37 protein-coding genes and 1 tRNA gene are annotated in these 57,671 nt (G+C 37.5%); 22 read left to right on the top strand and 16 right to left on the bottom strand.

Annotated elements, in window-relative coordinates; translation table 11 throughout:
* Window positions 1–55: 55 nt before the first annotated feature.
* From BC008_RS05430 to BC008_RS05405, 6 genes are all read left to right on the top strand, one after another.
* Entirely contained in the window at window positions 56–1,132 is a 1,077-nt protein-coding gene (locus BC008_RS05430) for an aromatic ring-hydroxylating dioxygenase subunit alpha (RefSeq protein WP_235595803.1), read from the top strand.
* A 46-nt stretch (window positions 1,133–1,178) separates the two neighbouring features.
* Window positions 1,179–2,549 (top strand): glutamyl-tRNA reductase, encoded by a 1,371-nt coding sequence (locus BC008_RS05425; protein ID WP_063800744.1) that lies wholly within the window; start codon window positions 1,179–1,181, stop codon window positions 2,547–2,549.
* A gap of 276 nt (window positions 2,550–2,825) precedes the next feature.
* On the top strand, window positions 2,826–4,277 hold the full coding sequence (locus BC008_RS05420; RefSeq protein WP_036265937.1) for an ABC exporter membrane fusion protein: 1,452 nt from the start codon (window positions 2,826–2,828) through the stop codon (window positions 4,275–4,277).
* The gene (gene devC, locus BC008_RS05415) at window positions 4,274–5,437 is read left to right on the top strand and encodes an ABC transporter permease DevC (protein ID WP_027844058.1); all 1,164 of its coding nucleotides are present in this window, start codon (window positions 4,274–4,276) and stop codon (window positions 5,435–5,437) included. The genes BC008_RS05420 and devC overlap by 4 nt, the downstream gene beginning before the upstream one ends.
* Window positions 5,438–5,505: 68 nt before the next feature.
* Window positions 5,506–6,225 carry a DevA family ABC transporter ATP-binding protein gene (locus tag BC008_RS05410; RefSeq protein WP_058183309.1) on the top strand — a complete coding sequence of 240 codons (720 nt, stop codon included), beginning with the start codon at window positions 5,506–5,508 and terminating at the stop codon, window positions 6,223–6,225.
* A 677-nt stretch (window positions 6,226–6,902) separates the two neighbouring features.
* Window positions 6,903–7,490 (top strand): hypothetical protein, encoded by a 588-nt coding sequence (locus BC008_RS05405; RefSeq protein ID WP_027844060.1) that lies wholly within the window; start codon window positions 6,903–6,905, stop codon window positions 7,488–7,490.
* 130 nt (window positions 7,491–7,620) lie between these two features.
* Here the strand turns inward: BC008_RS05405 and BC008_RS05400 are convergent, their stop codons facing one another.
* On the bottom strand, window positions 7,621–8,856 hold the full coding sequence (locus BC008_RS05400; RefSeq protein ID WP_027844061.1) for an LL-diaminopimelate aminotransferase: 1,236 nt from the start codon (window positions 8,854–8,856) through the stop codon (window positions 7,621–7,623).
* A 655-nt stretch (window positions 8,857–9,511) separates the two neighbouring features.
* Here BC008_RS05400 and BC008_RS05395 point away from each other — a divergent pair.
* Both BC008_RS05395 and BC008_RS05390 read left to right on the top strand, forming a co-directional pair.
* Window positions 9,512–10,708 (top strand): sigma-70 family RNA polymerase sigma factor, encoded by a 1,197-nt coding sequence (locus BC008_RS05395; protein WP_027844871.1) that lies wholly within the window; start codon window positions 9,512–9,514, stop codon window positions 10,706–10,708.
* Window positions 10,709–10,847: 139 nt separating this feature from the next.
* Window positions 10,848–11,999: a DUF1822 family protein gene (locus BC008_RS05390; RefSeq protein WP_027844872.1), complete on the top strand. Its 1,152-nt coding sequence runs from the start codon at window positions 10,848–10,850 to the stop codon at window positions 11,997–11,999.
* A gap of 567 nt (window positions 12,000–12,566) precedes the next feature.
* Here BC008_RS05390 and BC008_RS05385 read toward each other — a convergent pair.
* Window positions 12,567–13,070: a hypothetical protein gene (locus tag BC008_RS05385; protein ID WP_058183307.1), complete on the bottom strand. Its 504-nt coding sequence runs from the start codon at window positions 13,068–13,070 to the stop codon at window positions 12,567–12,569.
* Window positions 13,071–13,638: 568 nt separating this feature from the next.
* On the opposite strand from BC008_RS05385, the gene BC008_RS05380 reads away from it, so the two are divergent.
* Entirely contained in the window at window positions 13,639–15,381 is a 1,743-nt protein-coding gene (locus BC008_RS05380; RefSeq protein WP_027844873.1) for a ShlB/FhaC/HecB family hemolysin secretion/activation protein, read from the top strand.
* A gap of 20 nt (window positions 15,382–15,401) precedes the next feature.
* Here BC008_RS05380 and BC008_RS05375 read toward each other — a convergent pair whose 3' ends face one another.
* The 3 genes from BC008_RS05375 to BC008_RS05365 form a co-directional block, all read right to left on the bottom strand.
* Entirely contained in the window at window positions 15,402–18,683 is a 3,282-nt protein-coding gene (locus BC008_RS05375; protein ID WP_027844874.1) for a two-partner secretion domain-containing protein, read from the bottom strand.
* Between the two features lie 378 nt (window positions 18,684–19,061).
* On the bottom strand, window positions 19,062–19,853 hold the full coding sequence (locus BC008_RS05370) for a DUF928 domain-containing protein (RefSeq protein ID WP_027844875.1): 792 nt from the start codon (window positions 19,851–19,853) through the stop codon (window positions 19,062–19,064).
* Window positions 19,854–19,931: 78 nt separating this feature from the next.
* Window positions 19,932–22,289: a CHASE2 domain-containing protein gene (locus BC008_RS05365; protein WP_027844876.1), complete on the bottom strand. Its 2,358-nt coding sequence runs from the start codon at window positions 22,287–22,289 to the stop codon at window positions 19,932–19,934.
* Between the two features lie 567 nt (window positions 22,290–22,856).
* On the opposite strand from BC008_RS05365, the gene BC008_RS05360 reads away from it, so the two are divergent.
* The 3 genes from BC008_RS05360 to BC008_RS05350 are packed head-to-tail and all read left to right on the top strand — an operon-like array spanning window position 22,857 to window position 25,559.
* Window positions 22,857–23,402 carry a hypothetical protein gene (locus tag BC008_RS05360; protein ID WP_036266123.1) on the top strand — a complete coding sequence of 182 codons (546 nt, stop codon included), beginning with the start codon at window positions 22,857–22,859 and terminating at the stop codon, window positions 23,400–23,402.
* Window positions 23,389–24,150, top strand: a complete 762-nt coding sequence (locus BC008_RS05355; RefSeq protein WP_082650490.1) for an energy-coupling factor transporter transmembrane component T family protein — start codon at window positions 23,389–23,391, stop codon at window positions 24,148–24,150. Before BC008_RS05360 ends, BC008_RS05355 begins: the two co-directional genes overlap by 14 nt.
* Entirely contained in the window at window positions 24,120–25,559 is a 1,440-nt protein-coding gene (locus tag BC008_RS05350) for an ABC transporter ATP-binding protein (RefSeq protein WP_036266120.1), read from the top strand. Before BC008_RS05355 ends, BC008_RS05350 begins: the two co-directional genes overlap by 31 nt.
* A 299-nt stretch (window positions 25,560–25,858) precedes the next feature.
* On the opposite strand, the gene BC008_RS05345 is transcribed toward BC008_RS05350, so the two are convergent.
* Window positions 25,859–26,749: an alpha/beta hydrolase gene (locus tag BC008_RS05345; RefSeq protein WP_027844208.1), complete on the bottom strand. Its 891-nt coding sequence runs from the start codon at window positions 26,747–26,749 to the stop codon at window positions 25,859–25,861.
* 175 nt (window positions 26,750–26,924) lie between these two features.
* A complete protein-coding gene (locus BC008_RS05340; protein ID WP_027844207.1) occupies window positions 26,925–27,500 on the bottom strand; it encodes a TetR/AcrR family transcriptional regulator in 576 nt (191 codons plus the stop codon).
* Window positions 27,501–27,936: 436 nt separating this feature from the next.
* Between BC008_RS05340 and BC008_RS05335 the strand changes: the two genes are divergently transcribed.
* On the top strand, window positions 27,937–28,731 hold the full coding sequence (locus BC008_RS05335; RefSeq protein ID WP_027844206.1) for an alpha/beta fold hydrolase: 795 nt from the start codon (window positions 27,937–27,939) through the stop codon (window positions 28,729–28,731).
* Window positions 28,732–28,899: 168 nt separating this feature from the next.
* Here the strand turns inward: BC008_RS05335 and BC008_RS52030 are convergent, their stop codons facing one another.
* Window positions 28,900–29,025 carry a hypothetical protein gene (locus BC008_RS52030; protein WP_268768200.1) on the bottom strand — a complete coding sequence of 42 codons (126 nt, stop codon included), beginning with the start codon at window positions 29,023–29,025 and terminating at the stop codon, window positions 28,900–28,902.
* A 187-nt stretch (window positions 29,026–29,212) separates the two neighbouring features.
* On the bottom strand, window positions 29,213–29,476 hold the full coding sequence (locus BC008_RS50320; protein ID WP_201026082.1) for a GNAT family N-acetyltransferase: 264 nt from the start codon (window positions 29,474–29,476) through the stop codon (window positions 29,213–29,215).
* A gap of 209 nt (window positions 29,477–29,685) precedes the next feature.
* Between BC008_RS50320 and BC008_RS05325 the strand changes: the two genes are divergently transcribed.
* Both BC008_RS05325 and BC008_RS52025 read left to right on the top strand, forming a co-directional pair.
* Entirely contained in the window at window positions 29,686–30,054 is a 369-nt protein-coding gene (locus tag BC008_RS05325) for a hypothetical protein (RefSeq protein ID WP_027844205.1), read from the top strand.
* Window positions 30,055–30,166: 112 nt separating this feature from the next.
* On the top strand, window positions 30,167–30,295 hold the full coding sequence (locus BC008_RS52025) for a hypothetical protein (protein ID WP_268768199.1): 129 nt from the start codon (window positions 30,167–30,169) through the stop codon (window positions 30,293–30,295).
* 96 nt (window positions 30,296–30,391) lie between these two features.
* On the opposite strand, the gene BC008_RS05320 is transcribed toward BC008_RS52025, so the two are convergent.
* Together BC008_RS05320 and BC008_RS05315 are read right to left on the bottom strand one after the other, a co-directional pair.
* Window positions 30,392–33,571 carry a HEAT repeat domain-containing protein gene (locus BC008_RS05320; RefSeq protein WP_082650489.1) on the bottom strand — a complete coding sequence of 1,060 codons (3,180 nt, stop codon included), beginning with the start codon at window positions 33,569–33,571 and terminating at the stop codon, window positions 30,392–30,394.
* A gap of 692 nt (window positions 33,572–34,263) precedes the next feature.
* Window positions 34,264–35,769, bottom strand: a complete 1,506-nt coding sequence (locus tag BC008_RS05315; protein ID WP_027844204.1) for a catalase — start codon at window positions 35,767–35,769, stop codon at window positions 34,264–34,266.
* A gap of 562 nt (window positions 35,770–36,331) precedes the next feature.
* On the opposite strand from BC008_RS05315, the gene BC008_RS05310 reads away from it, so the two are divergent.
* Window positions 36,332–37,735 (top strand): AAA family ATPase, encoded by a 1,404-nt coding sequence (locus BC008_RS05310; protein WP_027844203.1) that lies wholly within the window; start codon window positions 36,332–36,334, stop codon window positions 37,733–37,735.
* Between the two features lie 364 nt (window positions 37,736–38,099).
* Here the strand turns inward: BC008_RS05310 and BC008_RS05305 are convergent.
* From BC008_RS05305 to BC008_RS05295, 3 genes are all read right to left on the bottom strand, one after another.
* A tRNA-Ala gene (locus BC008_RS05305) sits at window positions 38,100–38,172 on the bottom strand.
* Between the two features lie 127 nt (window positions 38,173–38,299).
* Window positions 38,300–39,028 carry an HAD family hydrolase gene (locus BC008_RS05300; protein WP_027844202.1) on the bottom strand — a complete coding sequence of 243 codons (729 nt, stop codon included), beginning with the start codon at window positions 39,026–39,028 and terminating at the stop codon, window positions 38,300–38,302.
* Complete coding sequence (locus tag BC008_RS05295; RefSeq protein ID WP_027844201.1) at window positions 39,025–39,948, bottom strand: class I SAM-dependent methyltransferase; 924 nt, start codon at window positions 39,946–39,948, stop codon at window positions 39,025–39,027. The genes BC008_RS05300 and BC008_RS05295 overlap by 4 nt, the downstream gene beginning before the upstream one ends.
* Before the next feature lie 474 nt (window positions 39,949–40,422).
* On the opposite strand from BC008_RS05295, the gene BC008_RS05290 reads away from it, so the two are divergent.
* Complete coding sequence (locus BC008_RS05290) at window positions 40,423–41,604, top strand: RtcB family protein (protein ID WP_027846018.1); 1,182 nt, start codon at window positions 40,423–40,425, stop codon at window positions 41,602–41,604.
* A gap of 299 nt (window positions 41,605–41,903) precedes the next feature.
* On the opposite strand, the gene BC008_RS05285 is transcribed toward BC008_RS05290, so the two are convergent.
* Complete coding sequence (locus BC008_RS05285; protein ID WP_027846017.1) at window positions 41,904–42,590, bottom strand: hypothetical protein; 687 nt, start codon at window positions 42,588–42,590, stop codon at window positions 41,904–41,906.
* Between the two features lie 878 nt (window positions 42,591–43,468).
* Here BC008_RS05285 and BC008_RS05280 point away from each other — a divergent pair.
* The 4 genes from BC008_RS05280 (at window position 43,469) to BC008_RS51170 (ending at window position 54,295) form a co-directional block, all read left to right on the top strand.
* The gene (locus BC008_RS05280) at window positions 43,469–45,379 is read left to right on the top strand and encodes a bifunctional serine/threonine-protein kinase/formylglycine-generating enzyme family protein (RefSeq protein WP_027846016.1); all 1,911 of its coding nucleotides are present in this window, start codon (window positions 43,469–43,471) and stop codon (window positions 45,377–45,379) included.
* Window positions 45,380–45,709: 330 nt separating this feature from the next.
* Complete coding sequence (locus BC008_RS52900; RefSeq protein WP_235595802.1) at window positions 45,710–48,139, top strand: bifunctional serine/threonine-protein kinase/formylglycine-generating enzyme family protein; 2,430 nt, start codon at window positions 45,710–45,712, stop codon at window positions 48,137–48,139.
* Between the two features lie 863 nt (window positions 48,140–49,002).
* The gene (locus tag BC008_RS05270) at window positions 49,003–50,961 is read left to right on the top strand and encodes a bifunctional serine/threonine-protein kinase/formylglycine-generating enzyme family protein (protein ID WP_027846273.1); all 1,959 of its coding nucleotides are present in this window, start codon (window positions 49,003–49,005) and stop codon (window positions 50,959–50,961) included.
* A 454-nt stretch (window positions 50,962–51,415) separates the two neighbouring features.
* A complete protein-coding gene (locus BC008_RS51170) occupies window positions 51,416–54,295 on the top strand; it encodes a bifunctional serine/threonine-protein kinase/formylglycine-generating enzyme family protein (RefSeq protein ID WP_235595801.1) in 2,880 nt (959 codons plus the stop codon).
* A 511-nt stretch (window positions 54,296–54,806) separates the two neighbouring features.
* On the opposite strand, the gene BC008_RS05260 is transcribed toward BC008_RS51170, so the two are convergent.
* A complete protein-coding gene (locus tag BC008_RS05260; RefSeq protein WP_027846789.1) occupies window positions 54,807–55,982 on the bottom strand; it encodes a phosphoserine transaminase in 1,176 nt (391 codons plus the stop codon).
* 674 nt (window positions 55,983–56,656) lie between these two features.
* On the opposite strand from BC008_RS05260, the gene BC008_RS05255 reads away from it, so the two are divergent.
* Window positions 56,657–57,526, top strand: coding sequence for a PEP-CTERM sorting domain-containing protein (locus BC008_RS05255; protein WP_063800743.1), 870 nt, complete (start codon window positions 56,657–56,659; stop codon window positions 57,524–57,526).
* The last annotated feature ends 145 nt before the right edge of the window (window positions 57,527–57,671 follow it).

Genomic DNA, 57,671 nt, shown 5'->3' with positions numbered 1-57,671 from the left:
CATTCTTACCCTAATAATTTTAACAAAAACAATCACCAATAAGGACACAATGACAATGATGATGTTGCAAAACTTTTGGTACCCTTGCGAATTTAGTTCAGAAGTCACTAATAAGCCCAAACAAATTATCCTATTTAATCAGAGATTTGTTGTCTACCGCAACACTCAAGGGCAAGTAGTCATGATGAAAGACCAATGTCCCCATCGTGGTGCTGCTCTTTCCTTAGGCTGGGTAGAAGATGGCTGTATTCGTTGTCCTTACCATGGATGGAAATTTTTATCAGATGGTAAATGCATTGACATACCTGCAAATGCACCTAGAACGCCTATTCCCCAAAGAGCTAAAGTTCAAACATACCCAGTGCAAGAAAAATATGGATATGTTTGGATGTTCTATGGAGACTTACCAGAAGCAGAACGTCCTTCCTTACCAACTATTCCAGAATCCATATTTTCATCTATGCACCCTGTTTCCCACGCACATTTAGATGCTGCGAATTACATGCGGGTCATGGAGACTAATCTTGACTTCGCCCATGTTATTGCTGTCCACAGAACATCCTTTGGTCAAAGAATCCCACTCAATTCTACTGTTAAATATAAAGTTGAAGAACAGGATAGTAGCGCAGTTGCTCAATTTACCTTTGATTCTTTAAGTAGTTCAAAAAGTTTTCTAAACGTTTTACTGGGTGGACGTCCACAAGTAACATTAAGATTAAGCTTTTATTTACCTAACTTTACACTTGTTGAAATTAATGTAGGTGGAGACAGTAGACTTAATATCAAATTTGCTGTTTTAGCAAGTTACTGCCCAATTGACGAAAAAACAACTTTAGTTAAACGTACTTTGTACCGTAATGTTTTGCCATTTTCTTGGGTAGATAAACTATTTGTGAAGCTCGATCGGGCACTTGCCCATGAAGATACAGTAGTTATAGAAAGTCTAGACCCTCAACCATTACCAGATATGTCCAAAGAAATTCATGTTGCTGCTGATGCTTTGGGCGTTTCTCTGCGTAAGTTGCAACAAAAACATCTGGCTAAGAATTTGAATCTAAAGCCTAATCAAAGTGAGTCAAATAACTCGAATGGGTATGGTCTAGAATCTGTTCCCACTTCATTATTACCCTAGCTGTAGTAGTGATTTAATTTACAGAATACATTTAAAGGAGAGTAACATGAATATTATAGTTGTCGGTTTAAGCCATAAAACAGCATCAGTTGAGATTCGTGAAAAGCTCAGTATTTCAGAACAAAAATTAGAAAGTACAATCGCAAATTTGCTTCAACTACCTCACATTGACGAAACTGCAATTATTAGTACTTGCAACCGGTTAGAAATTTATGCCGTCGTCAAACATATCGAACAAGGTGTAAAAGAAATCAATCATTTTTTAGCAGAAACTGCTACAACTTCCGTTTCTGAGTTACAAAAACACATATTTGCTTTATCAGGCAGAGATGCAGTGTTACATTTAATGCGAGTAGCTGCTGGTTTAGAAAGCTTAGTACTAGGAGAAGGGCAAATTTTGTGCCAAGTCAAAAAAGCTTATAGACTAGGACAAACATACAAAGGTTTGAAAAAGATATTAGATCGCTTATTCAAACAGGCAATTACAGCAGGTAAGCGAATTCGTAATGAAACTAGTATTGGTTCTGGTGCGGTTTCCATTAGCTCTGCAGCCGTAGAATTAGCTAAGACGAAAGTCCAGGATTTGACAGCATACAATATAACCGTGATTGGTGCTGGGAAAATGTCCGGTTTATTGATCAAGCATCTATTAGCAAAAAATGCTGTCCAAATTTCGATCGTCAATCGTTCTTTCACCGGTGCGGAGGAATTAGCAAGTAAATTTCCAAATCACAAATTCCAATTGTATTCTCTATCAGAGATGATGAGTGCGATCGTTAAATCTGATATTGTATTTACCAGTACTTCTGCACCAGAACCCATATTAGATCGAGTTAAACTGGAACAAGCACTGCCAAAAAATCATTCTCTAATGTTGTTTGATATTTCTGTTCCTCGTAATGTGAACGCTGATGTCAATGAATTAGAAAATATTGCAGTTTATAATGTCGACGATTTACAAGCGGTTGTAGCACAAAATCAAGAGACTCGACGCCAAATGGCACAGAGAGCAGAAGTATTACTCCAAGAAGAATTACAAGTTTTTCTATTATGGTTTCAATCACTAGAAATACTCCCTACAATCAGTTGTCTTAGAAATAAAGTAGAAAGTATTGGCGAGCAAGAATTGAAAAAAGCTGTATCACGCCTGGGTAGTGAATTTTCTGAAAGAAATAGAAAAGTACTAGAATCTTTAACCAAAGGTATTATCAATAAAATTCTTCACGAACCAATGGTTCAACTACGAACACAGCAGGATTTGGAAGTACGACGCTTGACTCTCCAAACTGTATGTGAACTATTTAATCTAGATGTGAGAGAACAAAATGTTTCAGCGTTCGAAACACGCTCTCACAGGGAATTTAAACATGCTTTAGAACGCAAATTTGTTGAAGTTACTACCCACACAGCGAAGTAAAATATTTAAATTAGTTCTTCTCTAAACCTCTTTTCAAAGGTATGATTTTTAGATTTTAGGTCTAAATTGGATAAGGGGATAATGGGACGCGTTGTTTGCGGGGATTAATCTACAATTCAAACCATGAATGCAATTAACAACTATCCAGAAAAAACTTGTTTGTTAGGTCATTCATTCCCTTTCCCCTATCCACTTCAATCGCAACCATGAAATATTAAAAACATACCCTTAGCTCCAAATTTCCGTCTAAGGAAAAAGACTTAAAAACTTTATATTATGCAGCAAAAGAAACAATTAACAGTTTTAACAACAAAACTAAAACTACTCCAGAAACAGTTATTATTCTCACGCAGTAGAAGTACCTTGCTGGCACTGAGCATTATCTCAATTGTAATGGTGGGAATCAGCTTCGTATCGTTAAATCGTTCCCAAAGCGAGACAAATAAAGCTACGACAGCTGTCAACCCCAAACCTACAATTACCACAATCAACGCATTAGGAAGATTAGAACCCCGTGGTGAGGTTATTAAGATATCAGCTCCTTCTAGTTTTGGTCAAGGTAGTCTAGTTGCAAAAGTTTTAGTTACACAAGGGCAGAAAGTCAAAGCTGGACAATTGATTGCTATTTTAGAAGAGCGGGATCAAAAGGAAGCCAGTTTAAATGAAGCTAAACAGCAGGTGAAAGTTGCAATGTCTCGTCTGGCTCAAGTACGAGCAGGTGCGAAACAAGGAGAAATTGCTTTCCGTGAGGCTACTATTAATCGCTTACGAGCTGAACTACAGGGGGAAACTCAAACCCAAAAAGCAGAGATTACTCGATTAAAGGTACAGTTACGAGGAGAAACTCTCACACAGCGAGCAACTGTCAACCGCTTAGAAGCAGAACTCCAAGGTCAAAAACGAATTTTACAATCAACTGTAGCCCGTAGTGGAGCCCAAAAACGTAATGCTCAAACTGAAGTGAAACGTTTCGAAAACTTATTTCAAGAAGGTGCTATTTCCAGTCAGGAAGTAGAAAACAAACGTTTGACAGCAGAAACATCAACTCAGCAACTTTTGGAAAGTCAAGCGACTCAAAGAAAGACTATTGCAACCTTGCAAGAGCAGATAAACGAAGCAAAAGCCAAGCAAGAAACAACAATTGCGACTTTACAACAACAGATAAACGAAGCAAAAGCCAAGCGGGAAAAAATTATTGTAACTTTACAACAGCAGATAAATGAAGCAAAAGGACAACTCAATCAAACAATGGAAGTGCGACCCACGGATGTCGCAAATGCACAAGCAGAAATAGATAGTGCTTTAGCTACCGTAAAGCGTATTCAAACAGAACTAGATTCAACATATATTCGTGCTCCCAAAGCTGGTCGAATTCTCAAGATAAACACTAAACCAGGGGAAACAACCGGGAATGAGGGCATTGTAGAAATGGCTGAAACAGACCAAATGTATGCGATCGCAGAAATTTACGAAAGTGACATTGGCAAAATTCGACCTGGTCAAACTGCCACCATCACCAGCCTTAATAAAACCTTTAATGGTAAGTTGCAAGGAAAAGTAGAAACCATTGGTTGGCAAGTTGCGAAAAAAGATATTCTCGATAGCGATCCCACATCTGACACTGATGCGAGAGTAATTGAAGTCAAAATTCGCCTAGAAAAAACAGCAAGTCAAAAAGTTGCCAATCTAACTAACCTGCAAGTAAACGTAGAAATTAACACCCTATGATTAAATTTAAACGAAAAATTCCCTTAGCATGGCGTCAACTAGTGCGGACAAAAGGACGTTTTATGGTGGCGCTTTCAGGTATTGCTTTTGCTGATATATTAATGTTAATGCAGATAGGATTTCAAACGGCTTTATTTGATAGTACGACCCGTTTGCAAAGCTTTTTAAATGCGGATATTGTTTTAATTAGTCCCCAAGCTCAGTATTTAGGTAACATCAATAGTTTTCCTAGGCGGCGTTTATTCCAGGCTAGCAACTTACCGGAAATAGAATCGGCTTCTCCCTTATATCTGAGCTTGGGAGTCTGGAAAAATAAGCAAACCCAACTTAAGTCAACAATTCTCGTACTTGGTTTTAACCCCAGTTCTTCACCATTCAATTTACCCGGAGTTAATGAAAATTTAAATTCGATCAAGTACCCAAATACATTAATTTTTGACCAAAATTCTGCAGGTAAATATCAGGAGCTGATATCTCAAATTAGCCAAGGTCAACCGATGACTACAGAATTAGAAGGGCGTAGGGTAAATGTTACTGGTTTGTACAGTGTTGGCGCATCATTTGTTGCTGAAGGTAGCGTCATGACCAGCGACCAAAACTTCCTAAGAATTTTTTCTGGACAACAAGCCAGTCAAGTTAATGTAGGCTTAATTACTCTTAAACCTGGGAACGATGCAAAAACAGTAGCAACTAAATTACGTTCTTATTTACAAGATGATGTAAAAGTCTTGACTCTTCAGGAATTTATTGATTTTGAGAAAAAATATTGGCAAGAAAGCACCACTATTGGCTTTATTTTCACTTTTGGTGTGGTGATGGGTTTTGTTGTCGGTGTGGTTGTAGTCTATCAAATATTATCCAGCGATGTTGCAGATCATCTTCCCGAATATGCCACACTTAAGGCTATGGGTTACAGCAATCTCTATTTGTTAAGCATTGTATTTCAAGAAGCTATTATTTTGGCTATTTTGGGGTATTTACCTGGTTTTTTAACCTCTACTATATTTTACGGATTAATTCGCAGCGCAACAAAATTACCATTATTTATGACCCTAGGAAAAGGATTTATGGTTTTAACTTTAACAATAATTATGTGTATGGTTTCTGGAGCGTTCGCAACCCAAAAATTACGTTCAGCAGATCCTGCAGATATTTTTTAAGTTAAAGTTTTTGATTTCTAAAATCTGGATTGGGAGAAATTAGACCTTTACAAATTAGACCCATAAAAATGCAAATTTTAAATAGTTCTGAATCATCTCCCCATCACCTGGGAAGTAATGAACCTGCAATTCAAATCTCTAATCTGAATCACTACTTTGGTAAAGGAAGTCTGCGCAATCAAGTTTTATTAGATATTAATTTAACAATAGACCAAGGCGAAATTATCATCATGACAGGACCATCTGGTTCTGGAAAAACAACTTTATTAACGTTGATTGGTGGATTGCGTTCAGCCCAAGAAGGTAGTCTAGAAATTATGGGGAAAGAACTTTGCGGCGCTTCTGAGTCTGAGTTATTGCAAGTGCGAAAACAGATGGGCTATATTTTCCAAGCTCACAACTTACTCGAAAGTTTAACAGCACAAGAAAATGTCCAGATGTCCTTAGAATTGCACGAACAAATGTCCCATCAAAAAAGACGAGTAGCTGCAGCACAGATATTAGAAGCTGTGGGATTAGGAAATCGTCTTAACTACTACCCAGATAATTTATCAGGAGGACAAAAACAGCGAGTGGCGATCGCCCGTGCGTTGGTTGCTAAACCCAAGATTATTTTGGCTGACGAACCAACAGCAGCTCTGGATAAGAAGTCAGGTCGGAATGTGGTAGAGATTATGCAAAGTTTAGCCAAAGAACAGGGATGTACTATCTTACTGGTAACTCATGACAACCGTATTTTAGATATTGCCGATCGTATTATTGAGATGGAAGATGGTAGATTGTTGTGAATTAAGTAATTTTCAACAACTGTTAATTAATCCCCAAAAGGATTAAAGCCCCTTAGAAAAATTAAAGTAACACGTTTTTTTTAGCTTCCGCTACAACCTTTGTCCTGACCCAAAAACGTAGTGTTATATTTTAAAATTCGGCGATCGCAGTTCCAAGCCTAAATGTCATAGACCCAAGTCCCACAAGCTTTTTAGTATCTGCTGTGGGAAATTTATTTGGTAATCCTGCTAAATCCATGAGCATTATTCATACTTTAGTTAGATGCTTAATCATATTAAGTAATTTAATTTATTCATTTTTGAGAATATAGATAAATATGGATTAAATAAATTCTTTTATGAGAAATTATGAGAAACTTTTAATTCTTTTTTAATAGAACCTTCATTCACAATCCCTAAATTAAATGATGTAAGGCGCAAGAAAAAAAAAGGAGTGCTTAAATAAAACTTAGGTTAATTCAAAGTATTTAGTAATGTAAATCATTAGATTCTCTTATTAAAAACGACCCTCAGAAAATCCGGAATGATAAAAGTAAAAAGGTAGACAAATATATAGTTAATGATTTGATTAAGAATCAAAATATAGACTTGATAAATCAAGTGATCGAAAAAGCCAAATTGTAGATGTATTTACCCAAACTAGAGACAAGTAAATTTAACTAAGAGGTTATCAGGCAATGAATAATATCAAATATCAATCTCCCGAAGTACATATGGATTTATTCGATGTTGCAAAGTTATCCAAAGGTTCTAAGTTAACTGCTTCACAGGTGGATCCTTCTTTTGAAGAGAGTATAGAAGAGTTAAAGGATGGTGAAATACTCGAAGCTCTAGGAGAACTCGAGATAATTGAATCAGCTACTGCTGGACTAATTGGAGCCGGTATATCTTTTGCAATATACAAAGCCGTGAAAGAACTTCTGCATCTTGAAGGGGCGCGACGTCGAGGTGATATAAAAAATAGTGAGATTATTGAAAGAGTAAGTAAAATTGCTTGGCAAGCTGGTAAAAAAGGTGTAGCTGTTGGAGCGGTTTTGGTAATAGCTGTAATGATTTTTGGTAGTTCTATTCTTGTTCCTCTGAGTGTTCTTTCTCCCTTCATTGGTATTCAAATGGCAGCAAGTTTATGGCAAGCTTTTTGGCAAGGGCTTGATGAAACACAAAAACAGGAACTGAGAAGCGCCGCAGATGAAATTGGGGGTAAAATTAAAAACTTTTTTGCAGAACTTGATTCCCCAGAAGAAAACCACTCAAAAGCTTTATAATATAGAAACTAATTATTTTATATAAAACATTTTTTTATGACTAATATTGCTAGATAAATAGCAAAGATATATTAAAGACGTAGCATGCTACGTCTTTTTAAGTAGAAACTTTTAGTAGTGAGATACCAATCTAAAGTTTAAAATTTTCAGTAATGCGTCTCATTGCTTCTTCAACATTTTGTCGACTATTAAAAGCAGAAATTCGGAAATAACCTTCACCTGCTGCTCCAAAACCGGAACCGGGAGTTCCCACCACATTAGTATTATGAAGTAACTTATCGAAGAAATCCCAACTTGATAAATTATTGGGAGTTTTGACCCAAACGTAGGGTGCATTTACACCACCATATACCTTCAAACCTGCTGCGGTGAGTTTATCGCAAATTATTTTGGCATTTTCCAAATAGAAGTTAATCAGTTGTTTGATTTGTGATTTACCTTCGTCAGAATAAGCAGCTTCCGCACCGCGCTGAACAATGTAAGAAACACCATTAAATTTAGTTGATTGACGACGATTCCAGAGTTTCCAGATTTCAACATCCGAACCATCAGATGCTTTTCCTTTTAAAGTTTTTGGTACAACAGTAAAAGCGCAACGAGTACCTGTAAACCCAGCACTCTTGGAGAAGGAACGAAATTCGATCGCACAATCCCTTGCTCCTTCAATTTCATAAATAGAGTGAGGTAAAGTAGGATCGGTAATGTAACCTTCGTATGCAGAATCAAAGAAAATTATTGTACCGTTAGCTTTGGCATAGTCAACCCACTTTTTCAAGTATTCCTTAGTAGCAGTAGCACCCGTGGGATTGTTAGGAAAACAGAGGTAAACTAAATCAACTTTTTCTGAAGGTATCTCTGCAGTAAAGTTGTTTTCCGCTGTGATAGGTAGATATACTAAACCTTCATACTCGCCATTGTTTTTCGCATCTCCGGTATTTCCCGCCATCACATTGGTATCCACATAAACTGGATAAACGGGGTCAGTGACAGCAATTGTATTATCGTGACCAAAAATATCTAGGATATTACCAGTATCACATTTAGAGCCATCTGAAATAAAAATTTCTGAGGCATCAATTTCACAACCTCGTGACTGAAAGTCTTGTATGGCAATCTTTTCGCGTAACCAAGGATAACCTTGTTCTGGTCCATAACCTTTAAATGTGGCGCGATCGCCCATTTCTTCTACCGCTTTGACTATTGCTTTGCAGCAAGCTTCAGGTAAAGGTTCGGTAACATCACCAATACCTAGTTTAATAATTTGAGCTTCTGGATTTCCCTCAGCGAAGGTATTCACTCGACGAGCAATTTCGGGGAATAGATAGCCAGCTTTAAGTTTGAGGTAATTATCGTTAATTGTTGCCATAATAAATAATATGCTACGAGCGCCACAAAACAGTTTAGTACCAAAGTTTATATGATATCTGGTAATTACGCTCTAAAACCGAATAGCACTAAGAAAAGCTAAAAGGCTTGCTAGAAGGGAACTATGGGAAGAGGGGATAGAGAGGAGTTTAATTAATGAGGCTTGTTGCATGTTGTTGCATAAAGCTACCTCCCACACCCCCCATCAGTTCAAAGTTTGTTCACGCACGCTACGTGCGGATGAGCCTTAACTTAGGACATTCCACTCTAAAACCTAAGGAACCCTAGTTTTTATTGTTCAAACGGAAAAAATAGTCAGGACTTACGCAACGATAGCGCAGCGTGTCYGTAGGACATAGATTTGTCATTGCGACCGAAACGCAGTGTAGGGATTGGCGTTCGCGGATCCGCAGGTAGCATAGCTATAGCGTGTCCGCAGGACATATACGTCGCTGTCGCTTTTCCTAAAGGAAACGCAATACCTACGGTACGCTTCCGCTAAGCGCTAACGTAATGACGTAGTTACGTTCATTTTGCGTAAGTCCTGATAGTATTATAAATAACAGTATTAGCTGTTGTTAAGAATATTTATTTATTTTTGGAAGCATATTTGTATAATTAAAATCACTTAAAATGCAAACATAAGTGAGTATTCCATGCAACGGCGACAGGATAAAGTGGAAATGTTTTCCACCTTTATAAAATTTGATTTAGACCGGTTTAGCGGTTGGATAGCAGACCCAAAACTAAGGCGCAGTATGAGAAATTGCTTGGAGGTTTCTCCGAGTCAAAATTCAGATAGTTTCTGGGCGATTTACTGGTATCAAGCTTGGCATACTCAATCTAGTTCTTTAGCGATTTCCCATCTGTCCGCATACTTACAAGAAGCTTGTTACTGGAGCGCAAGAAAGTTTATCCTTAATTTTTCTAGTCATTCTTCCCTTGCAGATTATTTTCAAATTGCGATCGCTCACCTTGGAAAAGTTCTCAAAGGTTTTAATCCCCAATACAGTTCCCATTTAAAAAGCTACGCGGGGTTATCTTTTGAGCGAATTATTAAAGATCAATTGCGATTGCGTCGAGAAACAGACATTTGTTCAGATTGGGGTTTATTACATAAAATCAGCCGTAAAAGATTGGTAAAGTCATTACAGAATATGGGTTTTAATACTCAAAATGTTGAGAGTTATGTTTTAGCTTGGGAATGCTTCCAGGAACTTTACAGTACTGATAATACAAATATTCGTCAACATCGCAAACCAGATACTAAGTATTGGGAAGCGATTACTAGTGCTTATAATTCAGAGCGTTTAAGTCGATTAAATTTTTCCTCCCCTGCAGTTGATTCGCAGACTATAGAAAAATGGTTATTATCATCCGCTCAAGCTGTTCGTAATTTTCTTTATCCTCAAGTCGTTTCTGCAGATGCTCCCCTAAAAGATGATGGAAATGGTAACTTGTTAGATATGTTACCTGTAGATGAACAAAGTTCTTTACTTGCTCAAATCATTGAACAGGAAAAAGCTAACAATTTCAAAAATCAACAAACTCAGCTAAACCAGGTATTAAATCAAGCAATAGCAGAACTAGATAATGAGTCACAACAGCTATTACAACTCTACTATGTTAAGCAACTGACTCAAACGAAAATTGCTGCGCAATTAGAAATTAAACAATACCAGGTTTCCCGTCGCTTCAGCAGAGTTAAAAAGTCATTATTGCTCGCTCTTACTCAATGGAGCGAAAAAATTTTGCATATTTCTCCAAAACCAGACGTAGTGGCTGCCATAAATAATAGCTTAGAAGAATGGCTTAAATTTCACTATGAAAATAATAATACAAGGGAAAACTGAAAATTTAAAACCTAAAATCTTAGATTTAACAATCAAGACTTAGAATCTAAGATTTCAAAATCAAAAGTTGAAAGTTTGTTTCTTTTATTTCCTCTGTTTGGGGTTATTTATTGTTGTATTTTATGGAGCAATTTTAATTATGTCTAACGCATCTGAGTCTTTGTCTATTGATTCGCAGCATTTGTACTTGGAAATTCCCTCATCTCCTCAGGTACAAGAACAATTGTACTCAACACCTGGTGCTTCTCGACGTGCTTGGATTAATCAACTTTGTTTGCAAGCATTTTTATCTTGGTTTAGGGAAGAAATTGCTCCAGATGCAAGAATTTACCCCAATACCGCAGCATTACCAAATTTTTGGGAATTCATTAATGGTACAACAATTACTTTTGATAAATATCGCTTGATCTTAATTCCTAGTTTAGCGGTTGATGGGGATGAGTTGCGGGTACAACAAGAATGGGTAGATATTCCCAAATTAGTAGCTGATTACTACATTGCAGCTGTGGTAAATCCTGATGATAGCTGGATTAAAATTTCTGGCTACACAACCCATCAAAACTTGAAAAACAAAGGGGTTTATGATGTTGCAGACCGAACTTATAGCTTAGAAAATGAAGATTTAATTCCAGATATAAATGTACTTTGGGTTACTCACCAACTAAACCATGTAGAAGAATTGAGAGCAGAAATCGCACCTTTAGATTTTATATCCCAAACCCAGGTGGAAAATCTTTTAGAACGTTTGGGTAATTCCAATGTTAAATTTCCCCGCTTAGCTGTTCCCTTTTCACTTTGGGGTGCATTACTAACCCATGGGGGCTGGCGAAAAAAATTATACGAGTTACGTCAAGGTGTACAGACACAGTGGTCTATTTCCCAATGGTTGCAAACAGGGGTAGCAAGCTTAGCTCAACAGTGGGGGTGGGAAAACCGAGAATTTACAATCCTACCCACAGGGATAAGGAGTGCAGAAACTGTTCAAGGTTTATCCCGTCTACTAATAATTGCAGATAATACATACGAGTTACGTATTTTTCCTCAAGGTAATCCTGAAGATAAAGTTTGGCGATTTGAATTACGAGGTACACAAATTGATGCTCAAATTCCTGCTGGTTTCAAACTGCGATTATTAACCGAAGATTTACAAGAATTTGAAAACAATGAAGATATAGCAACAAATCCAGTGGAAATGTTGTATGTGGAAGTTATTTTAGAAGCTGGGGAAGGATTGGTTTGGGAAACAGAACCAGTATCGGATGACTGGGAGCAAGAAATATTATGGTTTTAGATTTTACAGTTTTAAATTTACGGTTTTAATTACGAACTGAATTTATTGGTAGAAGAGATACGTTATTAGGCTAACGTATCTCTACAGTTTTATTTGTTTCAAGAAATCTGACTTTATTGAAGCATTAGTGAGAATTTAAACTCAGAGCAACAAACTATAGCAATCATATTTGTTGGTGAAAACTTTAACTTTTCTCTGTATGTCATACTTTAAAATGGGTTTTAGCCGAATGGCACTAAGAAAAGCTAAAAGGCTTGCTAGAAAGGAGGTGTGGAAAGAGGGGGAGTTTAATTAATGAGGCTTGTTGCATATTGTTGCATAAAATTACTTCCCACACTTCCCACCAGTTCAAGATTTGTTCGCGCACTAGCTAGCGTGCGGATGAGCCTTAAGTTAGTGGTAGCGAGCGGAATTCGGTTTTAGCTTTCATGCACTTGAAACAAAATTGAAATAGAAATTCATTGAAAATCATTCAGTTCCTTAAAATATATAAATGTGCGTTATGAAATACCCATAACACACACTAACAACTATTTTAAATACTTGAAAAACTTAGATCTATAGATTTTATCTGTGTGCCTCTTGTGCCTTTTTATAAGCACTTGCTCCGCCTTTAACGACACCCTGATAGTAAGTATAAGCCACAGCATAGCACTTAGGAATAAATGCTTTTTCAACTATCGAATTATATTTTCTTCTACAAGCTGATTTCATTTCAAAAAGAAATCTTTTATCGCAACTTGATTTAGATTTACCTTTGGTTTCATAGCATATATCATGATTATTACAAGCTGGTTTAAAATTTGCTCCAAATCGAGGAGAGTTTGGTACAAAATACCAACTTGCACCACTTCCACATCCTTTTGTTCTATATGTTTTTGAACCTGGACTTGTCGGATCTATGCTGCGTAAAATTTTTCTAGTACTAGAATTTCTACTAGTAGGATCTATTTTACGACCTATTCTTTTTATTTTTCCCATCAACCCAGCTTCAGCAGGTAATGATGTTAGTGCATTCATTCCAATTACAGCTAATGATAGAGCGGTTGCAGAAGCTAATAGTTTTTTCATTTGCTTATCTCCGAATTAAGAAGTTTATTTGGTGTGAATTTCAGTCCTCTGTATGTCACCCTTTACGATGGGTTTTAGCCTTTATGCACTTGAAATAAAGTTGAAGTGAAAATTTATTGAAAATTATTCGGATCTTTTGCTAGCAAGCGGTTACAACTCTGCAATCTTCTGAATATTTACGGTATCTGAAAAGTCAAAGCTATTATTAAAACCTATTGGAGTACTGGTGCTTTGTCCCATTAAATATGATGGGTTAGTTTGTCCACAAAACCTGGTAGAGACGTTGCAGAGGCTAACGCCGACGCCGCAGGCTCTGCAACGTCTCTACAACCCATCACAATTAATGAAAAAGACTGATAGTTATTTTTTTTGCTGTATGTGCATACCAATGAAGCACCCTGGTATGAATTGAGTTGATAAATCTACAATTTCAAGGTAAAAATATATACTTACATCGCTGTGCTCAACAAACATCTATTGGTGATATAAATAATTTCTAAACTTAAAAGGGTCAATCTTATTAGGACCTATATTATAAGGCTATTAAATTTAAGTATCTGTAGATTTTATGTTATCTAAATCACTTATTTTAGGGAATTTGAAGATAACGGGTTTATTTGTTACCTTTTTACTTGCACTTTCTTCTCCTGCGGTTGCTCGAGTAAGTTTAGTGCAGAAATTACAGCAAGATCGAGGTAATCCCAATATAGATCGTTTTCCACTACCTATTCCCAATCCTCAACCTCTTCCTCAAAATGAGGAACCAACTGTCTCACCTCAACCAGAAAGACTAAAACTGGAAGAACCAAAAACAAATGTTAGTATCCCTGTAAGTAAGATAGAGGTCACGGGTAATACTATATTTGATGCAGATGTTATTGAAAAAATAATTAAACCCTTCGAAAACCGTTCTGTAAGTTTAAAACAACTCAGAAGTATTGCTAATACAATTACTGAGCTATATGTGGAAAAGGGATATATTACATCTAGAGCAGTTCTAGCAGATCAAGAAATCAAAGATGGTTTGGTTCAAATACTTGTAATAGAAGGCTCTTTAGAAAAAATTGATATAGAAGGTAATCAACGTCTCAATTCATCTTACATACGTGGTCGAATCAAACCAGGTCTAAAAACACCACTCAATCAAATTGATATTGAAAACCAACTCAGATTACTTAAAACAGATCCCTTATTAAGTGATGTTGAAGCGACTTTAAGACCGGGTACTGATTTAGGGGAAAGTATTCTCACAGTTAAGCTGAAAGAAGCTCCTGCATTTAATCTTTCCTTCGGTGTTGATAACTATTCAACTCCTGCTGTTGGTTCCGAGAGGTTTGGAGGTGGTGTTAACTATCGCAATGTAACAGGAATTGGGGACCAGTTTAGTGCTTCCTATTATCGCTCGACCACTGGAGGTTCCAATTCATTCGACTTTAATTACCAAGTTCCGATTAATCCGAAAAATGGAACTGTTAGATTTAGATATGCTCCCAGTAACAGTAAAATAGAGGCTTCTGGGTCTGTTCCTTTTGATATTACCTCTGATAGTGAATTGTATGAGATAAGTTATCGTCAACCACTAACTCGTAGTTTAAGAGAAGAATTTGCTTTATATTTAGCATTCACTTTACAGAATGGTCAAACTTTCTTGGGAGGTACACCAACACCCTTTGGTCAAGGTCCCGACAACCAAGGTAACAGTCGTACCAGGATAGTAAAATTCGGACAAGACTATATAAAACGAGATTTACAAGGTGCTTGGGCTTTGCGATCGCAATTTAATCTGGGTTTAGATGTTTTTGATGCTACAGTTAATTCTGATTCTCAGCCAGATGGGCGTTTTTTCAGTTGGTTTGGACAGGTTCAAAGGGTGCAAAGGCTGAGTAAAAATAATGTTTTAATAGCTCAAGCTGAGTTACAACTCACACCAGATAGTTTACTTAGCAATCAGCAATTTTTCCTTGGTGGAGGACAATCTCTACGGGGTTACAGACAAAATGCTCGTTCTGGGGATAATGGTTTTCGTGTTTCACTAGAAGACCGCATAACAATTTCTGAAGGTAAAGATGGAACATCATCTTTGCAGTTAGCACCTTTTATTGAGATGGGTGCAGTTTGGAATAGTGATAATAATCCGAATGAATTAAGCGACCAAACATTTCTCAGCGCTGCTGGTTTGGGATTAATTATACAGCCCACATCAAATACGTTTATTCGAGTTGATTATGCTGTTCCCTTTATCAAGCTAGATGATAAGGGTACGAATGCTCAAGATGAAGGATTATTTTTCAGCATTGGTTACAATCCTTAAACCAAACTTACTCCAAAACATCATTTTTCTCCCAATCGTAACAAAGATGTAGGTAAAGCAGAATCGGAATCTAATCGTCGATCTGGAATTACTGTGAGGATATTATTCTTTTTATTGTTATCAGCTGTCCCACAAGGATTACTCGTTGAGGATTGGGAGTTATTTGTAGAGCTTTCTTTACTAGTGTTTTCTCCGCGATTAAGAGCTACTGTTGAACTTTTCGGAGGACAAACATCATTTTTCTGTTCTTGATTTAACTGATTTTGGACAACTTGTTCGTTGAGAGATGGTTGACCATTTAATGTTTTTTTACCAGAAGAACTATCAGAAGACTGTTGACCGTTTGATGTTCCATTACCAGAAGAACCACCTGGAGATTTTATATTGGGCTTAGGAATAGCGACTACACTGATGTCAGAACTGTTAGATAATTCTGTATCTCGAAAAGAACCATATAAACCTGCATCTGTAGAGGCTTGGATAAACATACCTCCTACTGTGTAGCTAGTATTCTCTGAAAGATTATCTAAATCAAAAGTGGCATTGCGAATAGTTAAACCAGGTATGTCCGCTGTTGTTGTAGAAGCACCATTATCCGCAAAGACTAAATTTGCTGTGGATCCTCCTTGAACTGTGGGTCCTCCTTGATCTCTTCCCACAACTACAACTTGTCTTTCATCATTTGGACCTCCTAATACTCTAAATATTAGTTTGCCATTAGAATCTTTTTCTAATCCTAAAGCTGCTTTAAAGCTTTCGCCACCATGTTTAATTGAAATTTTACCGGGTGCTGCAATGCTAGCTTTAAAATTTGAGAGGTTTGTTGATCCACCAAAACTTGTACCGGTGATTAAATTCTCACTACCCCGTGCTTGAAATACCCCAAAAGAATCGATGTTTACATCACCTAGAAAAGCATTATCATTAGAACTAACTTGAATATGATCAACAATCACTTTTCCAGTGCTACTAACAATATTCACAGAATCTGCTACTATTATTATGTCTGAACCTGAAGGTCCTCTAGCCTTAATTGAGCCGGTGACAATATCTCCTTTAGCAGATAAGATTACAGAGCTTTGAGTCTTATTAGTATCTGTATCTGTACCAATATCTGTATCAATATTCTTAACTTTAATTCCTCCTTGTGAAGAAGGGTTTACTGTGGATTGAAAACTTGTATCTCCTAGGTTTGCCGCGGGAGAAGAAGAGTTTGCCAGTTCTGTCACACCTGCACGTAAAATTAATGCAGGAACAGCATTAAGGATATTGACATCTGGATCGCCGCCAGTTTGAGGAAATGTACCTGCATCTGTGATATTTATATTTCCACCTCGAATACTTCCCTTTGCTTCCACCTTTAATGAAGAACCTGTATAGTCATCAAAACTGACATCACCATTAGAACTAATAACTCCATTCAAATTTAATTCATTACTTTGACTAAATTTTCCTGGTCCAGCAGAAAAATTACCACCACTAGAAATACGAGCATTACCAATAATATCGTTGTCGCTAATTAAGCTAAAATCCCCACCACTCTGAAGAATAGAATTTGGATTACTAAATGCTGTAATTTTTATACCTTCTTTACCTGCTATCGTAATATTTCCCTTTGCCTGTATAATAAACGAATCTGCCCCAGTTTCAGTTAATTCAACTCGTTTCTCTGATTCTAAGGTTATATCTTCACCTACTTTTAACTGGCTATCTTCTATTTTTAAATCATTGATTGCCTTTAGGTTTAAACCACCTGCAACATTAATAGAATTATTTATATTTATGGAAGGTGCATCTAAAGTTAAATCAAAAGTATTTTCGTCAGTAAAGTTAATATTTAAAAAGGGGTTAATACTAGATTTAACATCAATATTATTTGTCGCCTCAATTTTCACATCACCAGTCTCTAGAGCATCTTCGACTTTATCCGCAGAAATTTTAAATGTACTACCTAAACTTTCATTTTTTAATATTTCTTGATCGTCTAATTCATTATCATCATCACCAGAAGATACAATTTCTACTGTTTTAGGATCTAATAACAACTCACCACCCTTACCAAAATCTGCTCCCACATCCACAAAACCATCAAAGGCTAAATTCTCCTTCCCGGAAACCTCCACAAATCCACCATCACCAGCATCCTTCCCACCACGAGCGCTGATTTCCCCATAAAAACTCGTCGTCTTATCAGCCCAGGCAATTACTTTACCACCATTACCCGTATCTTCAGCATCTGCTTTCACCACAGAATCTTGACTGATAAAAGTTCTCTGTGCATTTGGTACCGTTCCCTCTCCTTTATAGTCACCACCCATCAACACGGTACCACCACGATTTTTACCGGAAGCATTAATATTTGCGCTAACAACTCCGACTTTCTCACCTAGAACATTAACTTCACCCCCAACTTCCCCAGCAGCATCTAGTTTATTGGAAACAACCGTAGTTCCAGCATCATTGGGAATTTCCACACCAGAACCAGTTAATTTCACAATTCCGTTTTCTACCGTTACACCCGTCGCGCTGTTGAAATTACCACCCGTCAATAATTGCGGTAAAGATGAAGGATTAAAATTGACCGGATTTAAATTATTCGCTGTTGAAGTCGGTAAACCCAAACTTAATAGATTACCTTCCTGGCTTATTTTGACTAACTTTTTGTCTGGTATCGCTGCGATCGCGATCTTACCCCCTTGACTAGAAAGAGTTCCGGTATTAATTACGATTCCTCCCAGTAGATTTAAGGTTTTTCCTTTACCTACAGCTAAATTACCAGCATTAAAAATTGTCCCCGGTTCGCTCATAGTAAATGCAAAGGAACTCGGTTCACCAAGCAAATCAGCATAATTATTTGCACCCGTAGCATTAAACCAGTTATCCCCAAATCCAATTCCGTTTGCTGTAGTCGCAGTAAAAGAACCAGGAACATCTAATCTTGCACCGGAACCAAATATAATCCCAGCTGGGTTCATCAAATACAAGTTTGCATTACTACCGGTTACTTTAATCAACCCATTAATTACTGAAGCATCTCCCCCGGTAATTCTTCCCAAAACATTTTTAGTACCAGGATTTGTCACAAAGTCTGCAATTTGATTTTCATTTAACCCAAATTTTTGCAGACTATGAAACACATTTTTATCAACCTGAGTCCCACCTTTAATAGTAAAAGTATCGCCGTTTTGATTAACAACTGTATTAGTACTATTAGGTTCTACTGTAATCTGCGCTTGTACTTTTGGTGTAATTAATATAGCTGCGAAGGTAGAAATACTTAGTATTTTGAATATTGATTTCATAGTATAAAAGTGCTCTTAAATATAATTACCTAAATTTAGTACTAAGTACTATTGCTTGTCACAAGGATTTGTATTCATGGTAAAAAATCTTTAAAAGGTTCAGTGAATTTAACATGATTAAATGATGCAAAATAGTATTTTTGATAACATTATGCTGTTACGTTTTATTACGTCATTTAACAGCACAAGATCGTATTTTAGTTGAAAATTTTACTCAATACTCAATAACCAATACGGTTCAAAGATTGAAGCACAACTATTTTCAGCCTGCAGAGACGTTGCAGAGCCTGTGGCGTCTTTAGCCTCTGCGACATCTCTACTAATCAATCTATTTAGTCTTATCTGATTAGTCTTATCTGAACCATATTGCCCTATAACCTAATATTCCACTAGGGAACTTTCGGAAATATCATCCATACCTACGCTTCCAAGTAAACTTTTCCAATTTTCAATTAGTTCTTTGTTTTCTGGTTCCTTTTTTCGTAATTCAGCCAAAATATCGAGAGCATTGAACCAGATACCCTCTGCTGCATAAATTTCTATTTGTTTGTGGGGTTCTGCTGCATTGATTTTTTTGGTTAACTCTTCGCTCAGTTTCACCCGTCGCACAACACCTTCTACTGTAAGTGAAGGAAAAGGTCTTTGTGGTTTGCAGTATATATTAAAATACCAGCGATAATTTTTATTCATTTCCAAAGGTTTGACCGTCTCAGGAAGAGAAACAGAAATAATCCCGGGTTTACTTGGTAACGGAATTTCCGATAAATAAACTATTTTCCTTGATTCCTCATTTCTTAAGAGGAATTCTGTGTGGAAAGAATTTTTATTGCTGTAAGGAACATAGAAATGAAATACTGCGCGATCGCTAGTGGTTAATCCCCAGACATTTTCTTCTTCAATACCTACCGAATTTAACGTGTGTTTCCTAGAGGGTACTAGAGCAGTTAAAGTATTTTCAGCACCTAGACATGGACCTCTACTTCCACCACCACGAGTACGTCCACCGACGGGTTTTCCTGGTGGTGGTGCTGGTAACAAAAATTTAATTTTCTTACTACCCTTATTACTTGAGTAAGCTGAATTATCTTGTATTAAAAAATAACTAATTAGAGTTGTAGAACTCAAAGTAAATACCAGACTAAATTTTATCAATAGCCAAATCAACTTCATGAAATTATCCTTACAAATTAATTTTTGGTGCTGATAGCTTCTTACTATCTTGATAAGTTAATGCACACCCATGAAAAATTACTTATTATTTTTCAACGATAAAAAGACGATACTTATACTTCCCAATAAACTTATACATGATGGGGTAAATGCGAGCCAAGTACCTTTAATTAAAATATAAAAACAAACACTGTAGAGAATACCACAACTTAATAAAAAAGCTAATCCTAATTGGGTAATTAACTGTTTCAATAGTATTTTACGCCAGCATAATAACCCTGCAATACTACCGCCAACTAAAGACCAAGCCCAAATAAATAGGATATCTCCCCATACTGGTAAAACTCCTATTAAAGGGCGTCGATCTAACACTGCAGCAAGTATTTGACTAACCATATGCGCCTGTGCTTCAACGCCAAACATTTGGTTTTTAAAGAGTTTTCCATAGGGAGTTAGCCAGCGGTCTTCATTACTATTTTCTGTAATACCAATTAATATAACTTTGTCTTTAATAAATTTCTCTAAAGCTTCTGAATTATTTTCAGCATCAAACAGTTCTTGGAGTGTTAATTTTTGAGCAATATCATTACCAGCACGGTAGTTAAGTAAAATCTGTTCGCTGTTCGCGTCGATACCTTGATAACCACCACTACGGGATTTTAGTTTATGAAAAACTACATTACCAATTTGCCAGTTTTGACGATCAGAAGTTAATTTAACTTGAACGTTGTGAATCTGCAGCAGATAGCGAGAAGCCAGTTGTAAACTCAAAGCATATAATGACTGACAATGAGAACTCGGTTTTGAGTTCATGGACAACAAATGTCGTCGCAATACATTATCTCTATCATCTATAAAGTCACTGAATCCCAAACGTTCTACAGGAAATTCTTTCGGAGGACGGACTCCATAAGGATCTGACTCTACACTGCTGACCTTACAAATACCGATCAAGTTTTCTGTATTTTTTAACCCAGCAATTAACTTCTTATATTTAGGGTTGGTTTTGAAATCACGGTAGACGTCTAAACCAATTACACTTGGCTGATATTTTTGTAAAATTTCCAGCGTTCTTTCTAAAGATTTATCGGAAAGAGAAACACCTTTAAGTTCTTCTCCTCTCTTTCTTTGGGCTTCAATGTCAGCATCGTTTATAGTTATCAATAACAAACGTTCGTCAATCCCTTCGCTTGGTCGCAATTTCATCATCTGGTCAAATGCTTGTAATTCTAAGGTTTGGAGTAGTCCCAATAAACGCATTCCAACCACCAAACTACTTACAACTAAGCTAGAAAATAAGACATTTTTCAACCCCTTTTTTCTGACCGCATTCCGATTAGTTCCAGTATTTGCAACTGTTCCAATCATGCTTTTCCAAGTTAAAGGTGTTTCTGCTTGGTGCTGATATATTATTGGTAACCAGCTTGCACAGGGAAATTTACTTTCTAAACCTTGTAATCGTTCTCTGGCTTCCCGTAAGGCTCGATATAAAGGTATATCAGTGACAAAAGTTTTGAGAAAAGATTTAAGAAACTCTTGAGCAACTTGGTCTGGTACAACTTCCCGCATCACGATCAAATAGGGAATTTTTAAGTCTGCAAATTCTTTTGCTAGTCCTAAACCATCACAGGAATTAAAAATTGCTAATTTTAAACCGTTATCTACAGCTTTTCTCAAAGCATACTTTAATTGACCAATTGTTAAACTCTGATTTTGATTAATGTATATCCGTCCGCTCTCACCGTCTGCTTGACTGAAGCTATGTCCCGCAAAAAAAAGTATCTGCCATTTTTGTTCCCATAGCTCCTCTGTCAACTTACTACGAGGTGGTTCCACCATAAAATTGATATCTGCATTAGGTAATTCTGCTAATAAATTTTTATCTGCTTCAATGTCAATTCCCGTACTGTTTCCTAAAATAGCCAGAATCTTAACTTTTTCTACAGGTTCTTGCTCCCGAAATACGCGGTCATAACTAGGAGAACTTAACCCTATTTCCACCTTGGGATAACGTTCCACTATATCCCATAAATGCCAGGGTAATTTTTGAAGTTGATAATTTTGAGTTTGTATAATTACTTGTAAATCATCAGATGGGAGTAACTTCTCCAACCATTTTTCACGAATAGGAAGAAAAGAACTTGATTTTAACCAATTATTGAGTTGTTTGTTGAGTTTCTGCGCAGCAACCAAACACTCTTCACAGGTAGAACTTCTTACTCGTCCCTTGGGAACACCAATAGGTCTTCCTGGATAACTCATATTAGAGTAAATTTCTTGCCAACGTCGATAAGTTTGAGGTAAGACTTCATTGGCGGGAAGTTCCCCCATAACTTCAGTGGAAGGTGGAGCATTCTCTTCTCCAATTTGAAAAATAGCTGGAAAACCCTCTTCAAAGCTACCTTTTCCAAATTTCAAAACTACCAACTTGTTCAAATTCTCAAACCCCTATTAACCACACATAGCTTAACTACTTTATATATGCAACATCTTTCTCGTAGAAAAACTGAAGATTAATTTACAGATTTATGTTAAAGATATTACCACATCTTAGTTATATTTAAAATTAAAGAGCCTTAAAATAACATTCTTTTCTTCAGTTGTATGAGAATTCAAAGTTATGCCAAATCAAGAAGCAAAAAGGAGTTTGCCCAATTTAAATCAAATTCAACTATAAAAACAAATAAATATTAACTCAAGTTGCTAGTTGTAAATAAAATATCTCATAATAACCTCAATTTCACTAATAAATGGGGCTTTGAATTATTCATTTTCAAGGGGGTAGGAGAATCCACAACTCTGATATTTGCAACTCTAATTTTGTAAATCACAACTTAAGTCATCGTACCAATTCGATAAATCATTGCAACAGATTCTCCGGTAGAGACGTTGCATGCAACGTCTCTACAAAAATCTATCTGTCTCATTATTTTTCCAAATTGGTATCAGATAGAAAAGTTGAATTAAAAACTTCTCGTGCAAATAAACTTCTATTAAATAAAAATGCAAAATTCAACCTGGCGTTTAAAAGACTATGTTTTTGCCGCTTTTATGACCATCGGGATGGTAATCGCTGTACTGATAGTTGGTCCTTTAGCAGCTTTTTTCCCCGGGCTCCAACTTGTGGCTTGGGGACCTTTTGGTGGTATTTTTATGACCATCGGTATGGCAAGATTGCAACGTAAAGGTAGCGTCGCCTTAATGATTGTGCCTTTAGCTTTATTATTGGGAGCAATCTCTCCTGCAATTACCCTTTATTTAGCTGCTACTAGCCTGTTAACTGAATTGATAATCTTTTTTCGAGGGAATTATCACAGTAAAGGAAACCGCTTACTTGGTAATATTGTATTCTTCGGTAGTGCTGCTCCTTTAGGTTTGTTAATTGCAGCTTACATGGTAGGAGGTAAGTTTGCCCAACTTCTAACTCAACCTTGGATTTTTGTAGTTATGGGGATAGCTTCCTGTGCTACTGGTGCAATTGGTTGGTGGTTAGGAGAACTAGTAATTAAACAACTTAAGCAAGCTGGGAAATTAGATGCTGACCTCTAGATTTAATAAAAAACAACCAAATCATAAATTTAATAAACAAAAACCAAATCAGCGAAAATATACCTTTCTTGCTCAAGTTAACCCTTTAGTTAAAATAATTACTTGTGTTGTCCTAATAGGTTTTGCGTTTTTGCTGCAAAATATCTATTCAGTCGGTTCACTGGTAGGAATACTATTAATTTTGCTGTTCACCCAAGTTACCCTCCAAACTAAAACTTTAATAAGAGTTTCCTTGGTAATCACATTTTTTGTTGCACTTTCTACTTGGTTATTGGGAGATTTGGAAAAATCCCTTTTTAGCGCCTTACGCTTATTGGCGATCGCTATACCTGCACCTTTACTTGCTGGTACGACTCCTCCAGCAGATTTAATTAGAACCTTACAAGCAGCACGTTTACCAAGTTTTTTGACACTAAGTTTAATGTTAATCTGGCGCTTCTTACCGATTATCCAACAAGAAACCCAACGAATTATTGATGCAAATCGATTACGTGGGGTCAACTTAAGTCTCCAACCACAACATTGGTTTAAGGGTTTGTTTATTCCCTTAGTTTTTCAAATAGTTGCCTATGCCGATGATGTTACCATTGGGTTACAAACTAGAGGTTATGACCCTGCACTTCCCAGAAGTAACTCTAAACCACTAACCTGGAAAATTAAGGATTTAGTTTTTGGTGTGGGTGTAGTACTAATACTATTGGGTGTAGGTTATATCGAATGGGGAATGCAAGCAAACATAGTCAATTAAATCCGCAGCTGGAAGTAATTAATCTTTCCTTTACCCATATTGGAAAGTCAAAACCAACAATTGCAGATATTAATTTTGAGGTATATCCCGGAGAAGTTATCTTAATCGCTGGGGCGACCGGTAGTGGTAAAAGTACTTTACTTAATTGCATTGCAGGTATTTCACCCGAACATATTGGTGGTAAATTAAATGGTCAAATACTTTACCAAGGAAATGAGATAAATCAGCAATCTATCAGAGAGCGATCGCAAAATTTTTGTATTTTGTTGCAGAATGTAGAAACCCAAATCTTTACCGATAGAGTTTGGGAAGAATTGGTTTTTGGCTTGGAAAATTGGAATATTGACACCAAAGAAATTCCCCTATTAGCAGAAACTTCCTTACAAGAGTTTGGATTGGATCTTCAAAGGAATTGGCATATTAACCAACTTTCTGCTGGACAAAAACAACGTCTACTGTTGGGATGTATGTTAGCAACAGGTCAACCTGTATTACTTTTAGATGAACCTTTTGCTTTTCTCGATACTAAGGGGGTAGAATTATTGACGCAAATATTAAACTCCCGCAGAGATCGAGGACAATCTGTAATTCTAATCGAACATCGCTTTGATGTGGTAAAAGAAATTTGCAATCGTATTTTTCGTTTCCAAGATGGTAAACTTTCTGAGTGGGATATTCCCGGCGTTGCTGATTGGGAGGATGAAAATCGTTTATCATCCAATCAAAATTATTTTAGAGATCGGTCGTACCACGTCTCAACGGATTTGATTACTCATACTTCCCCAGTTCCCAACAATCTTCAACAGACTTCCAACGCCATTGTGCTACAAACCCAAAATCTCAGTTGGGGGGGGTATCCTGCTTACCCAAATTTACAAGTAAATAGTGGGGAAACTGTATTACTTAAAGGCGACAATGGTTGTGGTAAAACAACTTTGCTTAAACTTTTAAGTGGTTTACTTAAACCCGCTACAGGTAAGTTAGAAGTTCTCGGTAGAGACGTTACCAAGCGCAGTGTTGTTCAAATCGCTAAAAATGTCGGTTTTGTGCTGCAAAATCCCAACCATCAACTTTTTGCTGATAGCGTTCAGTCGGAAATTTTTCAACCAGGTGTAACTCCAGAAGTTGGAAGTTCGTTAATTGAAAAATTAAATTTAAGTTTATTAATTGAGCAACATCCCCATTCCCTTTCCCAGGGACAGAAACGGAGATTAGCTTTAGGAGCTGTTTTAGCAAGACAGCCACAGATTTGTTTACTTGATGAAATTATGGTGGGACAAGATCCAAAATCTTTAGCGCTGATGTTGGATGTGTTAAAGAATTTTACCGGCAATGGGGGGACTTTGATATTTACTTCTCACGATCCTTCGGTTGTCGATGTGCTCAAAGCGAGGGTTATTCCTCTCTGAGACTTTACTCAGAAAAAAATTGAACACTTACGATAAAATTGACACTGAAATATTTAAATCTAAAAGCTTTGAAAACTAAAAGCTTTGAAAATTTTGTATGGTAACTAAATTCCATAATCTCTCTGCTGTTTATAATTCTGGAGAATGGGATGGTAAGTAAATTTTGATCGCAATACCCAAACTAGAGATTAAGCGATCATCTTTAAATAAAAGGAGACACACTACCATCTTCGTTCGCAGCGAAAATAGTTCCCTGTGTTAGAGAACTAAGAAAAGTCTAAATATTCTCCGCCTTCTGTCTAGAGATAGGTGTAGAACCATGACAGCATGTCTTCGGGACGGTCGCCAAACCAGTTGTACCCATCAAACCGATGTGTAGGTTCTTCAAGCCACTTCATTTCCTTTTCCACTGGAAGAGCCGAAAAAACATCATTAATGAAGCCTAAATTTGTCCAAGGGTCTTTCCGACTCTGTACTAGTAAAGTTGGTGTTACAACTTTCGCAACACAATCTAAAATCGGATGATCGAGTGATATCCCTGTGTGTTTTTTATAATGGGCTTCAACATGCTTGAAAATCCGCCCCTTGATGCCATAAGAACGCAGAAACTCACCGTTAGTCAAAGGTTGTATTGCTACCAGCGCCTTGACATTTGAGCAGGAGAATAATTCTGGATCCATACCCTGAGCATAGAAAGTAGCATTTGCGCCCATACAGTAGCTCAACAAACCGATGGGTTTGCCCTGAGTACTGCTTTCATTATGTGCAATAAACCTAACTGCTCCAAGCACATCATTGCCCTCGTCTACACCGCCAGTACCCACGCCTAGTTTACTTTTGCCACTCTCACCGTGGTTGCGCAGGTCATACATTAACACTGCATATCCAGCATCGGTCAGACGTTTGGCTACTTTCACAAATTCAATATCATGTTTGTAGGGGCGGGTCAGCATCGGCTGGTATTTTACCTGATAGCCATAGCGGTTAGCACGATAGCCGAAATGGTTCATGATGATTACTTTTTCGCCATTTTCGTTCAACAACCAACCTGCTAGTTGCACCCTGTCGTGAGCGGGAAATTTTACGTCTTTGTAATCAATACCATAGTCCTTAGGTGTCTTGGGAATGGGTTGTTCGGCTGGATAAAGAACAGTATTACCTATCGTTTTACCTATAGCTCTGATTAGCATCTTATGACTCCTTTCATTAAATAAATATTGCTTTGTAATCAATGCGGATTCTGTCTAATAAAGATTGCAGCAGTTTCCTTGCCTATCCCTGACAAAGCACCTGCGATAGAATTAACTTGCTCATAGCTGCTTATAGAATATAGAATGAACGTTCATTCGAAAAGTTGTAAAAAAATTATCCTGCCTTTAGCCCATCCCAACAGATTTGAGCAGCAGTTTCCCGATATTCATCAGTGATTTCCAGCATTTCTGATAATTGGAGTTTAGCAGTGCTAACGATACTGCCATAAATAAATGACAGGGCGAGTTGAATATCCATTTTTTTTAAGCATCCTGCTTCAATGCCTTCCGTAACAAATCCAGCCAGAGGAGCAACGTAGCGGTTAATAGTTTCTTTTGCCTTTGCCGATACGAGGGGCGAAATGGCACACTGCTCCATAAATAGAAGTTCTACGGGTCTAGCGACCAAGTAGCTAAAGACGTTTCGCCACATCAGGAAAAACCTCTCTTCGTAAGAAGACTGGATATCGTAACCATGAAAAGCTGAATTATACAGCGCTTTCTTTTGTTCTAGATACAACTCATTAATCAACACTTCCTTGCTGGAGAAATAGTGGTAAATAGTTCCAGCAGAGACCCCAGAACGTTTACTGACCTGGGACATCGGTGTAGCATGAAGACCATTTTCGGCAATTAGCTCCATGGTCGCATCTAGAATACGCTGTTTTTTATCTTCTGAGTGAATGTTCATTCTAATAGTTTATTCGATTGCCAAGTAATGTCAACCGGTGCATAAAAATTAGACGAAGTTGGACACAGTTAGATTTTTCTATCCAAGATAACTTGTACTAACTAATGAATATCATCTTGGTAGGTACTCAACAAAGTTCCAACCAAAGGATTTTGATTATTAATATTAGGTAACAATTCTGCGCTCGCATTACTTAAAGTCAACCCTTCCGTTTCAGAATTTGGCCGTAATACTAAATTAGTACCCAATCCCAAAAAAGTATTTTTTAATTACACTTTCGTTGTATTAATAACAAGTGTTTTAACTTAATAAAATATGAGATAATAAGACATATTCTGTACTCCAGAATGTCACAATTGGTTTTGAAAGATAAATTCGTCGCACCATGAAACCCACATAATAGCTACCATAATTTTGTTAAATCCAAAAGTATAGTATGCTACTCCACAACCCAGACGGTACACAAACCTACTACAAAATATTTGGCGATAAAGCTTCTGAAACCGAAACCTTATTGTTATTACACGGTATCGGTGCAGACCATGAAATGTGGAAACCACAAATCGAAAAATATCCACCTCTTGGTTATCATCTGCTTGTACCCGATCTTTTTGGTCATGGGTTGTCTTCAAAGTTGAGCCATATCGATTTGTCTGATTGGCACAATCAAATTAATTGGCTGTTAGAGAATAATAATATAGAAAAGTGTACTTTAATAGGGGCTAGTATGGGCGGAGTCATAGCCCAATCATTTGTAGCTCATCATCCGCAGATGGTAGGAAAAATGATTATTGCCGATTCCTTTGGCAAACTAAGTACATTTAAGGAGAAAATACTTGGATTCTCCTCAATACTTGGATTTTACCTATTTAAGATATTAGGTAAAAAAATCCTATCCCAAGGAATGCGCTCTACATATAAACCTGCATATGCTCGGGAAGCTCAAGAATATTTTGAGAGAGTTAGTTTGGATGTAGATCTAAATCAGATGATATTAGCGAGAAAGGCTATTAATCGCATCGATGTGTTAGAGAAATTGAAAGCTATAACCACACCTACATTAATAATAGTTGGTGCAGAATTTGGTCAGTGGTTTATTGAAATTAATTGCAAGATTGCAGATTCATTACCCAACTCTGAATTTGTTGTATTGGAACAATCAATGGATCCATCCAATTTGGTTAACCCAGTTGAGTTTGATAAACAGGTGCTTGAATTCTTAAGTCAGTAAACAAAAATACTTACAGCAATAGATGTATCCATTAGGACATTGATTAATGCTAAAACTCATAACTTTTGAATTTTGACTTTTGTTAGTATTTTAGCGTAGAAGCTAAACGCGTAGCGCGTTCTCAACGTGTCCGCGGGACATAGGAAATATTTTGACTTGCACGTAGCGCTACTCTCGCCAATATTCAGGTTTATTTAGGGTATCAGCACAAATGACCTGACCGGAAACAGAAGCGAATGCTCCTTGGGTAGCTCCAGTTGGGAGCATTGCACCTGAACTAAGAGCTTGAACCATCCATGCATCTGCATGTTTATCTGGAATAGGATATGGTGCATCAAATCCAAGACGACCTGCTGGTTTAAAACCATGTTTTGAATAGTATTCTGTATATCCGAGTACGAATACCAGAGCAACTCCTGATTTTGATAAAAATTCTAATCCCGTTTTGATTAACTTTCCCCCAATCCCTTGGTTTTGAGCATCAGGAACTACTGCTAGAGGTGCTAAAATCGCTATTGATACTGGTAACTAACCTATTTTGATTATTTCTGAGATGAGCCTTGGTAAATAAAATATGTCCTACAGGGCGATCATCTTGAAAAGCAAGCAAAGATAAAATTGGGTATGCACTGCGATCGCTTAAAAGATTTTTCACTAATTCAGCTTCTTCTTCTTCACCAAAGGCTAAACGTTCTACAAGTAATACATCTTCCAAATCTGAATTCGACGCTTCCCGTATCTGCATTTGTTTCTCCATCTGTACTATGAAAAAATATGGGTTAGTTTAATTAATAGGAATTCCGAAAAATAATTCATGATACCAAAATCAGTGAGATTGCTTCCTTGCGTCGCAATGACAATTCAGTTTACGTAAATCCTGTTTACAAATAAGACCTTTACAGTTGTTAACAAAAGTTGAAAAATAGATATAGCAGATAAATAAAGCTTGAAATAATGCTGACAAAAATCAAGGGGTTAGTCTTTGTGGGTGTGGGTTATATGCTCTCACCATTATCTTGGTGGAACGACCTGTTTTTTAACCTACCCATCGCTTATCTTTTTGGTTATGCAGTCAGTTGGATTTCCCAAGATTTGTTTTTACCCTTTACCATTATCGGTTACTGGATATCCAACGTTTTGGGCATTTTGATGATGCAAATGGGGGTAACAGATATTTTTGTGGAACAGCAGAAAGAAAGAAACCTCAAGAAAGATTTATTGGTGGGTTTGGGAAGTTCGACGGCTTATACATTCCTAATTTTGGGATTATTTTACTTTCATGTTCTTGAATTACCTGATTTCTTATTTGCGAATACTCGTTAGTCAAAGTTTATAAAGTAATTGATACTAATTAATAGTACCGACATCACTTCACTGTTAGCCAAACCACAATATAAGCGACCAAAAAAAATCAGAGTCCATTGACTCTGACATTGTGACCCATTTATTTAGAACTTTGATAAATCACCCTGGAGAAGATAAATTTCACCTCGGAGAAGATAAATTTACTAAAAACGATGATTTGTCAAACGTTCCAGAAGTTAAGACCTCACTAGTTGCGTAAAATATAGAGTTTCCAAGCTCGTTAATTGTTAATACGGATGACTTTTATTTTTTATGCAGTTATCGTAAAATTTTTTCCGAAAGCGAGTAAATGTACTTAAGTATATTTAACGGGTTGCTGTTTTTGTTCGCTCAATAATCCAGTTTGCTTTGCAAGTTCATCTGTAACAAAGCTTGGAACTCGTGCTTCTTTACCTTTTACTAAACAACAGTCCCGTAGTGCTAGCAGAAAACCTTTAATTGCGGCTTTGTCTCGTATTAAATTAATTTTGGCGATGAATTTGTGCCACTCCCTATCATTATCTTGGTAAGATTCCATCAAATATAAAGCAGCAAGATATTCTGCTAAAGGATCCAATGCAAAACGGATTTTATTTTGTGCCGGTTGAACAAATTGAATTAAGTGCAAATCTTTTTCTAAATGTTCCAAATGTGCTATAGCAACCTCATTATTCTCATCCAGTGCAATTAAGACATCATCAAGTTTGGCATGGGTAGAACGAAAATTCTGTTTGAGACATTCCCAAGCTATAATTTTTGCATCCCTTTGCACTGTGCGGTTATCCGGTTCGTTTTCTTCTGTATCGCGATTTAGTTCGTTAAGATAAGCAAGCATTAAATCTGGAATATTATTGGGTAAACCTTGTAAAGATGTAGCGTATGAATTTTGTAGGGTATTTACATGCAATTTTTCTACATTAGCAATCATTTGTTCAGCGTAAAGTTTAGCTAGCAATACGGTAATATTGCGTTCTCCCACCATCAAAGATAAACGACGACAAGCATCAAAATATTCTGCATCGTTAAATAACTGGCGTTTTCCTCGCTGGGTTAAATATGCTTCCATAAAAGATGAAAGTTTATTACCAGTCACTCGTAATGGTTTAACTACAGTTTTGGGTACGCTATCAAGACTTTCTTCCAGACGGGAAGTGATAATTAAACTATTAGCAATAAAGTCCGCATCTCCCGGACGAATTTGATTTCGTGTAGCCTCATTCATTTCCGAGAGATGGTCTACTATTACCAAAATCCGTCTTTCCCGCAACAGGTGTTCGAGTAACTTGTTGGGAATGGGTTTTGCTGTACCAATAAGTGCTTGCAATTGTCCACAAATTGTTTGCTGTAGAGATGAACTGCGTTCGGTCTCTACACTATCAATTTCTTCTTCAATTAAAACTGGTAACATCTGATGTTTGCACAGACGCTGTGTGGGCTCGTCAGACATCCCCCACTGAGCCAATTGACAAGCAAGACTGGTTTTACCCGCACCACCTTCACCGTGAATTAACAAAGTTGCACGTGTTTTATTGAAAATTGGTTGTAAATCTTTTCCTGTAAAGTTTCCGATTGTTTTGCGATCAAGAATAACTGGGATGGGAATATGGGTGTTGCGATCGCGCACTGTCTCTTTTTTCTCAAAGCCTTCTTTTGCTGCTGCAATATTTTCTGCGACCCATGCATCTAATACTCTGTGACGATAAATAAAGGGTTCGAGTAGTAATAAACTTTTAATCGGTAAATTTACATTTCCTAAAAAATCAGGTAATTGATATTCGCTCAGGGGTTCTAGTGCGCGATCTACCCTTAACAACCACAAAGGACGTAAATAGAAAATCCCTAGCCACAGGGTAGGGAAGAAAATAAGGTAAATTATTAGAACTGTGAACAAAGGATTTTTAGCAACCCATTCTAGGATGCGTTCCTGAAAGCGGGAATCTCTTTTTTGTTTGAGGAAATCAAGAGAGCGTTTCAAAGCATCTTTCTGAGAGGATTTGAAATCCTGTTTGGGGTTATTTATAATCTTTTGAGCTTTTTCTAAGTTGGTTATGGCTCGATTCAAATCTTTATTAGATAATTCTCTTGCTTTATCTTGGTAGTTTGTAGCTATGCTTCCCAAAACATTAACAGCATGAGGGCGAATAGATTTATTCTTGTCTTGCAAAGCTTGGCTGAGTACATTAAATGCTAATACTCTTTTTTCACCAATCTTTATCAAAGCAAAGGCAGCACCTAGGCGAACTCGTGTATCCTTGTCTTCTAAAGCTTGGGTAAGTTTTGGTACAGCATCTACTGCTTTTTCTCCAATATTTCCCAATGCATAAGCTGTATGCATACGAACTTGTGTATCTTTGCCTTCCAAGGCTTGTGTAAGTTTTGGTACAGCATATGCTGCTTTTTCTCCAATCATTCCCAAAGCATAAGCTGCGGAAGAGCGAACTTGTGTATTCTCGTCTTCTAAGGCTTGGGTGAGTGCTTTTACTGCGTCTGCTGCTTTTTCTCCAATTTTTCCTAATGCATTAGCTGCACGCTGACGAACTCCTGTATTCTCGTCTTCTAAGGCTTGAGTGAGTGCTTTTACTGCGTCTGCTGCTTTTTCTCCAATCCTTCCCAAAGTATTCGCTGCATGCTGACGCACTCCTGTATTCTCGTCTTTCAAAGCTTTGGTGAGTGCTAATACTGTAGACTCTGTTGTCTCTCCAATCCTTCCCAAAGCATCCACCGCAGAGAAGCGAACTCGTGTATTCTCATCTTTCAAAGCTTTGGTGAGCGCTGGTACCGCTTGCTCTGCTTTCTCCCCAATCCTTCCCAAAGCACTAGCTGCGGAGGAGCGAACTGATGTACTCTCGTCTTTTAAAGCTTGGATAAGTGCTGGTACTGCTGATTTTGTTTCCTCACCAATATTTCCCAAAGCGCTGGCTGCATTTGTGCGAACTGATGTATTCTCATCTTTTAAAGCTTGGATAAGTGCTGGTACTGCTGATTTTGCTTCCTCACCAATACTTCCCAAAGCGCTAGCTGCATTTGTGCGAACTAGTGCATTCTCGTCTTTCAAGGCTTTGGTGAGTTCTGGTACAGCATCTACAGCTTTTTCTCCAATGTTTCCCAAAGCATTAGCAGCAAACCGACGAACCTGCGTATCTTTATCTTCCAAGGCTTGAGTGAGTGCTGATATTGCTGATTCTGCGTTTTCTCCCATAAACCCCAAAACAACAGCAGCAGTTAAACGTACTTTCTCATCTTTGCTCCGCAATTTTTTGACATATTCGGGAACTGCTTCTGGGGTAAGTTCTCTAAAACTTTCCAGTTCAGTTTGTAGTGATAATAATTCATGAATGCTCTCCAACTTCTCCACGTAATCTAGAATCTTGCTTTCTTCAACCTCCTTTCCCCAAGTGCTTCCCATCACTAGTCCAGAAAAGGATGAGACAGAAACCGTAGTAGTTGTAAGTAGAGCAAATAATCTCTGTATATGACGTTTTTGTGTTAAATGCATGACATCAATCTAAATGCATGACACTAATGAGATCGTAGCAAAATTTAGTTTCTTAAAAGTAAATTACCCATACTCTTATTCAAAAAAAGTGTTTTTGATTCCGTAAAATTGCAGAAAATAATTTACGAATTATTAATTACGGCTCTTAGGTACTTAATATGCTAAAAGCTTGACTTAAAAACCTATTCGTGATTCTAGCCGCACCTCCAAGAATTCAGGCTTTATAAGGAAAGTTGACTACAAAAGCTAACATTTTATCCTTTTGACATGATTTCGGTCTTTAAACCTTTACTTTGAAGTGGATGTATGATGTTTAACTAATAGTTGGCATAACAGGTACTGAAAAATCTTAATTAGGGTCTGCTGAATAACTTTAAAACTCTTATCTTGTAAGCTTTTCAAGCTATCTTTGTGGAAAAAAGTGCAAGAGAATAAGTATATAAAGGTTAAAACCTTGCATTTGCAATTTTTTGCAGTCCAAAAAATTTGAAAAAATGGGGCTAAAACTGTTCCCTGTTCCCTAACCCCACCAAAGGACTTTTTTAACAGCAAGCCCTAATTACAAAATTACACACACTTGTAAAAAATAAATTCAGAGGAGTTCTATCCCCTCTGAATTTGAAGTTATGATCTGCTAAAAAATATCACTTGCGGTGCGTTCGCATAAATAAATATTCTATTATCTCGAACTATCAAGTTGTTACCGCCTGTGCTTCTTTGGGAAGCGAGGAAAAATCAATCTCAATACCAATTTTTTGAGCTACTCGACGACCATAATCAACATCAGCGCGGAAGAATTGACATAACTGTCGCTTTTGAATATCTTCAGGAACTTCACCCAAACTATTAGCGATATTTTCTGTTAGTCTTTCCTTTGCATCCTCGCTCATTAAACGGTATAAATCCCCTGCTTGAGAATAGTCGTCATTTCCTTCCCTATGGTCGTAGCGGTCGACTGCAACATCTCCTAATGATAGGGGCGGTTCGGCATAATTTGGAGCAGGTTTTGGTGCGTTGGGGTTGCTGTTAGGTTCGTAATTAGGTAAACTCCCACCGTTATTTCCATAGTTCATTGCTCCATCTCGCTGATAATCAGAAAATGGACATCTAGGTGCATTTACAGGTAGTTGTTGATAGTTGGTCCCTAAACGATAACGATGAGCGTCAGCATAAGTCATTACCCTGGCGATTAGAGTTTTATCGGGAGAGAAACCAATTCCAGGTACAACCGCACTTGGAGAAAACGCTGCTTGTTCTATTTGAGCAAAATAGTTTTCAGGATTGCGATTGAGTTCGAGAATACCCACTTCAATTAAAGGATAATCGCTGTGCTTCCAAACCTTAGTTAGGTCAAAAGGATTATCGGGATGATTTTGGGCTTGCTCTTCAGTCATTACCTGAATGGAGAAGCGCCACTTAGGATAATTACCTTCCTCTATTGCATTCCAGAGGTCTTCGGTAGCGCTATCTGGATTTTTGGCTTTAACTTCTGTAGCTTCTTCTTCAGTTAGATTTTTGATTCCCTGTAAAGTTTTAAAGTGAAACTTCACCCAAATTCTTTGATTCTCATCATTTACGAAACTGAAGGTATGGCTACCATAACCATTCATATGACGATGACTTTGGGGAATACCGCGATCGCTATAGAGAATAGTTACTTGATGTAGCGCTTCAGGACATTGGGACCAGTAATCCCAACGCATGTACGGGTCTTTCAAATTATTCGCAGGACACCGCTTCTGAGTATGGATAAAGTCAGGAAACTTAAGAGGATCGCGAATGAAGAAGACAGGAGTGTTGTTACCAACCATATCCCAGTTACCTTCTTCTGTGTAAAATTTGACTGAAAATCCACGAGGATCTCTCTCGGCATCAGCAGAACCTTTTTCACCACCAACAGTGGAAAAACGAGCCAAGACTGGAGTTTGTTTCCCGACCTCTGAGAAAAGTTTAGCTTTAGTGTACTTGGTAATATCATTTGTAACAGTAAAAGTACCAAATGCACCTGCACCCTTAGCATGAACCACTCGTTCGGGAATGCGTTCGCGGTTAAAGTGGGCTAGTTTTTCGGAGAGATGGAAGTCGTGCATCGCTACCGGACCTCTAGGACCAGCAGTCAATGAGTTTTGATTGTCAGCAATAGGGTAACCATCTCTGGTTCTGAGAATCTTGCTTTCTTCCGAATTATGCTTGTCCATGGGGTTAATACTTTAATAAAGGTGCTAAAACAACAACGCCTGAATTTTTAGGGGAATCTCAATAATGTTGTTGCCAGTTGGATAATATTTGATATTTTTCAGGTTTCTTGGAAAGATAAAACCTATCTATAGTACTTCCTGCAAACTGTTTGATTCATGCTTTTGGAGTAAATAGTATAACAATACGTAGGTTGGTTATTTTTAGTAAAATCTATTAAATCCTGTTAGCTTTTCATGGTTGGCAATTATAGCGAAGCTATCGGCTGTTTCAGCGGATAAAGTGTATTGCTCACATTGATTTACTACTAACAATTAGTGTGGATTTTAGATTCTTCTCATACTGATAATAATTAATTAACTTCCCAAATTTCTATATCCAAAGATTTAACCTCTCTTCTCCTTAAGGTGTATTGACTGGGAAAGATTATATTGTCAGCCAATATTGTTGCTACTGTTGATTAACCCTCGAAGTACACTAATCCGAACCAAAATAAAAATATACGGGCACGAGTAACCATAAGAACTTAACATTATTTTAAGAGGGCTAATTATTTACGGATTCATGAGTTACTATATATCTCCCCGTTTTTTAGATAAACTTGCTGTTCATATCACCAAAAATTTCCTCGAGCTCCCTGGAGTCCGAGTTCCTTTGATTTTGGGTGTTCATGGACGCAAAGGTGAAGGAAAATCATTCCAGTGTGAGTTAGTTTTTGAAAGAATGGGTGTGGAGGTAACTCATATTTCTGGTGGTGAATTAGAAAGTCCTGATGCTGGTGACCCAGCGCGTTTGATTCGCCTACGCTATCGGGAAACAGCCGAATTAGTTAAGGTGCGCGGTAAAATGTGCGTGCTAATGATTAATGATTTGGATGCGGGTGCGGGACGTTTTGATGAAGGGACACAATATACGGTTAATACTCAGTTAGTTAATGCTACTTTAATGAATATTGCCGATAATCCCACTGATGTGCAATTACCCGGTAGTTATGATTCCAATCCATTACAGCGAGTGCCAATTATTGTCACCGGTAACGATTTCTCTACCTTGTATGCACCGTTAATTCGGGATGGACGGATGGAGAAGTTTTATTGGCACCCTGATCGCGATGATAAAATTGGCATCGTTGGAGGAATTTTCGGTGAAGATGGACTTTCCCACACAGATGTGGAAAAGCTAGTCGATACTTTTGCAAACCAAGCAATTGATTTCTTTGGAGCGTTGCGATCGCGCATTTATGACGAACAAATCCGTAATTTTATCCATGACATCGGTATAGAGCGGGTATCTTCACGGGTGGTAAACAGTGCTGATGCTCCCCCTGACTTTAGACAACCTAATTTTAGTTTGCCCCATTTAATTGAGATGGGTAACTTAATGGTTGAGCAACAAAAACTCGTGGATGATTCACGCTTAGTCCATGAGTATAATCGTGGAGCTTTACGCTCTCAAGCTAATTTTATACCCATACCTGCACCAAATCATGAAGCTAGATTTACTGATCGAGCACCCCTAGAAGCTCAAGTTATTACTAATTTTCAATCTATTCCCGAGCAGTCGGGGAATGGTTTTAAGAATGAAATTTACAATGAAGTGAGTCATAAAAATATAAGTGAAGGTATCCAACCTTATTACCGTACTTATAATAATGGCGATATTCATCACGGACAACTAACAACTACCCGTGTTACTCCAGAAGCGATCAACCAAATGCGTGATATTCTTGCTTCCGGACATCATATCGGGATAGATTATGTAGATCAAATTCGCTTTGCAACCGGTGGTTGGAGAAGTTTTTCGACCCACGCCATTGATGACATGGAAAATGCGATCGCAACTTTAGAACAGTGTTTAGTCGAGCATACTAAAGATTACATCCGTCTAGTTGGAATTGACCATAAAGTAAACCTGCGGGTGATGGAAACAATTATCCAACGTCCCGATGGTAAAATTGGCAGCCTGTAACACTTTTCCAAATACCTAAAATCTAGAGATATAGCAATGCTACTGTCGATTAAGTAAGTTACATGTCGTTATTAACAAATTAATTTCGCCGGAACTATAAAGGTTGTAAGCATTATATAACAAGGGTTATAGCCTTTATAGTTTATATTTAACCCTGAGAAATATTTAACAAAACAAGTGTCTTTTTCTCAAAATTGCCCATTCCCAAATTTTGACAAATCAATAACAGATTAAGTGTCGTTTTTTCAAAAGTATGCCCATTTCCAAAATTTGCCAAGAGCCCATATAATCAGTTAATCGACAACTGTAAAGGGGCAAATAATGTGTCGCCACGGACATTTAATTTGTCGCTCTACAGTACAAGTGGAGAATAGGGGATTCGAACCCCTCGCCTCTGCGGTGCGATCGCAGCACTCTACCAAATGAGCTAATTCCCCAAGTTAGATTTTTGAAGTTATATACTTAGAATATACTTGATTTTAGATTCATATTCGATTTTAGATGATGTGCACCTAAATTGTGTATACAATCTGAAAATTAAATCTGAAAATGTTCAAAATACTTTTATTCAGGTTCTTCACCACCAGATTCTACATTCCCCTCGAAAAAAGATTTGATCCGTTCTAATTCTAGATCGCTTAAATAATCTACCGTCCAGTTCGCCTGACGCTGCAACATATGGAATGGATAGGTATTAGCCACAGCAACTACCTGCATTTCAGCATTTTTCGCCGATTTAATCCCAGCAGGACTATCCTCAATAACCAAGCATTCCGATGGTTTTAGTTCAAGTCCAGGATGTTTTTCATTTAGAAGTTTTAATGCTAGCAAATAACCATCAGGCTCTGGTTTGCTAGTTGTAACATCATCGGTAGAGACAATAACCTCAAAATATTGAGTTAAATTAGCCCGTTTCAGAACAAGTTCAATATCTTTGCGCAGTGCTCCGCTAACCAAGCCCAAACGTAAGTCATTGGAATTGATTTGGGATATTAGCTCTTTAACCCCAGGATATAAAGGTAGTTCTTCTACCTTTCCTAACATCTTTGCGTAGTTATTAGTTTTCTGAGCGAGCAACTTAGCTAAATATTCATCGCTAACTAAGCGTCCGCGATTTTCTAGCAACGACCGAAAACAACTTCTGTCACTTCTTCCCAAACAAACTTTTTCAAACTCACCCGGTTGGATGATAAGATTTTCGGCTAATAACATCTCCTCCGTGAGTTGGCGATGAATCATTTCATCGTTGATGATGATGCCATTGAAATCAAATAAAACTGCTTTTAAACTCATGCTTGCGTGTAAGCTGGCGATGGAACTGTTACTCCGTCAGATCCATTATCGTCTACTGTGTCACCTCTGAAAATAGGTGAGTTGTTCAGGACTTGTGTTTGAATTTTTCCATCTTCGCTGGATATGGGTTTAACACCACTGGTTAATTGATGTACCCACCACACGTCTTCGGTATGTACAGCACCAAATTTCGCTGCTCCCATCCAAGCATCTACGCTTCCACCACCATAATCACGAATATAAGGCTCTTCAAAGAGATCGTTTAGCCATTCCAAATTTCTTAAATTCTTTTGATTCCCATCAAGGATCAATGCTTGTCCACCGGGTACCAATAAGCGAAAGCTCTCATGTAAAATAATTTGGGATATTGCGGGTGGCGTCTCATGAAATAATAACGTTGCCGTCACTAAATCAAAGGAATTTTCGGGAAATCCGGTTTGTTCGGCATTTCCATGTCGCCAAGAAATATCTAAACCCATATTTTCGGCTTTATGACTAGCCCTCACTAACATGTAGGGTGACAAGTCCAAACCCACAACTTCTGCTTCCGGGAAAGTCTCCTTCAACATCAAAGTTGTGGAACCAGTACCACAACCCAAATCGATAATTCTTCGCGGTTGGATAACTTGAATTGCATCAATTACAGCTTGACGCACCCAATTTTCATTAGGTGGGGTTACATATTGGGTAATTGCATCGTAGGAAACTGCAGCAGCAGAATTAAGATAGCCACCCTCAATTCCGTGAAAGTTTTGGCTACTGTAATACTCAGGAGTTATCACATCACCTCGAGCAAAACGTTGACTTTCCCTTTCCCAATCAACACTCTTGGCGTATTGGTGCAATTCTTCCTCATCAATAAATAGTCTTGCTATGGGGGCGAGAAAACGTTCCCAAATAGTATATTGCCGAACAGCCATAAATTAATTTACCACTCCAAATTTTGACAATAAAATGAGGTGCACTTAATTTAGACACCCATTCCAGGCAATTTCTTTTTTAAGTTAAATTTTGCTCGAGGTTAATAAACTGTTGGAATTACAGATTAGAATTACGGTTTTAACTTCACAAATTTTAATATATCACTCATGATTTTGCCCACTTATTTCGCAAAACTTGACAAGTACACCTACTTGTAATACAAATGTAATACGCTTAATGCTGTAACTTAAGCTAATTTAGTGTATGTGGCGTGCAATAGTACGTCATATACATAATATGGGGATTGGGGACTGGAGATTAGGGATTGGGTATTGGGAAGAACATAATGAGGGATAACCAGGTAAAGCTCCTGGCTCCTGACTCCTGACTCCTGACTCCTGACTCCTAACTCCTAACTCCCAACTTATTTATTTAAAAGTTATTATTTACAGTCGAATATAAAAAATAAAATTATGTCTTACGAAGAGCTAAAAGCTGATACAAAATCTCCCGTTTTATCTTGGGCTAATCATGAATTGGGAAAGCAAGAAATCCAAATGGCAAAAAATGTTGCTTCCCTTCCATTCGTATTTAAACACCTAGCATTAATGCCCGATGTTCACTTAGGAAAAGGAGCCTTAGTTGGTTCTGTAATCGCAACTCAAGAAGCAATTATTCCAGCAGCTGTGGGTGTGGATATAGGTTGCGGGATGGGTGCTATTAAAACCCCATTTACAGGCGAACAATTAGAAGGAAAACTAAAGAAGATTCGCCAAGATATTGAAGCAGCAATTCCTACCGGTTTTAATGAAAATAAAGATGTAGAAAAAGCTGTAACTAACTGGCAAAATTGGCGTGAATTTAACGATTTACATCGCGGCGTTCAAGATTTGCAAAATAAAGCCATGAAACAATTAGGTTCTCTTGGTGGAGGAAATCACTTTATTGAAGTATGTCTCGACGAAGAAAATCAAGTATGGCTGATGCTACATTCTGGTTCTCGTAACATTGGTAATAAATTAGCCCAATGTCATATTAATACTGCTAAGGGACTCCAAAAAATGGCAAGTGAGAAATTACCAGATCCCGATTTATCTTATTTTGTCACCGGTACCCCTGAATTTCAAGCTTATTGGCACGATCTACAATGGGCACAAGAGTACGCTCATTACAATCGTGATGTCATGATGGCGCGTTTTAAGCGTATTGTAGAGAAACATCTTGCCGGAGGTAAGGCAACTAAACCTTTATTAGAGGTAAACTGTCATCATAACTACGCTGAAAAAGAAGTGCATTTTGGCGAAGAGGTATATGTAACCCGTAAAGGTGCAGTGCGAGCCCAACAGGAAGATTACGGCATTATCCCTGGTTCAATGGGAGCTAAATCTTACATTGTTAAGGGTAAAGGTAACGTTCACAGTTTTTGTAGTTGTTCCCACGGTGCTGGGCGTTTAATGTCTCGAAATAAGGCAAAAAAAGCTTACACTCTTGATGATTTAATTAAGCAAACAGAAGGTGTAGAATGTCGCAAAGATGGTGGCGTTTTGGATGAAATTCCCAGTGCTTATAAACCCATCGAGCAAGTGATGGAAAATCAATCAGATTTAGTGGAAGTTGTTGCAATCTTAAAACAAGTAGTGTGTGTTAAAGGTTAGGGATTAATAATAGCAGTAGCCGATTATGATTTCTAAAAGTAATGAGTAATAAATTGAGTATTTTGACTTCGATGAGAAGTATTACTTATTACTCATTACTTGTTACTCATTACTCCTAACAATAATATCCACAATTAAGCAGATATATATAGCGGTTTCCATTTGAATCAAATACATCTTATATTCCTATTCTGTAGAGACGTTGCAGAGGCTAACGCCGACGCCGCAGGCTCTGCAACGTCTCTAAAAGGTGTCATGCACTCAACCGAAAACTGCTATATCTTGAATCTGTCACGCTTCTACTTCTTCAAAAAGTAAAAACGATAGTTGTTACCATCATGTAGCATCGCTGCTTCACTAAGATCGCTATCGGATGGAGTTCCAACAAGAGTCAATTCTGGAATTGAATTGAACGCATACTCATAGGCATTTGTGCTTCTATTGAAAGAGCCCTGTAAGAGTTTATCGTTATTTCCTAATCCCATACGATAAAAGCGGTATGCATTTCCGTCATGTAACATAGCCCATCTGTTGGTATCTGCATTCTTGGGAAATCCAGTTACTGGGATTTTAGGAATGGAATTGTGGCCCCATTTATAAGTGCTCGTTCCGGGAACCCAAGCAAACTGATAAAGTAGGTTTGCTTCACCCAATCGACGAAGATAGAGTCTATAATCATTACCATCATGCAACATCGCAAAGCTACTAATATCAGCATCTGCAGGCATATCGACGAGTGTCAATTCTGGAATTGAGTTATATCCAAATTGATAGGATGAGCCGTTGAAGCCGAATTGATAAATCTTGTTATTAGTGCTTCCTTTAAAGAAGTACATCCGGTAAGTAGAACCGTCATAAAGCATAGCCCAACGAGTGAAGTCTGTATCGTTTGGTGCATCGGTAATCGGGATGTTTGGAATGGAGTTGTGCCCAAATTTGTATTCAGTGGTTCCAGAAATGTAAGCAAATTGGTTCACGGAAAGCATAATGATTTTCCTTTTACTTTGTATTTTTTTCGTGTGTGTTGATAACTAAGACATATCTGCAAACTATCGAGTTTGAAATCTGTAGTTTTAAAAATATTTTTAAAATATAATTTTTAAAACTATAGAATCTATAGTTTTGAATGTCTGATTATTTATTCAGATAACGCCTAGTTTTAATTCTTGCTTCTATCTATTAAGAGACAAAATATAAACTTTGCATTATTCAGATTAATGCTTAGTCTTAACTCTTTCTCATCTCTAATAGGGAACGAAAAATCAACTTATGCAATAAATGCTTGCCTCTATCTATACTGGATAGGTAATTTTGAGCTTACTTATAATTTGAGATTATAATTTGAGGTTATAATTTGAGGCTATAAATTTATAGAAGCACTCTACAGATTTTGAAAATAGGTAGTGTTATGACACGATTTAAATGTGCATCCTATCTCTTAGTTACCTGGCGATTATTCAGCATCAATTATGTATCGTTTATCAGATTGAGTGTAAAAATAAAACCAAGTATTGAGCAGACTAAACTTCAGCGATCACCTATATTCTCTTCATCAAAACCTTAGTTTAAAAAGATTAGAAGAATTTGTAGATCATTTATGTATGTTCTAATTTTTCCTCGTATTTCCCATGACTTCTAAGAAATCGTAATTGTTATCATTACTAAATCTACTGTTACAAAGTGTAACGCAATAAGTATCGAAAAAGCTGCCTAAACCGTTGTAGAAATAAAAGAATGTCTAGAAAATTTTATTAAGGTTATTTTCCTATAGAGTTGTAAATGAGACAATGTAAAGCATGTTATTAAGTTTCTGTTTTGATATGTAAACTCTGTTTTAGGGGCATTGGGGGAAATTGAGAATATTGTGACTACACTCGCAGGGCGTTACGAAATAACTCGTCGACTAGGTCGAGGTGGCTTTGCAATTACCCTTCTCGCCAGGGATATCATGCAACCAAGTAAACCCCTATGTGTTGTCAAGCAACTACGCCCTAATCGAGCTCATCCAAGGGTCATAGAGTTTTTTCATAAAGAAGCGAAGATTTTAGAAAAGTTGGGAAAACATCCTCAGGTACCCCAACTACTAGCACATTTTCAAGAAGGTGAAAATCTTTATATTGTTCAAGAATTTATTGCGGGTCACGACCTAAGCAAAGAAATATTTCCAGGGAAGCGGTTGAGTGAAGCTTATGTTCGCAAGTTGTTAAAAGATGTTGTGGAAATATTGTCATTTGTACATCAATATGGAGTAATTCATCGAGATATAAAACCCCAAAACCTCATGCGTCGTCAAGTAGATGGGAGAATTTTTCTAATCGACTTTGGTGCGGTTAAAGAATTGGGAACCTTGGTAGTAAATACTCGTGGGGAAGTTGCATCTAGCGTGATAATTGGCACACCTGGATATATGCCAAATGAACAAAACTTGGGTAAAGCTTGTCTTGCTAGTGATGTTTACGCATTGGGAATGACTGCAATTGCAGCTTTGACTGGTGTTAAGCCCATCGAATTGGAAGAAAACCCCGAAACGGGTGAAGTTCTATGGTTACAACGAGCACAAGTTAGTGCAGAGCTTGGGGAAGTGATTAGCAAAATGGTACGCCGTCATTTTAGTTTACGTTACTCTTGTGCAACAGATTTGTTGCAAGAGCTTAGTACCCCAACCCAGTTACTACAAAAATCATCTGTACCAAGCATAATTTATCCAACAATTTCTTCTGTAAGTACTCCTACAAGGTTTCTGACAAGCCCTTCAATAATAAATTTTTGGAAGCGTCGTCAAGTTATTAAGATACTGGGTTTAGTTGGAGGTGGCTTTATTACTGCAATGCTGGGACATAGAATACTGCAAGGTGCTCCAAAGGAAACTTCAAATGAAAATAATGATTCAAAAATTTTGGAACCAGAAAATCCAGAAAAATTGAAGAATAAAATTACTCCAAAACCTGTATCAAAAAGTGCGATTGTCCTTAAAAGCTTTGGATTTGAAGTTGTTACAGTCAACGCCAAAGGAGATATTGCAGATCGTCAAATCCTTAGCGCCAATTATTTTACCGAATATCTAGGTAATAACGTCACTTTGGATATGGTACAAATTCCTGGTGGTGAGTTTTTTATGGGATCTCCAGCAGATGAGGAAAAACGAAGTGATGATGAAAGTCCCCTACATAAAGTAACTATTAAACCTTTCTTTATTGGTAAATTTCCTATTACCCAAGCACAGTACCAAGCAATAATGGGTGACTATTCTTCTGGGTTAAAATCTGGGAAACATCCTGCGGAAAGCTTGAGTTGGAATAATGCAAATGAATTTTGTCAGAGGTTAACAGAGAAAACAGGGAGAGAATACCGTTTACCTAGTGAAGCTGAATGGGAATATGCTTGTCGCGCTCAAACTACAACACCCTTTCATTTTGGTGAAACAATAACCACCAAACTGGTAAATTATGACGGTAACTATACTTATGCTGATGCACCCAAAGGTGAATTCCGCAACGAAACAACAGAAGTAGGTAGTTTTCCCCCCAATGCCTTTGGTTTATATGATGTGCATGGAAATATTCGGGAATGGTGTCAGGATACGTGGCAAGAAAATTATAAAAATGCACCGAATGATGGTAGTGCTTGGATTGAGGAGAACAATAATACCCATAGGGTCTTACGTGGTGGCTCTTGGAGTAACCTTCCAGCATACTGTCGCTCAGCTTTTCGCTACTATGACGATCCCAACTACGGCTATGAAGATTTTGGGATGCGAGTTATTTGTAGCATTTAGATAAGTAATAATTTACGAAAATAATAACTAGTAATATTTAAGACATTATAACTTTCAGATTTTGTTTCGTCTGTATAACCCTAAAGGATGTTTTTTGATAATAAAATTATTATCTTCGGATGCATGATTATAGAGTGCAATCTATGATTTATGAATAAAAAAAGTATCTCTTCCGAATAATGAAGTTAACAGAATATCTAGAAGACTTTATTAAAAAAGACTTATTTGTTAACTTCATAGTCAGATAATTCAAATCATCTTGCAAAATTTTACCCAAGAAATTTAAACTCTTCTTTAGCGGAATTTGGGGAGATTTGAAATACCGTGATAATGTTAGCTGGACGTTATGAACTTATTCGTCAACTAGGTGGAGGCGGCTCTGCAATTACTTTTCTCGCCAGAGACATGATGCAACCAAGTAAACCTTTGTGTGTGGTCAAGCAACTACGTCCTCACCGAACACACCCACGAGCAATAAAATTTTTCCATAAAGAAGCAGTAATTTTGGAAAAGTTGGGAAAGCATCCTCAGATACCCCAGCTATTAGCACATTTTAAAGAAGGAAATAACCTCTACATTGTTCAAGAATTTATTGAAGGTAAAGATTTAATTAATGAGATGTTTCCAGGAAAACGCTGGAGTGAAGATGATGTCCGTGATTTATTGCAAGATATTTTAGAAGTATTATCATTTGTACATAAATATGGAGTAATTCATCGAGATATCAAGCCTCAAAACCTGATGCGTCGCCGAGAAGATGGGAAAATAGTTTTGATTGATTTTGGTTCGGTTAAAGAACTGGGAAATTTAATAGTCAATTCCCGTGGACATGTAGTTTCAAGTGTCATTGTCGGTACGCCAGGATACATGCCCAAAGAGCAAAGTTTAGGTAAAGCCTGCTTGGCTAGTGATGTTTATGCGGTGGGAATGACTGCAATTACGGCTTTAACTGGTATCAAGCCTTCCAAGTTAGAACATAATCCCCAAAATGGCGAAGTCATTTGGTTAGAAAAAACACAGGTCAGTCAGGATACCGCAGAAGTTATTAACAAAATGGTGCGTCGTCATTTTAGTTTGCGTTATTCTTGTGCAAATGATGCATTGGAAGCCCTTAACGATCGAGTACTTCCACCAGCACCGATAAGCCCAATAAAACTAATTCCAACTTCCAAGCCGCAACAAATAACCCCTACACCGACACTGACACCAAGTTCAACATCGACTTCTTCTCCCAAACCCGAAGAAATAGACTCACAGCTAACTTCACTAACTTCAACTCCATATCCTTCCCCTGAACTTTCCCCTGAGACACAGCAAGTCAGTTCAAACTCAACATCAAATCCGACAAATCCTTCTTCTGAGCTACAACAAACGAGTTTACAAAACTCAGGTCTACCTAATCCAACTTCATACTCTTCACCCAAAATACAGCAAATTAATTCACAAGGTCCAAGTTCACAAGCTTCAAGTTCACAAACTTCAAATTCACAAACTTCAAATTCGCAAACTTCAAATTCGCAAACTTCAAATTCACAAACTTCAAATTCACAGCCTTCTCAGAAAGAACAACAAACAAACTCAAACCCAAAATTAAATCTAAACCCACATTCTTCTTTCCCTGAGTCACAACAAACAAGCTCAGAAAGTTCTATCGCATCAACTCCTCCAACCCCAGAACCCTACACGAAACCACAAAAAATAAAATTAAATTCAAAATCAACTTCAAAATTAGACCCAAATTCAATATCGAACCCAAATTCAAATCTTTCCCCTCAGTCACAACAAACAAGCTCAAACCCAACAGCGACGACAGCAGCTGTAAACCAAACATCACCAATCCCATCACCACCAGTTAATTTGTCGCGTCGAAAAATTCTTCAGATCGTTGGTTTTACAAGCGGTAGCTTTTTAGTTACTGTTTTAGGAAAAACTTTATTTCAAAGTAATCCAGATCGAGTAGTGAAAGTTGACGCAAGTGGAAATATTATCAATCGTCAATTTCTGGACATTAAGTATTTTACAGAGGATTTAGGTAATGGCGTGATTTTGGAAATGGCAGCAATTCCTGGTGGTAATTTCTTGATGGGTTCTCCAGTAGATGAGGAAAAAGCAGATAGCAGTGAAACTCCACAACATAAAGTTACTGTTAAACCCTTTCTCATCGGTAAATTCGCTGTTACCCAACAACAGTATGAAGCAATCACGGGTAAAAATCCTTCTCTATTCAAAGGAGAAAAATATCCAGTAGAACAAGTAAGCTGGAATGATGCCATTGAGTTTTGCAAAAAACTGACAGAGAAAACTGGAAGAACATACCGCTTAACCAGTGAAGCTGAGTGGGAATATGCTTGTCGTGCTGGAACTTCCACTGCATTTCACTTCGGTGAAACAATCACCACCGATTTAGCAAATTATAATGCCAGTAAATATAGCTATGCTAATGCACCAAATGGTCAATATCGCAGGCGGACAACAGAAGTAGGAAGCTTTCCTCCCAATTCTTTTGGTTTGTACGATATGCACGGTAATGTCTACGAGTGGTGTCAAGATATTTGGCATAAAAATTACAATGGTGCACCTAATGATGGTAGCGCCTGGATTAGCAATGCGAGCAGTCCTCGTCGAGTCCTGCGCGGTGGCTCTTGGCGTTACTATGCCCACCTCTGTCGTTCTGCTAGACGCTACTACAATAAACCAGAACTCAAGTTCAGCCACTATGGTTTTCGAGTAGCATGCAGCGAAATACCCAAATTTGTTTAGTAAAATTTAAATCATAAAATTTGTTTTACCCTATTTAGTTCAAGTAAAAGATTAGTTCAAGTAAAAGAATTTTGATTTGTCTGATTTTGCTAATAATCGCCATTATTTAGATTTTTGTCGCAAAATTTAATATTGTGTCTATTTAATCACTTTATAAATATACGACTTTGTAGTCACGCTGCTAGAATTTATTTATGGCGCTAAAGTAAAATTAGAGTACAATTACGGAGTTTTATTATTAATCTAATTTAAGGCATAAAATTTAAGGCATAAAAAAGCACATTTTTACCAAAAAAATCCAAAACGATCTTAGAAATTAAAACTGGACATTGCACAAATAACGGATGAATGTTTTAAATTTGTAGCAGAGTGTAGCCCCCTAAATCTCCCAACTCTGGGGGACTTTAAGAGGTTTATTCCTAGACTGTTGACTTTGTTGTAACTTCCATGATTGTCTTTCATGCAATTTTATGCATTACTTCGTTCCAAGGTTCAGCCTGGGAACCCGTAGTCTTCTTGCTCCCCCTCCAGTAAGGTGTTCGTTGGCAGAGACAAGGAGCAAGTAATGTCACAAATATTGAATAGAAACTTCATCCCCTAAAAACCCACAGAGCGAACATCCCAGGCTAGGTGGCAAAATCATCCCTTAAGTAAGCAACACCAAAAACTGAATTAGTTAATCCCTTAAAGACATTTCTAATAAGTTAACTCTTAGGAGTTTAACTATTACAGCCTTATTAAAGTTATTTTGTTATAAAGTTATTAACAAGACAAAGTAAAGTATTTTTTGAAGTTTTCGCTTGAAGTTTTAGTTTAAACACATACAGTTTGTTTTATCTGCATTGCGGGAGATTTGGGGTATTGTGACTATACTCGCAGGGCGTTATGAAATTACTCGTCAACTAGGTGGGGGTGGTTTTGCAATTACCCTTCTGGCTAGGGATATCATGCAACCAAGTAAACCTTTATGTGTTGTCAAGCAATTACGCCCACATCAAACACAATCGCGAATAATAGAATTGTTCCACCAAGAAGCATCTATTTTAGAGAAGTTAGGACAACATCCTCAGATACCTCGACTGTTAGCCCATTTTCAAGAAGGTGATGACTTCTATATTGTTCAAGAATTTATTCAAGGGCAAGATTTAACTAACGAAATATATCCGGGGAAAATACTGAGCGAAGATTATGTCCATGATTTACTGCAAGATATTTTAGAAGTATTGTCGTTTGTACATGAGCAAGGAGTAATTCATCGAGATATCAAACCCCAAAACTTGATGCGCCGTCGAGAGGATGGAAAAATTTTTCTGATTGACTTTGGTGCGGTTAAAGAGTTGGGAACATTGGTTGTAAATACCCAGGGAGAGGTCGCTTCAAGTATTGCTATTGGTACGCCCGGATATATGCCGACCGAACAAGGTTTAGGCAAACCATGTTTTGCAAGTGATATTTATGCGGTGGGAATAATCGCAATTGCTGCTTTGACCGGTATTCAAGCTTCTGAACTGGAAGAAAATCCCCAAACGGGCGAATTAATTTGGTTAGATCGGGCAGAAGTTAGCCCCCATCTAGCCAAAACAATCAGTAAAATGGTCCGCCGTCATTTTAGTTTGCGTTATTCTTCAGCCAGTGATGCGCTGCAAGCACTTACCAACGGAGCACGATGGACGCGATCGACATTAACAACCCTACAGATCGCATCAAAACCAAAAGAAACATTTAAGTTAGAAGCTGATAAATTATCAGCTTTTACGACTGTTTTTTATACAGGAAAAGATTGGAAACGTCGCAAATTTATTCAAACTATTGGTTTAGTTGGGGGTGGTTTTATTTCTGCTATTTTAGGGCAGCAAATATTTAGTCAGAAAACATTACAAGATATTTTAAATAAAGGTTTTACTGAAAATAATTCTTCAAATGGTTCGGATTCAGAAATTACTGAAATTTCAGAAAAACCTATGATCGGAAATACTCTTCAATCACCACCTTCAAATGCTGCTAATACCCTTAAAAGTTTTGAATTTGAAATAGTTACAGTTAACAAAAAAGGAAAGATTATCGAGCGACAACCAGGTAGCGCCAAGTACTTTACAGAGGAACTCGGCAACAGTATTGCGTTGGATATGGTAGAAATTCCTGCTGGTAAGTTTATTATGGGTTCGTCACCCAGTGAAGGACAACGAGATAGTGATGAAAGTCCCCAGCGCGAAGTAAATCTTAAACCTTTTTTTATGGGTAAATTTACTGTGACTCAAGCACAATACCAAGCAGTAACTGGCAAGAATCGTTCTGTATTCAAACAACAAAGAGCTCCTGTAGAAAGCGTGAATTGGAATGATGCGATTGAATTTTGTCAAAAACTAACTGAGAAAACAGGAAGGGAATATCGCTTACCAACTGAAGCTGAGTGGGAATATGCTTGTCGAGCCAAAACCACAACACCTTTTTATTTTGGTGAGACAATTACCAGTAATTTAGCGAATTACAATGGTAACTCGACTTATGGCAGTGGAGCTAAGGGGCAATATCGCAAGCGAACAACAGAAGTAGGAACTTTTCCCCCCAATGCTTTCGGACTGTATGACATGCATGGTAACGTTTGGGAATGGTGTCAAGACACTTTACATAAAAATTACAACAATGCACCGAATGATGGTAGTGCGTGGATTAGGAACGGTAATAATCGTTTCAGGGTACTTCGAGGTGGTTCTTGGAATTCCGCTTCTTCTGATTGTCGCTGTGCTAATCGTCACTGGTTTTTCTTTACTAGTTACTTCAACTACTTTGGTTTTCGAGTAGTATGTGATGTCGCGCCATAACTGGCCTATGGAGTGTTAGCCTATGTCTTTTGGTCGTTTAGGCTAGATTTATAAGTGTAAATGGCGAAAATTAAAGTTAAAATCCAGATTTTGCCTTATTTTATTGCTTGCTATTAGATTTCTAGAACATAAAAAAATGAGATTTTTTGTCAGTAGATAAAATAACTACTGGACTTAATTTATACTCTGTTTCTGAGCTAATTTTTCAGTCTTCTTTGGATATCATTGGTTTTTTTCATAATAATAGTAATTGCTGCAAAATTTAATTGCTGCAAAATCTTTTATAACAGCCGTGTAAAACATCTTTGAAACAACAAAAAATCCCTAATTATTATGGAAGTTCAAGGAATTTATAGAAAACTTTATTAAAACAAAACTTTCGGATGAAGCTCTAAATTAGACAATATAAAGTATATTGCGAAGTTTTAGTTCGGACATTTAAACTCTGTCTTATGTGAATTGGGGAGATTGGGATATTGTGACCACATTAGCTGGACGTTATGAAGTTACTAAAAAAATAGGTGGTGGTGGTTTTGCAATTACTTTTCTTGCAAGAGATATCATGCAACCAAGTAAACCTCTATGTGTGGTTAAACAATTACGTCCAGACCAAACACAACCGCGAGTAATAGAGTGTTTTCATAAAGAAGCGGCAATTTTGGAAAAACTGGGGGAACATCCTCAGATACCTCGGTTATTAGCCCATTTTCAAGAAAGAGATAATCTTTATATTGTTCAAGAATTTATTGAAGGACACGATTTAGGTCGAGAAATATCTCCAGGTAGGCGATTGGATGAGACTTTCGTCAGCAAATTATTACAAGAAGTCTTGGAAGTATTATCGTTTGTACATAACTATGAAGTCATTCACAGAGATATAAAACCTCAAAATTTGATGCGTCGTCGAGAAGATGGGAAAATTTTTCTGATCGATTTTGGCGCAGTCAAAGAATTAGGAAGTTTGATTGTCAACTCTCGCGGTGAGGTTGCTTCAAGTGCAATCATTGGTACGCCAGGATATATGCCAAACGAACAGGGTTTAGGTAGAGCTTGTTTGGCGAGTGATGTTTATTCTTTGGGGATGACTGCAATTGCGGCGTTAAGTGGTGTTCAGCCTTGTGAATTGGAAGAAAATCCCCAAACTGGTGAAGTGATTTGGTTAGAGCGGACGCACGTTGGTCAAAAGCTAGGGGAAGTAATTACAAAAATGGTGCGCCGTCATTTTAGTTTGCGCTACCCTTGTGCAAAAGATGTATTGCAAGATCTTAATTCGTCAAATCAAATACAATTCTCAATATCTTCTCAACTAGGATTATTAGAAAAAAATATTGGACAAAGCTCCAAAGAAAAAATACAACCTTCAAGCACTCCTAAATCTCAACAACCATTACAATCAAAATCATCGGGATTTTCTTCAAAACCTTATTCTCCGGTAACTTCTTCCCCAGATTCCCCCCCCCCAATCACTTCTTCCTCCAAAAAATCTCCGAATACAAATAGTTGGAAAAGTCAGAAAATCGGTCGAGAAGCAGATTTAGTCGAAAGTAGATTTAATGCTGCTATTTCTAGAAGAACAATGCTACAAAATTTTTCCGGCGAACATAGTGTTTCAGGTCGTCTGAACACAGGGAGTTCAGAAAAATCTGGCAACGAAAGCAGTGTTAAATTTTTACTATTTAACAGTAAAACTACTCTTAAAAGTTTTAACTTTGAAGTGATTACAGTTAATTCCAAAGGAGATGTCATCGAAAACCAGACCCACAGTGCTAAGTACTTTACAGAAGATTTAGGTAATGGAATCGGTTTGGAAATGGTAGAAATTCCTGAAGGTGAATTCTTCATGGGTTCTTCTACGCTTGAGGAAGGGCGAGATGATGATGAAAGTCCTCAACATAAAGTCAACGTAAAACCTTTTTTCATCGGTAAATTTGCTGTGACTCAAGCACAGTACCAAAAAATTATGGGTAAAAATCCTTCTCGCTTCTCAGGAGACAAACGTCCTGTAGAGAAAGTCAGTTGGAATGATGCAATTGAATTTTGTCAGAAATTAACAGAAAAAACAGGAAGAATATATCGTTTACCCAGCGAAGCTGAATGGGAATATGCTTGTAGAGCCAGAACTACGACATCGTTTCATTTTGGTGAAACAATTATCACTAATTTAGCAAATTATGATGGTAATTCTACTTATGCTGACGCACCCAAAGGAAAGTATCGCCAGGAAACAACAGAAGTAGGAAGTTTTTCTGCCAATGCTTTTGGCTTATATGACATGCACGGTAATGTTTGGGAGTGGTGTGAAGATACCCGACACGACCGCTACAATGGTGCACCTGATGATGGTAGCGCTTGGACTGATAGCAATCATCGTTATCGCGTACTGCGCGGCGGTTCTTGGTATATAAATACTGTATTTTGTCGCTCTGCTTATCGCTTTGATCGCAGCCCCCTGAGTACAGAGCATGACGTTGGTTTTAGGGTAGTGTGTGGGGTCCCTTATCTAAAAAGTTTCGATTTTGAAACGGTAACGGTTAACACCAGAGGAAATATTACCAACACTCAATCTAGTACTGCTAAGTATTTCACAGAATATTTGGGGAATGGCATCAGTTTGGAAATGATAGAAATTCCTAGCGGTGAGTTTTTTATGGGTTCACCAACAGGTGAAGAAGGACAAGATGATGATGAAAGCCCTCAACATAAAGTTAATATAAGATCATTTTTTATGGGTAAGTTTGTCATTACCCAAGCACAATACCAAGAAATCATGGGTAAAAATCCTTCTCATTTCTCTGGGGAAATGCGCCCTGTTGAACGGATTAGTTGGTACGATGCGAATGAATTTTGCCAGAAATTAACAGAGAAAACCGGAAGAACATATCGTTTACCTAGCGAAGCTGAGTGGGAATATGCTTGTAGAGCGCGAACATCATCACCATTTCACTTCGGCGAGACGATTACCACTAACTTAGCAAATTATGATGGTAACTCAACTTACAGTAACGGACCTAAAGGTAAATATCATCAGGAAACAACGGAAGTAGGGAGTTTTCCTCCTAATGCTTTTGGTTTGTATGATATGCACGGTAATGTTTGGGAGTGGTGCGAAGATACCAGACACGAGCGTTACAATGGCGCACCTACTACTGGTAGTGCTTGGGTTGAGAATGACAGTGAAAATGACAGTCGTTCTCGAGTTTTGCGTGGTGGTTCTTGGTATATCAATCCTGTATTTTGTCGTTCTGCTTACCGCTTTGACCGCAGCCCTGCCACCATGGAGTATGATGTTGGTTTTCGGGTAGTTTGTAGTGTTTCCTCTAAGGCATTTTCCTAAGGTTTTACAGTATCTGCTTGTGATAGCTGTGGCGCTATTAATGCTGCTAGCGGTTCCGCAGGTAGTACAGCTAGAGGCTCCTCCGCCATCGCCGAAGGCTCTAGGTATCACGTGTCCTGATAAAACATGACATAACTACAAACAAAGATTTTTTAAAACAAGTAATATCATGTCCGGTAAAACACTTGTAATAAGGTTCGTAGTAGCGCTTTAGCGCAATAGACAAACATTGGCGCTAAAGTGCTACTACAAACATATTTTTTCATAAGTAATTAAGCGGGTATCATATAATACCAATTCAATAAGTCTATCTGTCTCATTATTTTTCCAAATTGGTATAATTAAGCGGACGTGATGTGAAGTATGGACAACTTGTGATACTTAGAACTTTGCAATGCTTCCTGTTTCAATGGGAGCATGGGAGCAGTTATCCCTCTTTCTTCCCACACTCCCCTTTATCACTCAATTAGGTAACCTTCTACCGGGATGGGAGTATAATTACCTCCTTAACTTACCCGTTTTTCTTAATCGTTGCAAAACCCCAGTTTAGCCATTGAGTCAAAGCTTCCATATCTTTGCTATCGACAGTTGCACCACCCCAAATCCGCAAACCGGAAGGAGCATCGCGATAAGCACCGATATCATATGCAACGCCTTCTTTATCCATCAGAGATACTAACTCTTTCGCTTTAGCTGCTTGTTCTTCCTTGCTTAAAGATTTGTACCAACTATCAACAATAATTAAACAAATGGAAGTGTTGGAACGAATTGACTTATCTGCAACTAAGAAATCAATCCAGTCTGTTTTCGCAACCCAACTTTCTAAAACTTGGAGATTTTTCTGGGAACGTTCAATTAAAGAATTCAAACCACCAATAGATTTTGCCCAATTTAAGCCATCTAGTGCATCTTCAACGCATAACATCGAAGGTGTATTAATTGTTGAACCTTGAAATATTCCTTCAATTAATTTACCACCCTTAGTTAAACGGAAAATCTTTGGTAGGGGTCTGTCCGGCGTATAACTTTCTAATCTTGCAACTGCACGGGGTGATAAAACTATTACACCATGGGCAGCTTCTCCACCCATAACTTTTTGCCAAGAATAAGTTAATACATCGATTTTATGCCAAGGAATATCCATTGCATATACAGCGGAAGTTGCATCGCATAGGGTCAAACCTTGGCGATCGTCTTTAATCCAATCTCCATTCGGAACCCTAACACCGGAAGTTGTTCCGTTCCAAGCAAACACCACGTCTCTGTCTGTATTTACTACCCCGAGTTCGGGAATTTGACCGTAATCAGCTTTATAAGCGTTAACATCTTGAAGTTTCAACTGCTTGACAACATCAGTTAGCCAACCTTGACTAAAACTTTCCCAAGCTAAAACATCGACACCTCTTTCCCCTAGCATTGTCCACATCGCCATTTCAAAGGCACCGGTATCAGATGCTGGTACAATACCTAATCTGTAATCACTGGGTACTTGTAATATTTCTTTGGATAATTCGATTACTTGATGTAACTTTCCTTTTCCTAACTTGGAACGATGCGATCGCCCTAAAGTTGCGTCTTTTAAATTTTCTAATGACCAACCGGGACGTTTGGAGCAAGGACCAGAAGAAAAATTAGGATTTTGAGGACGAATAGTAGGTTTTTGAGCGATTATATCTTGTGTTTGCATTGCTTTATATATACTTTGTTTGAATCTTGTTGGGATTAAGTTCGCACACGAATATTTATAGGATTACTGACTGCTACCTTAGGCAAACTTTTGCCCATCATCATAACTGATTATGAGGTATTTATTACTAAATAGTTTTACTATGTCAGCTGATTAGACAGTTGTCACATTAGTTGCATTCACTGAAATTGGTAATGAGGATGTACATCGGTGCACCCCTAGCGATTGAGAACTATTGGGATGAATTATTTCCCGAAAATTCCTTCTACGTAAAAATAACTTGAAGCAAATCCCCTATCTTTATAAATTTTATACAGATAAAAATTAATAATTTCCTATGAAATCATTACGCTAAAAGACATTAGCTAATTTTAAGTAAAAACTGTAATTTAATGTTTATGTAAATGCCCGTAGAAATGCTGGCACCTCAAAAAAAATGCGATTATCGTAACTTATCACGGGCAAACAAATAGTATCAAATAAATGCTTGGAGATAGTTTTAAAGAATAAGCAAATTAACTGTAAAATTCTTTTTTCTACTATCTATATCTACTTTTATGAGTTGCCTGTTCAGATTAATTTCTGTACTGTACTGGCGTTAATCTAATACTTTTTCAGTCAATTTTTAAATCCAAAATATTTCTGAAAATTCATGTAGATTGAGGTAAACGATCATGAAAAATATAAAATTTTTGTCTGTTAAGACTGTTAATACTTCTGTAAAAAATGTTTTAAAAAGCAAGATATTCACTCATTCCATATTTGCAATAGCGTCTATCTCAACAATTATTGGTTCGGGAAGTGCACAGGCTTACGAAACGTTTTTTGGTGAAGATTTAGGTTTAGGTGAAGGTACAAGATTATCTAGTACACCCAATGCAGATACTACAAAAGATGAATTTTTGTCTAATTTAGTTGGAGTGGGAACAGAAACATTTGAAAGTTTCGCTCCAGGAAGTCTTCCACCAATTCCAATATCATTTCCAGGTGCAGGGACTGCAACATTACAAGGTTCTGGAACAATAGAAAATGTTCCTACTGGTACTAACGGATTTGGTCGCTACCCCATCTCCGGAAACCAGTTTTTTGAGGTTGGAACTGGTAATTTTGCAATTGATTTTTCTGATCCAGTAGCTGCATTTGGTTTTTATGGAATAGATATTGGTGACTTTAATGGTCAGGTAACTTTAACACTTGCTAGTGGTGCTACACAATCTCTTACAGTACCTAATACTGTAAATACTGCCGGTGGTTCCGTATTATACTATGGTTTGATCGCAGAAAATTCTAACGAAGCCTTCACTCGTATTGATTTTGGTAACACTAGTCTAGGAACAGATGTATTTGGTTTTGATGACTTTACAATCGGCAGCTTACAACAAGTAAAACCACCAACAAAATCAGTACCTGAACCCACTACAATCCTTGGTTTACTAGCAGTTGGCGGATTTGGTCTTCGTTCTTCAATCAAACGTAACTCAAAGTCGAAATTTTCTGCTAAATCTGCCAAACTAAATTTGCCAAAGTTTAAATATTTTACCTAAGGGAATGGCACAGCTTAGCTGTGCCAAGACTAAATTACAACAATTTTATAAATCTGAAGATATAGCAATCGCCAGCTTAGTTAGGACGTAAGGTAAGATAGATCGAGAAGTGATTAGTCTGGACAATTCCAATGGCAAGGTCTTA

Source organism: Mastigocoleus testarum BC008 (assembly GCF_001456025.1).
GTDB classification, from domain to species: Bacteria; Cyanobacteriota; Cyanobacteriia; order Cyanobacteriales; family Nostocaceae; genus Mastigocoleus; species Mastigocoleus testarum.
Note: the sequence above shows the minus strand (reverse complement) of the source record. Positions and strands in the feature narration are given on the sequence as shown.

Bases quoted from the DNA above. Each gene is read 5' to 3' on its own strand.
- BC008_RS05430 (WP_235595803.1), top strand. From the start codon at position 56: ATGATGATGTTGCAAAACTTTTGGTACCCTTGCGAATTTAGTTCAGAA.
- BC008_RS05425 (WP_063800744.1), top strand. From the start codon at position 1,179: ATGAATATTATAGTTGTCGGTTTAAGCCATAAAACAGCATCAGTTGAG.
- BC008_RS05420 (WP_036265937.1), top strand. From the start codon at position 2,826: ATGCAGCAAAAGAAACAATTAACAGTTTTAACAACAAAACTAAAACTA.
- devC (WP_027844058.1), top strand. From the start codon at position 4,274: ATGATTAAATTTAAACGAAAAATTCCCTTAGCATGGCGTCAACTAGTG.
- BC008_RS05410 (WP_058183309.1), top strand. From the start codon at position 5,506: ATGCAAATTTTAAATAGTTCTGAATCATCTCCCCATCACCTGGGAAGT.
- BC008_RS05405 (WP_027844060.1), top strand. From the start codon at position 6,903: ATGAATAATATCAAATATCAATCTCCCGAAGTACATATGGATTTATTC.
- BC008_RS05400 (WP_027844061.1), bottom strand. From the start codon at position 8,856: ATGGCAACAATTAACGATAATTACCTCAAACTTAAAGCTGGCTATCTA.
- BC008_RS05395 (WP_027844871.1), top strand. From the start codon at position 9,512: ATGCAACGGCGACAGGATAAAGTGGAAATGTTTTCCACCTTTATAAAA.
- BC008_RS05390 (WP_027844872.1), top strand. From the start codon at position 10,848: ATGTCTAACGCATCTGAGTCTTTGTCTATTGATTCGCAGCATTTGTAC.
- BC008_RS05385 (WP_058183307.1), bottom strand. From the start codon at position 13,070: ATGAAAAAACTATTAGCTTCTGCAACCGCTCTATCATTAGCTGTAATT.
- BC008_RS05380 (WP_027844873.1), top strand. From the start codon at position 13,639: ATGTTATCTAAATCACTTATTTTAGGGAATTTGAAGATAACGGGTTTA.
- BC008_RS05375 (WP_027844874.1), bottom strand. From the start codon at position 18,683: ATGAAATCAATATTCAAAATACTAAGTATTTCTACCTTCGCAGCTATA.
- BC008_RS05370 (WP_027844875.1), bottom strand. From the start codon at position 19,853: ATGAAGTTGATTTGGCTATTGATAAAATTTAGTCTGGTATTTACTTTG.
- BC008_RS05360 (WP_036266123.1), top strand. From the start codon at position 22,857: ATGCAAAATTCAACCTGGCGTTTAAAAGACTATGTTTTTGCCGCTTTT.
- BC008_RS05355 (WP_082650490.1), top strand. From the start codon at position 23,389: ATGCTGACCTCTAGATTTAATAAAAAACAACCAAATCATAAATTTAAT.
- BC008_RS05350 (WP_036266120.1), top strand. From the start codon at position 24,120: ATGGGGAATGCAAGCAAACATAGTCAATTAAATCCGCAGCTGGAAGTA.
- BC008_RS05345 (WP_027844208.1), bottom strand. From the start codon at position 26,749: ATGCTAATCAGAGCTATAGGTAAAACGATAGGTAATACTGTTCTTTAT.
- BC008_RS05340 (WP_027844207.1), bottom strand. From the start codon at position 27,500: ATGAACATTCACTCAGAAGATAAAAAACAGCGTATTCTAGATGCGACC.
- BC008_RS05335 (WP_027844206.1), top strand. From the start codon at position 27,937: ATGCTACTCCACAACCCAGACGGTACACAAACCTACTACAAAATATTT.
- BC008_RS52030 (WP_268768200.1), bottom strand. From the start codon at position 29,025: ATGGTTCAAGCTCTTAGTTCAGGTGCAATGCTCCCAACTGGAGCTACC.
- BC008_RS50320 (WP_201026082.1), bottom strand. From the start codon at position 29,476: ATGCAGATACGGGAAGCGTCGAATTCAGATTTGGAAGATGTATTACTT.
- BC008_RS05325 (WP_027844205.1), top strand. From the start codon at position 29,686: ATGCTGACAAAAATCAAGGGGTTAGTCTTTGTGGGTGTGGGTTATATG.
- BC008_RS05320 (WP_082650489.1), bottom strand. From the start codon at position 33,571: ATGCATTTAACACAAAAACGTCATATACAGAGATTATTTGCTCTACTT.
- BC008_RS05315 (WP_027844204.1), bottom strand. From the start codon at position 35,769: ATGGACAAGCATAATTCGGAAGAAAGCAAGATTCTCAGAACCAGAGAT.
- BC008_RS05310 (WP_027844203.1), top strand. From the start codon at position 36,332: ATGAGTTACTATATATCTCCCCGTTTTTTAGATAAACTTGCTGTTCAT.
- BC008_RS05300 (WP_027844202.1), bottom strand. From the start codon at position 39,028: ATGAGTTTAAAAGCAGTTTTATTTGATTTCAATGGCATCATCATCAAC.
- BC008_RS05295 (WP_027844201.1), bottom strand. From the start codon at position 39,948: ATGGCTGTTCGGCAATATACTATTTGGGAACGTTTTCTCGCCCCCATA.
- BC008_RS05290 (WP_027846018.1), top strand. From the start codon at position 40,423: ATGTCTTACGAAGAGCTAAAAGCTGATACAAAATCTCCCGTTTTATCT.
- BC008_RS05285 (WP_027846017.1), bottom strand. From the start codon at position 42,590: ATGCTTTCCGTGAACCAATTTGCTTACATTTCTGGAACCACTGAATAC.
- BC008_RS52900 (WP_235595802.1), top strand. From the start codon at position 45,710: ATGTTAGCTGGACGTTATGAACTTATTCGTCAACTAGGTGGAGGCGGC.
- BC008_RS05260 (WP_027846789.1), bottom strand. From the start codon at position 55,982: ATGCAAACACAAGATATAATCGCTCAAAAACCTACTATTCGTCCTCAA.
- BC008_RS05255 (WP_063800743.1), top strand. From the start codon at position 56,657: ATGAAAAATATAAAATTTTTGTCTGTTAAGACTGTTAATACTTCTGTA.